Below are 57,671 nucleotides of genomic sequence, written 5' to 3'. Positions count from 1 at the left end.
AGCTCACGACGTGCGGGAGTCCGGGACGGATCTCATGGTCGCAGCCGGGGCAGCGGTAGAGCTTGCCGGGGGCGGCGCCGGAGACCTGGCGGACCTTCCAGTCCCCGTCCGGCGCGCTCTCCAGGCGCTCCGAGCCGCGCAGCGCGTCCTCGGCGGGCCGGAGGGGACGGCCGTCCTTCCCCAGCGAGGGGTCCATGCGGCGCGCACGGCGGGGGCTCATGTCGGCACGAACGTGGGGACGGACCGGATTTCTTCCCTCATCGGGCCCGGAACCCGGCCACTCCGGCCGTGACGAGACGGTCGAGCAGCGGCGCGGGAGCGAGGAACGGCTCGCGGTACTCCTCGTACAGCGCGAGCAGGCCGTCGCGCACCGTGGCGAGCCCCAGCCTGTCGAGGGTCTCGAACGGGCCGGCGGGGTAGCCGCAGCCGAGCCGCATGGCGTCGTCGATGTCGTCCATCGTGGCGTAACCGGAGTCGTACATGCGGACCGCGTCGTTGAGGTAGGGGTAGGTCAGCGCCTCCACCACGAGCCCGGCGCGGTCGGCGCTCGTCACCGGCGTGTGGCCGAGCAGGCGCAGCAGCCCCCGCACCGCCTCGGCCGCCTCAGGCGCGGTGCGCACCCCGCACACCACCTCGGCCAGCCGGTCGCCGACCAGATGGACCCCCACCACACGCTCGGGCCGAGTCAGCCGGCCGGCGAGCGGCGCCACCCGGTCGTGGCCGAGCGCGACGACCACGTCCGACTCCTCCGGCTCGCCGCACCGGAAGCCGATGGCGTCGAGCTTCTCCTGCAGGGCCCCCGCTCGTTCGCCGGTCACGCAGACCGAGGCGACGTTGAGCCGTCCCGGCTTCTCGTCGGAGCGCGGCGAAGGCGGTTCGCCGGTGTAGGTGGCGAACCCGCGGCCGGTCTTGCGGCCGAGCGTCCCGGCGGCGACCAGTTCGCGCAGCAGCGGGGACGGTGCGAACGACGGGTCGCGGGTCTCCTGGAACAGGACCTCGCAGATCTCGTGCGCGGTGTCGAGTCCGATCAGGTCCAGCAGCGCGAACGGCCCCATCGGCAGGCCGGCGCCGACGCGCATCGCGGTGTCGATGTCGTGCTGGGACGCCACCCGGCGTTCCAGCAGCCCCGCCGCGCGGTTGAGGTAGCCGAGCAGCAGCCGGTTGACCACGAACCCCGCGCGGTCCCCCACCACCACCGGGGTCTTGCCGGCCTGTCGCGCGAGGTCCGCGATGTCTTCGGCCACGCCGTCGTCGGTGACCACCGTGCGCACCACCTCGACGAGGCGCATGACCGGCGCGGGGTTGAAGAAGTGCATGCCGACGACGCGGCCGGGACGTGAGGTGGTGGCGGCGAGCGCCGTGACGGCCAGCGAGGAGGTGTTGGTGGCGAGCACGGCCGCCGGCGCGCACACGCGGTCGAGCTCGGCGAACAGCGCGCGCTTGACGTCCATGATCTCCGGGACGGCCTCGACCACCAGGTCGGCGTCCCGCAGCGCGCCGAGCCCGCCGGCGAAGGTGACCCTGCCGAGGATCGTCTCGCGCTCGTCCTCGGTGAGCTTGCCGCGCCGCACGGCTTTGTCGGTGGAGCGGCGCAGGTGGGACCGGCCGCGCTCCAGCGCGTCCTCATCGGCCTCCACGCCGACGACGGCGAGCCCGGCGCGAGCGAACACCTCCGCGATGCCGGCCCCCATCGTGCCGAGCCCGACGACCCCCACCGTACGGAACGCCGTCCCCATATGCCCCACCTCCACTCGCTGACCAGTCTCCCAGAGCACCGGTCCCCCGGACCCGCGGGCCCGTACGTCCGCGGGACGGCCGCGGCGAGCGGTAGGGTTGGCGGCCATGCGACTGGTCATCGCGCGCTGCAGCGTGGACTACGTGGGACGGCTGACGGCGCACCTCCCCATGGCGCCCCGTCTGATCCTCATCAAGGGGGACTCCTCTGTCTCGGTGCACGCCGACGACCGTGCGTACAAGCCGCTCAACTGGATGAGTCCTCCGTGCCGGCTGCGTGAGGAGGAAGGGCTGTGGACGGTCACGCACGAGAAGACCGGCGAGAAGCTCATCCTCACCATCGAGGAGATCACGCACGACTCCTCCCATGAGCTCGGCAAGGATCCCGGCCTGATCAAGGACGGTGTCGAGGCGCACCTGCAGGAGTTGCTGGCCGAGCACATCGAGACGCTGGGTGAGGGCTGGTCGCTGATCCGGCGTGAGTACCCCACGGCGATCGGGCCGGTGGACATCCTGTGCCGCGACCGGCCCGGCGCCACGGTGGCGGTCGAGATCAAGCGGCGCGCGGGCATCGACGCCGTGGAGCAGCTCACGCGCTATCTGGAGCTGCTGAACCGCAACCCTCTGCTGTCCCCGGTCGGCGGCATCCTGGCCGCGCAGACGATCGCGCCGCAGGCCCGCACCCTGGCCGAGGATCGCGGCATCCGTTGCGTGCTGCTCGACTACGACGCGCTGCGCGGCATCGAACGCAAGGACACGCTGTTCTGAACACCCGTCTGGGGCTTTTCCGCACCCTCTGAGCGGTTTCTTCTCCTCCTTCAGGAGGATCTTTCCCGCCACTCCCAACATTTCACGGCGAACCGGCGTCAGAACGAATGGCGTCAAATGCCTTACCGGCGGCATGTCCCGCTGTGGCAGGGCATAGGGAGATATCCATTACCAAGGGGGATTCCAGCGTGTCGTGGAATGGACGCAGGGTGCTCGCGCGTGCCGCCTTAAAGGTGATCGGGGCACTCAACCGGCGGAAGGCGCGCGGGGCCCCGCCGGCCGGCACGGGGCCGGTCCGCATCTTCCTCCTGCACGCGTACGGCATGGGTGGCACGATCCGCACCACGCTGAACCTGGCGGCGCACCTGGCTCGCACGCGGGACGTCGAGATCGTCAGCCTGGTCCGCACGGCCGAGACACCGTTCTTCGACATGCCTCCCGGCGTGCGGGTGACGTTCCTCGACGACCGCACCGTGCGCCACGGGCCGCTCGCGCGGCGCCTCGCCGGGATGCGCAGCCGGCTGGTGCCCGAGCAGGAGAAGGCGTACGGCACGATGAGCCTGCGCACGGACCTGCTGCTGGTGCGCTACCTGCGCTCGGTGCGCGGCGGTGTGCTCATCGGCACCCGGCCCGCGTTCAACCTGCTCATGGCGTTGTTCGCTCCGCCAGGCGTGCTCACCGTCGGCCAGGAGCACACGACCTACGAGGCGCACGCACCCGAGTTGCAGACCGCGATCCGCCGCCGCTACGGCCGGCTCGACGCGCTCACCACGCTCACCGAGGCCGACCTGAAGGCGTACCGCAAGGCGCTGCGGGGCCGGCCGCCGCGCCACCTGCTGCGCCTGCCGAACGCGGTGGCCGAGCTCGCCGGTGACGTCTCCTCGCTCGAGGAGAAGGTGGTCGTCGGCATCGGCCGCTTCGCGCACGCCAAGGGCTTCGACCGGCTCGTGAACGCCTGGAAGACCGTCGCCGCGGCGCATCCCGACTGGGAACTGCACATCCACGGCGGCGGCACCGAGGAGCGCGAACAGCGGCTGCGCGATCGTGTCGAGGCGGCCGGCCTGACCGGCAAGGTCAAGCTCATGGGAAGCGCGCGCGAGACGGGGATCGCGTTGTCCAAGGCCTCGATCCATGCGGTCGCGTCACGGTACGAGGGTTTCGGCATGACGATCCTCGAGGCGATGAGCAAAGGCGTGCCCGTGGTCAGCTTCGACTGCCCGCACGGCCCGCGAGAGATCATCACCGACGGCCACGACGGCCTGCTCGTCCGCTCCACCAAGGCCGCCGCGCTCGGCCGCGCGGTCAACCGCCTCATCGAGGACGAGTCCCTGCGCCGCACCCTCGGCGCCAACGCGCTGACCACCGTGGAGCGGTACCGCATGACGTCGGTCGGCCCGCGCTGGGACGCGCTGCTCGAGGAGATGGCGGCCACGGCCGGTCCCGAGCCTTCGCCATCCACGAGCGCCGGGAACGTCCCGGACTAGACCCGGTCCCCGGCCGCCTCCAGGCGCCGCCGGACCGCCTGGATGTGCGGCGGCTCTGGCATGTTCCGCCATTCCGGCAGCGCGTCGAGGCCCGCGCGGGCCAGGTCGCGCGCATCTCCGTGACCGAGCCTGGCCAGGTACAGGCAGGCGAGCGCCGTCGGCAGGCCCGCCGGAGGCAGCCGGCCGCGGCCGGCGCTCAGCAGTTCCGCCGCGCGGGCCGGATCGGTCTCGACCAGCGAAGTGCCGAGATGCACCTCGCACCGGCCCCGGCCCACCGGCTCGCCGGCCCGGTGGAACATCTCGGCCGCTCTGGTCCAGCCGTCCCTGGCCTCCTTCACCTTGCCGAGGTGCCAGTCCGCGAGGGCCCGCAGTTCCGTGGCGTGCGCTCGGACACCGAGGCCGGCCGCGTCACCGGCGGACGTGACCGCGCCGAGCCGCCGGTACGCGTCCTGCACCAGTCCCGGTTCGGTCTGGCCGCCGCTCAGCCACAGCGCGCCGACGTTGACCGCGGCGAGGGCCTGTCCCTGGGTGTCGCCGGGAGGCAGCGCCTGGCGGTACCGCGCGAGCGTCGCCTCCGTGACGGCCGGGTCGCCTCGGGTGGTGAGCTGGATGGCGGCGCGCGTCAGGATCATCTGCGGGGGTCGCGACTCCTCGCGCACCCGGGCCTGGATGTCCTGGAGGTGCTCGTCCGCCGCCGCGACGGCCCCGAGGGACAGTTCGGCGTCGGCGCGGCGGAGTTCGGCCACGACCAGCATCTCGCCGTGCCCCAGCCTCCTCGCGGCCGCCGCCAGCCGGCCGGCGGCCTCCCGCCGGTCGGCGAGCCGGTGCTCCGCGGTGAACCATGCCTCCAGCGCGTCCCCGATGCGCCAGAGATCGGAGATCGTCCTGACGTCCGGCTTCGGTGCGGCGAGCAGCGCCAGCAGCGCCGTGTCCTCGGCGGCGAACCATCGCCGTGCGTGCTCGTCGTCCGGCAGGCGCCGGCCGTGCCACCCGGCCTCGGCGGCGAGCAGCCCGACCAGGCCGCGGTGCACGGCGGCGAGGTCGTGCGGCTCGGCGACGATCCGCGGGGCCCCGTCCACGGCGCGAACCCGGGACGGCGACGGCAGCCGCTCCACCAGGCCGTTGTCGATGAGGACCTGGACCGCCTCGGCGGCTCCCCTGCCGGACACGCGGGCCACCTTGGCGAGTGTGCCGACCGCGACCTCCTCGACCGGCAGGTGCGCGAGGACCGACAGCAGCCGTGCCGCGTCCGCCGGCAGCCGGCTCAGCACCTTGCGGCGGAAGGTCGTGAGGACGTCCCCCTCGGCGTGCCTGGCGTCGTCCACCAGGTCCTCGACGCGCATGCCGTCGTTCTGGTCGAGCCAGGCGGCCAGCGTGACGACGATGACGGGGTTGCGCAGCAGCGATCGCACGGGGTCGCCGGGTGGCGTGGCGAGCCGGCCGCCGTCGTGCCTCACCTTCGCGCGCAGCAGGGACCAGCCGTCGCCGGGAGACAGCGGCCCGACCATGACCGGCTGTTCGGTGTCCGGTACGCCGGTCAGCGCGCCGGCCACGACGATCCGCACGGTGGGGGCCCGCGGCAGCCATGCGACCTGACCCCAGGTCTCCACGTTGTCCAGCAGCAACGTGAGGCGAGGGGAGGCACGCATCACGTCCCCCACCAGGGCTCTCGCCGCCTCCAGGGTCTCGGCCTCCTCAAGCCGGCGGCCGAGCACGCTCAGGATCCGCCGTGCCACGTTCAGCGCGGGCTCCGGTCTGCCGCGGTCCTGGCCGCGCAGATCGGCGTACCGCTGCCTGGCGGGGTCGTGCTCCAGTTCCCAGGCGGCCGCGGTGGCGACGGTGGACGTGCCGAGCCCCTTCCCGCCGGCGACGAAGGCGATCCCGTGCGTCTGGACCCGGTGGACGACGCGTTCCACCGTCTCGGCGCGGCCGGCCAGGTCCTCGGCCCGCGCGGGGAACGGCAGCGGCGGCAGCTCCGGCGCCGCCTCCGGGCTCCGCCGTCTGCGCAGCAGGTAGATCGCGATGCCTGGCACCGTCACGACCAGGATGATCTGGGCCGGCAGATAGTCCTTGGCGATCGTGGCGACCGCGTCCTGGGCCAGCGCCGTCCACAGCAGCGTCACCAACGGCCCGCCGACCCACAGGATCTCCGCGCGTGACCGGGGCAGCAGCCGCAGGAACCGGGAGGGGACGTAGCGGCGGCGCGGCGGCGTCATCGGTCGACCCCCGTGGTCAGCCCCTCGGCCAGCAGCCGGCCGTTCGCGAGCACCAGCGCGACGGGGACCACGCCGGCGAGGACCGACTCGGCGGCGAGCGGGCCCGCGGACGTGGCGAAGTAGCGTGACTGCTGCCAGACGACCAGAGGCACCTGGTCGGCGGACGGCCAGCTCAGCAGCAGGCTCACCACCAGATCGTTCCAGGTGGAGACGGCGGCCAGCACCGCCACGGTGAGCACCGCGGGAAGGCGTGCCTCCACGACCCGCCGGAAGGCCGATTCACCCTGCGCAAGCGGACGGTCCACCACCGAGCGCGGCACCGACGCGAAGGCCCCGCGCAGCAACAGCACCGCCAGCGGGAGGACGAGCGCCGCGTGGATGAGGCTCAGCGTCACCGGGCCCCCCGCCAGACCGGCGGTGGTCCTCCCGAGCGGGACCGCGATCGCCTGCGGCGGGATCGTCGCGAACACCGCCGCGAACGCGACGAAGGCGCCGGCCGTCCGGCGGCGCATCCCGGCGTGGGTGAGCCCGTACGCCGCGGGGACCGCCGTCAGCACCACCAGGACCGCGACCAGCACGGCGCGCGTGGCGGTCGGCACCATGGCCGCGAGCAAGGACCCGTCGCTCAGTGCCTCCTGGTAGGACTCCAGCCCGTAGTCGCCGTTCAGCAGGCCGGACCGCGCGACGTCCACCGGCGCGTGGAACGACGCGAGGAGCAGCGCGGCGATCGGCGTCAGCCACACCGCGGCCACCAGCCCGGGGAGGACCCACGTCCACCGGCCCGTGGCGCGTGACGGAAGCCGTGCGGCGCCGGAGGGCCCCGACGACGGCAGTTCCTTGCGAAGCCGCCACAGCAGCGTCAGCGCCGCGGCGGCGGGGATCAGGAACAGCAGGACACCGAGCGCCTCGCGTTCCCCTTGGACGAACACGTCGCTCTGCCGCCACCAGAACAGCCCGAGCACGTCGACCTGGTCCTGGAGCGACCCGGGGACGGCCACCAGGACGATCTCGAAGGTCCGGGTGGCCGCCAGCAGGACGATCAGGCCGGCCACCGCCGCCGACGGCAGGAGCGTGGGGATCAGCACCAGCCGCAGCTTCGACCAGGGGCCCGGCGCGAAGATGCGCGCGATGCGTACCAGGTCCTCGCGGACCCGCCGGAGCCCGTCGTGGAAGGCGAGGAACGCCACCCCCGTCCACTGCCAGACGAACGCGGCCCCGAGCAGTACCCAGATCCAGCCGGCGCCGAGGAGGTATCCCTGCGACCCGTCACCGGCCCCGGCGGCCGGCCCCAGCGCGGCTCGCACGACCGCCGCGACGGGGCCGCGCTCGGGACGGTGGTCGAAGATGATCCGGAAGGCGATCCCCGCGGTGAGCGGCGAGATGACGGCGGGGATCACCAGAGCGACGGTCAGCACCCGCCGTGACCTCGCACCCGCGCTCCTGGCGACGTACGCCAGGCCGAGGCCGAGCACACAGGTGACGACCGTGAATCCCACCCAGGCCAGATTGTTGCGCAGCGCCGGCCCGAACTGCGGGTCGAGGACGAGCGCGCGGTAACCGGACGGCGCGCGCAGACTGGCGGCCACCGTCATCACCAGTGACGCGATAATGATCACGGTCACCACGACGAGTGCCGGCAGGACGTATCCCCAGCCGGCCCAACGGCCACGCGACCTCCAGGTCACCGGAGGCCGCGGATCGGTCCGTGGCGTCACCGCGAACATCGGCGGGTCCCCGCTCACCGGCCCACCCCCACGATGGCCGCACGGGCCGTCGCGACCGCGTCCCCGTCGCGGGAGGTCACCCCGGTGACCTCACTGAAGAACCGGGTGAGCACGCGCCACAGACCGCGTCCGTTCCCGCCGGACAGACGTCCGGTGAGCTGGTCGGACAGGTCGAACGCGACCTTGTCCCCGTGGACCTGGCCGACGTAGCGCGTCAGGACGTCCGGGTACCCTTCGGCCAGCGGGTCCGGTGAGATGAATCCGCCTTCGGGGAGCCACGTGCGCCGCACCGCGTCCTGGCCTCGCTCACCGCACAACTCGCGGACGAAGTCCGTTCCCGGCGCGGCCTGCGGGTCGGCGGCGTCACCGGCCACCAAAATGTGCGCTTTACCTGGATCGACCGCCGGAAACCTCGCAAGTCTCGCTATATCCGCACCTTTACCGCAGAACCGGGTGATCACCGGATAAGCAAAATCCCCGGCGGCCACCATTTGCGCGTGACCGTAATAGAAGACATCGAGAATCGACTCGTGGAACGACGTCTGAAGCGCTCTGCGGCCTCCGCCGGGGAAGACGCCGTCGATCTCCCACAGCGCCTTCAGCCTCTCCAGCGCCTCGGTGACCACCGCGACCGTGCGCGTGCCAGGCGGCCCGTCCTGCCGGCCTTTCAGGTAGGCGGTCAGCTCGCCGTACACCTCGGGGTCGACGCCGAGCAGGACGTTCTCGAACCAGTCCGTGAGGACCCAGCCGTCCGCGGCGCCGACGGACAGGACCGGACGTCCGGCGGTCGCGCAGTACCGCCTCCACGCGTCCCACGGCAGCGGCAGGTCCGGCGCCGCCTCCCGGAACGCCGTGCACTCCTGGCGGTACCAGACCAGTGACTTGTGCGCCACCTTGAACCATTCGCCGCGACCGCCGAGGGGGAACCGGGTGCGCCACCCCGCGGGCCCCGGCGGCACCTGCGGCGCGGGGGACGCGCCGATCCCCCCGCCGAGCGCTCCGACCCTCGGCACGACCACGGCGTCGGGCCGCGCGGACGGGGCCACCGGGTTCTTCAGCAGCGCCTCGATGCTGTCCCCCGCGGAGAAGACCACCGCGTCGCCGCCGAGCTCGCGCACCACCTCGCGGAACCTCGCCAGTTCCCAGCCGCTCCACGGCACCGCGACGCTGACCCCGGCCGTGGAGCAGCCGGTCAGGCCGGCCGCGGCCGACAGTCCCAGCAGGACGACGGCCTGCCTGCGGGTGAGCGGGTCAGGCATCGGTCACCGTCCAACGGTGTGGCCACACGGCGGCCTGGGTGGCGTCGTCGGTGACCACCACCACCGGCAGGTCGGGAAACAGATGGGTGACCGTGGCCACCACCTGCCGGCAGGGAACGGCGCCGGCCCGGTCCTCGACCACCAGGACACGGGTGGAGTTGACGCAGGTGGCGCGGGTCAGCGCCACCCCGATCCGCTGGTCGTGGGTCAGGTCGCCCGGCCGCCGGTCGAGATACCCCTGCAGCCCGAACGCCGCGGCCCGGTCCTTCACGGCGTTCATGCTGATCCCGCGTCTCCCGCTGCGGATGTTCTCCACCACGCTGAGATGGGGGAACAACCCGCCGTCCGGGGGGATCAGCGCGATGTCCCACCGCTCGATCAGGGGGACGTCCGTGCCATTGATCTTGATCTTCCCGCCGCTCAGCGGAGCCCGGCCGAGCAGGACCTCCGCGAACCTGTCGGCCTCCGCCGCCGAACGCGCGAGCACCACCGCGACCTTCCCTGAACCGACCTCGAGCACGCCGGGTTCCAGACGGCGGAGCCCTCCATCGCTTTCCCAGCGCACCTGCTCGAGAACGAGGTCCATGGACACTCCGAAAAGCTGGACGTTTCCTGCTCCCCATTTAACGTCCAACCGGCCCGTGTCCGGTGGAAACAAACGTTTTGTACCCGGCCCCGGAATTATTTCGTTCCGTATTCCGGGTTACGGAAACTCCGGCCACGCGTGTCCACCGTTCGGTGGACCCCACGTTCAGTCCCCCGGTGGTGCCGCGACCCCGGGTCCGATCGGGATGCTTGGGTCATGACACAGGCAGCGGTACGGGTGCGTGGTCTCGCCAAACGGTACGGCGAGGTGCGGGCCGTGGACGGGATCGACCTGGACGTCCACGAGGGTGAGGTGTTCGCCGTACTCGGGCCGAACGGCGCGGGGAAGTCGACCACGGTGGAGATCCTGGAGGGGTACCGGTCGCGGGACGGCGGCGAGGTGAGTGTGCTCGGCGTGGACCCGGGGCACGCGACCCGCGCGTGGCGTGACCGCATCGGGATCGTCCTGCAGACGGCGGGGGACACCGCGGAACTGACCGTACGGGAGACCGTGCGGCACTTCGCGGGGTACTACCGGGACCCGAGGGACCCCGACGAGGTGATCGCCAAGGTCGGGCTCGTGGACAAGGCCGGCAGCCGGCTGCGCAAGCTGTCCGGGGGCCAGCGGCGCAGGGTGGACGTGGCGCTCGGGGTGATCGGCCGGCCGGAGCTGCTGTTCCTCGACGAACCCACCACCGGGTTCGACCCCGAGGCGCGGCGGCAGTTCTGGGACCTGATCAGGGACCTGGCCCGTGAGGGCACGACCATCATGCTCACCACCCACTACCTCGACGAGGCCGAGGCGCTCGCCGGCCGGGTCGCGGTGATCAGCGCCGGCCGGATCGTCGCCGAGGGCGACCCCGCGACGCTCGGCGGCCGTGCCGCGGCCGACGCCACCGTGAGCTGGCACGAGAACGGCGAGCGCAGGCGCGTGGCGACCGCCACGCCGACCCGTACCGTCCTCGAGCTGACCCGCCGCTTCGACGGCGAGGTGCCTGAGCTCACCGTCACCCGGCCGACGCTGGAGGACGTCTACCTCGGCCTCATCGCCAGACCGTCCGCGGACCCCGAGAGGACCACCCGATGAGCGACACCGTCGCCACTCCCCCCGCCGCCGCGACGCGCGCGGCCCCGGCCCGCAGGCCGCCGTCCGTGGCCGCCGCCGGATGGGCCAGGGGGCGGGTGGAGACCAAGATGTTCTTCCGCGAGAAGGACGCCGTGGTCTTCACCTTCGCCTTCCCGATCGTCATGCTCGTGATCTTCGGCTCGATCTTCCAAGGACGCCTCGGCGGCGGCGCGGTCACCGTCTCCCAGCTCTACACCGCCGGCCTGATCGGCGCGGGGGTGATGGCCGCCAGCTTCCAGAACCTCGGCATCGGCATCGCCGGCGACCGGGACGACGGCACACTCAAACGGCTCGCGGGGACGCCGCTGCCACGCAGCTCCTACTTCATCGGCAAGATCGTCAGTGTGCTGATCGTGGCGGCGGTGGAGGTCGCGATCCTGCTCGCCATCGGTGTGTTCGCCTACGACCTGACGCTGCCGTCCGACATGGCGAACTGGGTGACGTTCGCCTGGGTGTTCGTGCTCGGCATCACCGGCTGCTCGCTGCTCGGGGTGGCGGTGAGCAGCCTGCCGAGGTCGGCCAAGAGCGCGAGCGCGGTGATCAGCCTGCCGTTCGTGGTGCTGCAGTTCATCTCGGGGGTGTTCATCCCGTTCACGCAGATGCCTGAGTGGCTGACGCGGATCGCGGCGGTCTTTCCGCTGAAGTGGATGTGCCAGGGCTTCCGGTCGGTCTTCCTGGGTGACGCGGGGGCCGCCCTGGAGACGACCGGTTCGTACGAGCTCGACCGGGTGGCCCTGGTGCTGGCAGCGTGGGTGGCCGGAGGTCTGATCCTGTGCCTGACGACGTTTCGCTGGAAGAGCCGCCGCGACGGATGACCGAGACGGCGGACGACTGCGCTCGCCAGGCCGACCGGCGTTCCGCGCCGGCCGACGCCTGGCGGGCCTTCCACGGGTGGAACATCCTGTTCGTCCTCGCGTACGTGGTCACCGGGACGCTGGTGTTCCTCGACGACGGCACGTCCGTCCCCGCGCGGGCCGCGGCGCTCGTGCTGCTCAGCGTGTGCGCGGCCGCGTATGTGGTGTTCGGCAGGCCCGCGCTGGCGCGGGACGAGGGATCGGACCGCGCGCGGCTGCTGTACGTGGTGTTCGTGCTGGTCACCTTCGTCCCCGCGACGATCGTCGTGCCGGCCTCGTCGTTCGCGATGTTCGCGCTCGGCCCGCAGATCTTCATGACGCTGTCCCAGCCATGGGCCATCACCATGGTGCTGTCGATCAACCTGGCACCGGCCGTCCGGTTCGTCCTGGAACCTGGGCTCACGTGGCAGTCGGCCGTCACCGTCGCGGCGACCAGCGCGGTGTCGGTCACGTTCTCCATCGTGTTCGGGCCGTGGATGTCGCGGATCATCAGGCAGAGCGCCGAACGTGCCGTGCTCATCGAGGAGCTGGAGGCCAGCAGAGCGCAGGTCGCGCGGCTCTCGCGGGAACGGGGGGCCATGGCCGAGCGCGAACGGCTCGCCGGGGAGATCCACGACACGCTCGCTCAGGGGTTCACCAGCATCATCATGCTGATCCAGGCCGCCGAGGCGTCGCGTGACCCGTCCCGGCATCTGGCGCTCGCCATGCGGACCGCGCGGGAGAACCTCGCCGAGGCGCGGGGCCTCATCGCGGCGCTCAGCCCGCCGCCGCTCGACGGCTCCACGCTGGAGCAGGCGCTGCGTAGGATCGCCGCGCGGCTGCTCGAGGAGCTGTCGCTGCCGGTGACGTTCGAGGTGGGTGACGGTTCCCGGCCGCTGCCACCGGGCATCGAGGTGGTCCTGGTGCGCGCGGCGCAGGAGGCGCTCGCCAACGTACGGCGGCACGCGGCGGCGTCGTCGGTGCGGGTCCGCCTGGACTACGGCGAGAGCGAGGTGTGTCTCCGCGTGACGGACGACGGCCGCGGCTTCGACCCGGCGGCCACGCCTCCGGGGTTCGGGCTGCGCGCCATGCGGGCACGTGCCGAGGAGGCGGGAGGATCGGTACTGGTGGACGGCGCTCCGGGGAAGGGGACGCGGCTCACCGTGCGCATCCCCTACCCGGAGGCGGCGGCCGTGACCCGTGAGGAGGCACCGTGATCAGTGTGCTGATCGTCGACGACCACCCTGTGGTGCGTGAGGGCCTGCGCGGCATGCTGGAGGCCGACCCCGGCATCTCGGTGGCCGGGGAGGCCGGGTCGGGGGACGAGGCCGTCACGCGGGCCCGCGAGCTCCGGCCCGACGTCGTCCTGATGGACCTGCGGATGCCCGGCGGCGACGGGGTGAGCGCCATCCCCCGCGTGCTGTCGGAGCGGCCGGGGTGCCGGGTGATCGTGCTGACGACGTTCGAGACCGACCAGGACATCGTGCGGGCCGTGGAGGCCGGGGCCGCGGGCTACCTGCTCAAGGACACCTCCCGCGCCGACCTGGTGTCCGCCGTCTTCGCCGCCACGCGTGGCGAGACCGTGCTGTCCCCCTCGGTGGCGACCAAACTGGTGGGCCGCATGCGTGCCCCGGCCGCCGACTCGTTGTCCAGGCGTGAGACCGAGGTGCTCTCCCTGGTGGCCCGGGGGCTCACCAACGCCGACATCGGCCGCGAGCTGTTCATCAGCGAGGCCACCGTGAAGACCCACCTGCTGCGCGTCTTCGGCAAGCTCGGCGTCAGCGACCGCACGGCCGCCGTCACCACGGCGCTGCGGCGTGGCCTGCTGGAGCGAACCTGAGCCCGACTCATAGCTCTGTCTGGTAGAGGACGGCGGGACGGGGTTAGGGTGGCCGCGGACGGCGCCGGACGTCCGGAGAGGAGTTTCCCCATGTCCACGGCCACTGAGGGACGTACGTTCGAGTCGGTGCATCCGGCGACCGGGGTCGTGGTGGGGACGCATCCGATCGACGACGCCGTGAGCGTGGACGCCGCGGTGGAGCGGGGCCGTGGGGCCGCGCTGTGGTGGGGACGGCTGGGGTTCGACGAGCGCCGGCGCCGGTTGCTCGACTACAAGGCGGTGGTGACGCGGAACCTGCGGCGGATCGCCGAGGCGGTGTCGCAGGAGACCGGGAAGCCCGAGGGGGACGCGACGCTGGAGGCGGCGATCGCGATCACGCACATCGACTGGGCCGCGCGCAACGCGCGCAAGGTGCTCGGACCGCGGCGGGTCCCGTCGGGGCTGCTCGGCGTGAACCTCGCCGCCACGCTCGAGTACCTGCCGCTCGGGGTGGTCGGGGTCATCGGGCCGTGGAACTACCCGGTGTTCACGCCGATGGGGTCGATCGTGTACGCGCTCGCGGCGGGGAACGCCGTGGTGTTCAAGCCGAGCGAGCTGACACCGGGGGTCGGGGTGCTGCTGGCGGAGCTGTTCGCCGAGAGTGTGCCCGAGCACCCGGTGTTCCAGGTCGTCACGGGGTTCGGCGAGACAGGCGCGGCGCTGGCGGGCCATCCGGGGGTCGGGAAGGTCGCGTTCACCGGATCGACGGCCACCGCCAAACGGGTCATGGCGGCCTGCGCGGCCAACCTCACGCCGCTGGTCGCCGAGTGCGGCGGCAAGGACGCGCTGATCGTGGACCGGGACGCCGACCTCGCCGCCGCGGCGGACGCCGCGGTGTGGGGAGCCATGTCGAACGCCGGCCAGACCTGCGTCGGGGTGGAGCGCGTCTACGCGGTGGCCCCGGTGTACGACGACTTCATGCGTGAGCTGACCCGCCGGGTGGCGGCCCTGCGCGCCGGCGAGGACTACGGGCCGATCACGATGCCGGAGCAGGCCGACGTCATCAGGCGCCACGTGGACGACGCGCTCGCCAAGGGGGCCACGGCCGTGGTCGGCGGCGCGGACGCCGTGCGGCCGCCGTTCGTGGACCCGGTGGTGCTCACCGATGTGCCGGAGGACGCGAGCGCCGTGCAGGAGGAGACGTTCGGCCCGACCATCACGGTCGCCAAGGTCGCCGACGCCGACGAGGCGGTGCGCCGCGCCAACGCCGTGGCGTACGGTCTCGGCGGCACGGTGTTCTCCGGTAACGTGAGACGGGCCACGGAACTGGCGCGGGCCATGCTCGGCGGCATGACGGCCGTCAATTCGGTCATATCGTTCGTCGGGGTGCCGTCCCTTCCGTTCGGTGGCACTGGAGCGTCCGGGTTCGGCCGCATTCACGGCGCCGACGGGCTGCGTGAGTTCACCCGGCCGAAGGCGATCTCGCGGCAGCGTTTCGCCATACCTGGAATGAATCTCACCTCTTTCACGCGCACCCCCGCAGACCTGGAGCGTCTCGTGAAATTGGTCACCTTTCTCCACGGTCGCCGCAAGAGCTAGTTGTCGCGATACTTCCGTTAAAACGATCTTGCGTCCATAATGATGGGTTCCTATGAGACCAGCATGGACGTGAGGTGTACTGTGGCGACCGGACGCGACTACCGGGGAATGACGGCTGAGCAACGATTAGCCGACCGCAGGCAGCGGTTGATGAACGCGGCATACACGTTGTTCGCCGGTGTCGGATTCACGACGACCACGATCGAGCGATTGTGCGCCTCGGCCCGCATCTCCAACAGGGCCTTCTATGAATGTTTCTCCGGTCGTGAAGATCTCATGCGGGCCGTTTACGAGCGCTGCGTGGACGAGACGATGCTCGCCGTCTCCCGGGCCGTCGGCGACGCGCCGCCGGACCCGGACAGCCGTATCGAAGCGGGCATCCAGGAGTACATAACTTTCGTCACCCGGGACGTACGGCGCGCCAGGATCATGCACCTTGAGGTGCGCCGTGCCGGAGAGATCCTCTCCGTGCACCGGCAACGCGCCGTCGCCGGGTTCACCGACCTCATCGAGGACGCGCTCACGAACCTGCCCGCGAGCCTGCCGAGTCACCGGCATCTGCTGGCGCTCGGCATGGTCGGCGCCATACAGGAATTGCTGATCGAGTGGGTGCTCGCCGAGCGGCAACCTCCGCTGGAGCATCTCGTCGAGACCGCCGTGCACATCTTCCGGCGCTCGTTCGGCTCCTGAAGGCCCGTCGCCGGGCCGTACACCCCCCAAGCCTCCGGCCGCCTCCGGCGCGCCGAGCCGGCCGGCTAGGCCACCGCCGCCTCCGGCATCTCCACCGTGATCACCCGGTGCAGACGAGTGATCGCCAGCACCCGCAGGACACGAGGCGGCACGCCACGCAGCACCAGCCGGCGTTCGGCGCGCAGGGCGCGGCGGTGGGTGCCGACCAGGACGCCGAGACCGGCCGCGTCGATCATCTCCAGGCCGGACAGGTCGAGGACCAGGTCGCCCTCACCGCGGTCCACGGCGTCGTGAAGGCGCGGTCGCAACCCGGCGACCGTGCCTCCGTCCAGGCGGGAGCCGACGTCGACGACCTGCCGTTCCGGAATTGTCCGGCTGCGCATGGAGTCCTCCTCGCGTCGCGCGCGGCCCAGGAGCCGCGCCACTTCTCCTGCCCACCTTCACCCGCTCTATCCCTCCTTTCCTGGTCGGAGCGCTCACCGGACGCATCGAACGGGTCAAGGCCCCGGCCCGTCACGGTCCGGCGCTCGTTACGCTGGCCGCATGACGCGAGCTGACAACGACAACCCGGTCGTGCTTTCCACCATCTACACGAGGACCGGTGACGACGGCGGCACCGCGCTCGGCGACATGAGCCGCACCCGCAAGACCGACACGAGGCTCGCCGCGTACGCCGACGTCGAGGAGGCCAACGCCGCCATCGGCGCGGCGATGGCCCTCGGCGGTCTCGCACCCGAGGTCGTCGAGGTCCTCTCCCTGGTGCAGAACGAGCTGTTCGACCTCGGCGCGGACCTGTGCATGCCGGTGCGCGAGGACCCGCCGTACCCGCCGCTGCGGGTGGAGCAGGAGTACGTCGACCGCCTGGAGCGGCAGTGCGACCGGTTCAACGCCGGCCTGACCCCGCTGCGCAGTTTCATCCTGCCGGGAGGCGCGCCGGGTACCGCGTTGCTGCACGTGGCCCGCACGGTGGTGCGGCGCGCCGAGCGCACCACCTGGGCCGCTCTGGAGGCGCACCAGGACGTGAACCCGCTCACCGCGCGCTATCTCAACCGGCTGAGCGATCTGCTGTTCATCCTGTGCCGGGTGGCGGCGGCGGGCCAGGAGGTGCTCTGGAAGCCCGGTGGCACTCGCTGACGAGGCTGTCCTCATGATCGGCGGGTTCCAGCCGCAGGGACCCGCTCAGGACTGTACGGCGTCGTTCCGGCCACCCGGAGTCGTTCCGGGCCGGCTCACGGGCCGCAGTGGTCGTCCCGGGCCGGTCGCGGCCGTCCGGGTTGGCTCAGGGTCGTGCCGGTGGCACGGTGGTCAGGCGGCGTCCAGATGCGCGCTCGGCGGTGCGGACTCCACCCAGGCCAGGAAACCCGTCAGCGCGTCCTCGCTCATCGCCAGCGACACCCCGCCGCAGTCGACCGTCCAGTACCCCGCGGGGCCTTCCTCACCGGTGAGCGGACGGCGGGTGGAAACAGTGAGGCCGCGCCTCGCGATAGCGTGACGCGGCCTCAGTAGTAGTCCGAAGAAGGGGATCCAGTGGAGCTCCCCCCCGGCGTAGCGGGCTACCCCGCTCCGCCAGGCACGGTTCCCGATGCGGATGCTGCACAGCACCGTGCCCCGGGATCGAGCGAGCAACACGGCCCTCAGGACGAGCAGGACGGCGATCGCCGCAACGCTCACGAGAATGTCCAGCGCCGCCATCGCCGCCCCCACTTCACTCCGGGTGTTTCCGTCAGACCTCTTCCCCGGCCGCGCGGAGCCGGGCCCTCGCCCGCTTCGCCTCGACCTGGGCTTCGGTGTCCTCGCCGTCGGCCTCGACCGAGGCGAGCGCTCGCTGCAGGGCGTCCCTCGCGGCGGCGACGTCGACCTCGCTGCCGAGCTCGGCCGTCTCCGCCAGCACCGACACGTCGTTGTCGGCCACCGAGATGAACCCGCCGTGGACCGCCGCGACGATGTCGCCCGCTTCACCGCGCTTGACGCGCAGCACTCCGCCCTCTACGAGAACGCCGAGAACCGGAGCGTGATTCGGCATAATACCGATCTCTCCGTCCACGGTCTTGGCAATCACCATGTCCGCCTCGCCGGCCCAGATCTCCCGTTCCGGTGAGACGACCCCGATGCGCAGTTTCGCCATCACATACCTCTCTCGGACGCCGGCACGGCAGGGCCGTGCCGGCGTCCCGTCGTCAGCGAGCCAGTTCCTTCGCCTTGGCGATGGCCTGGTCGATGCCGCCGACCATGAAGAACGCCTGCTCGGGCAGGTGGTCGTACTCGCCCTCGCACAGCCCCTTGAAGGAGTGGATGGTCTCGTCCACCGGCACGAACTCACCCGGCTGACCGGTGAACGCCTCGGCGGCGTACATCGGGTGGGAGAGGAAACGCTCGATCCGGCGGGCTCGCTGGACGGTGACCTTGTCCTCTTCCGAGAGCTCGTCGATACCGAGGATCGCGATGATGTCCTGCAGTTCCTTGTACTTCTGCAGGATCCGCTTGGTCTCCTGCGCGACCCGGTAGTGCTCGTCGCCGACGATCTGCGGGTCGAGGATGCGGGAGGTGGAGTCGAGCGGGTCCACCGCGGGGTAGATGCCCTTCTCCGAGATCGGCCGGGACAGAACGGTCTGCGCGTCGAGGTGCGCGAACGCGTTGTGCGGCGCCGGGTCGGTGATGTCGTCCGCGGGGACGTAGATCGCCTGCATCGAGGTGATCGAGTGGCCGCGGGTCGAGGTGATGCGCTCCTGCAGCACACCCATCTCGTCCGCCAGGGTCGGCTGGTACCCCACCGCGGACGGCATGCGGCCGAGCAGCGTGGAGACCTCGGAACCGGCCTGGGTGAACCGGAAGATGTTGTCGATGAACAGCAGCACGTCCTGCTTCTGCACGTCGCGGAAGTACTCCGCCATGGTCAGTGCGGACAGCGCGACCCGCAGACGGGTGCCCGGCGGCTCGTCCATCTGGCCGAACACCAGCGCGGTGTCCTTGAGGACGTCCGCCTCCTCCATCTCCAGCCACAGGTCGTTGCCCTCACGGGTGCGCTCCCCGACGCCGGCGAACACCGACGTACCGGAGAACTTCAGCGCGACCCGGCGGATCATCTCCTGGATGAGGACGGTCTTGCCGACACCCGCGCCGCCGAACAGGCCGATCTTGCCACCCTTGACGTACGGGGTGAGCAGGTCGATGACCTTGATGCCGGTCGGCAGCATCTCGGTGCGCGACTCGAGCTGGTCGAACGCCGGGGACGGCCGGTGGATGCCCCACCGCTCGCTCACCTGGAGCGACGCGGCGTCGGTGTCCAGCGGCTGGCCGAGCGCGTTCCACACGTGGCCCTTGACGACGTCGCCGACGGGTACGGAGATGGGGCCGCCGGTGTCGGCGACCGCCACACCGCGGACCACGCCGTCGGTGGGCTGCATGGAGATGGCGCGCACCAGGTTGTCCCCCAGGTGCTGGGCGACCTCCAGGGTGAGCGTCTTGGTCTCGCCGCCGAGAGTGGTCTCGACGGTCAGAGCGTTGTAGATGTCCGGCATCGCCTCGACGGGGAACTCCACGTCGACGACGGGGCCCGTGACGCGCGCCACGCGACCCACGCCGGTCGCGACGGTCTCAGCTGTCATTGTGGTTTCTCACTCTTTCCCCGCGGCGGCGTCGGCCAGCGCGTTGGCGCCACCGACGATCTCGCTGATTTCCTGGGTGATCTCGGCCTGGCGTGCCTGGTTCATCTGCTGGGTGAACACCCGGATGAGCTCGTTGGCGTTGTCGGTCGCCGACTTCATGGCGCGACGCCGGGACGCGTGCTCCGAGGCGGCCGACTGCAGCAGCGCGTTGTAGATGCGCGACTCGATGTAGCGGGGCAGGAGCTGGTTCAGCACCTCACCCGCGGTCGGCTCGAACTCGTAGTACGGCAGCGGCCCGCCAGGCGGCGCCTCCGTGGTCTCCTCGACCTCCAGCGGCAGGATGCGCTTGACCTGCACCTGCTGCGTGAGCATCGAGCGGAACTCGGTGTACACCACGTGGATCTCGTCGATGCCGTTGTCCTCGGAGAACGACCCGATCAGGGCCTGGCCGATCTCCTTGGCGTTGGCGTACAGCGGGTTGTCGGAGAACCCCGACCACTCGCCGGCCATGTCACGGCCCCGGAACCGATGCCAGGTGATGCCCTTGCGTCCGACGACGTACGGCCGGATCTCGGTGCCGCGCTCACGCAGGTGAGCGGCGAGCGCCTCGGCCTCACGCAGCACGTTGGCGTTGAAACCGCCGGCGAAACCGCGGTCGCTGGTCACGATGAGGACGCCGGCGCTCGCCGGACGGTCCTTGGCGACGGTCAACGGGTGATCGATGTCCGCCGAGTTGCTGAGGACGGCCGACACGGCGCGAGTGATCTCGCGCTCGTACGGCACGGCCGCCTCCATGCGCTGCTGCGCCTTGATGATGCGCGACGACGCGATGAGCTCCTGCGCCCGGGTGATCTTCGCCGTTGACTTGACCCCTCGGATACGCCGCCGCAGCACCCTGAGCTGGGCACCCATGCGTTACTTCTTCTCGCTGGTCGGACGTACGTGCCTGACGACCTTCTCCTGGCCGACCTCGTCGGCCTCCAGCGCGTCGACGGGCTCGTCGTTGACGAGCAGCTCGCCGCTGGAGGTCTGGAAGGTCTGCTTGAAGTCCGTGATCGCCTCCTTGAGCGCGGTCACGGTGTCGTCGTTCATCTCGCGGGTCTCACGGATGGCGTCCAGGATGCCCTTGTTGCGGCCGCTGAGGTGCTCAAGGAACTCGGTCTCGAACCGGCCGATGTCCTCGAGGGGCACGTCGTCCAGTTCACCGCTGGTGCCGGCCCACACCGAGACGACCTCCTTCTCCACGGGGAAGGGGGTGTACTGCGGCTGCTTGAGCAGCTCCACCAGGCGCGCGCCGCGCTCCAGCTGAGCGCGGGAGGCCGCGTCCAGGTCGGAGGCGAAGGCGGCGAACGCCTCCAGGTCGCGGTACTGCGACAGCGACAGACGCAGCGTGCCCGCGACCTTGCGCATGGCCTTCACCTGCGCCGAGCCGCCGACTCGCGACACCGAGATACCGACGTTGATCGCCGGACGGACACCGGCGTTGAACAGGTCGGTCTCCAGGAAGCACTGGCCGTCGGTGATGGAGATGACGTTGGTCGGGATGAACGCCGAGACGTCGTTGCCCTTGGTCTCGATGATCGGCAGGCCGGTCATCGAGCCCGCACCCATGTCGTCCGACAGCTTCGCGCAGCGCTCCAGCAGACGCGAGTGCAAGTAGAACACGTCGCCGGGGAACGCCTCGCGGCCCGGCGGACGGCGCAGCAGCAGCGAGACGGCGCGGTAGGCGTCGGCCTGCTTGGTCAGGTCGTCGAAGACGATCAGGACGTGCTTGCCCTGGTACATCCAGTGCTGGCCGATGGCGGAACCGGTGTACGGAGCGATGTACTTGTAACCGGCGGGGTCGGACGCCGGAGCGGCGACGATGGTCGTGTACTCCATCGCGCCGGCCTCCTCCAGACGGGCCCGGACCTGCGCGATCGTCGAACCCTTCTGGCCGATGGCGACGTAGACGCAGCGCACCTGCTTGGACGGGTCGCCGCTCGCCCAGTTCTCCCGCTGGTTGAGGATCGTGTCGACGGCGATCGCGGTCTTACCGGTGCCGCGGTCGCCGATGATGAGCTGGCGCTGGCCGCGGCCGATCGGCGTCATGGCGTCGATCGCCTTGAGGCCGGTCTGCAACGGCTCCTTCACCGGCTGACGCTGGACGACCGAGGGGGCCTGCACTTCGAGGGGACGGCGCCCCTCGGCCTCGATCGCGCCTTTGCCGTCGATGGGGTTCCCCAGGGGGTCCACCACGCGGCCGAGGAAGGCGTCGCCGACCGGCGCGGACAGGACCTCACCCGTCCGGCGGACCGACTGGCCTTCTTCGATGCCGCTGAAGTCGCCGAGGACGACGACACCGATGTCACGTACGTCGAGGTTCAGCGCCAGACCGCGCGTGCCGTCCTCGAACTCCAGCAGTTCGTTCGCCATCGCCGAGGGAAGGCCGGAGATGTGGGCGATCCCGTCACCGGCGTCGACGACGGTACCGATCTCCTCGCGCGCCGCGCCTTCCGGTTCGTATGCCTGAACGAAGCGCTCAAGGGCTTCCCGGATCTCGTCCGGGCGGATCGTCAGCTCCGCCATCTCTCTTCAGTCTCCCTAATCATCGGCCGCCACGACTCCTAGCCGGCCAATCGGCGGCGGACTTCTTCGATACGTCCTGCGATCGTGGTGTCGATCATCTCGTCTCCCAGCCGGACCGAGAATCCACCGATCACCCGCGGGTCCACCTCGGTGTTCAGGTGGACGTCCCGCCCGTAAGTGGTGCGCAGCCAGTCGGCCAGGCGCCGCTTCTGGGCTTCGGTCAGCGGCACGGCGCTTCGGACGACGGCGACGAGTTGCTGCCGCTGCTCGGCGACGAGCCTGATGTACTCATCGAGGCCCGCTTCCAAACTACGTCCGCGCGAGTACCCAGCGAGCCGGGTCACCATGCCCAGCGTGACCGGGGTGACCTTGCCGCTCAGCAGCTCGGCGAGCAGCCGCGCCTTGCCCTCGGCGGGCACCGCGACGTCGGCGAGCACCATGCGCAGCCGCGGGTTGGCCTCGACGATGCGGCCGAACCTGAACAGCTCGTCCTCGACGTCGTCGAGCATCCCGCGCGACTCGGCGTCGGCCGCCGCGGCGACCACACTGAGCCGTTCCAGCGTGTCGGCGAGGTCCGGCGAGCGGGACCAGCGCTGTGACACGGCGGCCACCACGACCTCAAGCGCGGCGGCTTCGATCTTGCCGCCGAACAGGGAGCGCGTGACCTCGGCCTTCTGCCCGGCGGGCCGCGCCGGGTCCGACAGGTTGCGGCGCAGCGCGTGCTGGCCGTCCAGCAGGACGGCCACCGCGTGCAGGTCCTCGGCCAGCCGGCCGAGTTCGGCCGCCGCCGCCACCGCGTTGAAGCGCTCCTCCACGGCGGCGAACGACGTACGGCTCATGCCTCTCATCAGCGCACCGCCGCCTGGCCCGTGGACTCCAGCTCCTCAAGGAACCGGTCCACGACGCGCGACTGGCGGGCCGGGTCCTCAAGGGACTCACCCACGATGCGCGCGGCCAGCTCGGTCGACAGGCGGCCGAGCTCGGTACGGAGCTGGGTGAACGCCTGCAGACGGTCGGCCTCGATCTGAGCGTGCGCGGCCTCGACCAGGCGGCGGGCCTCGGCCTGGGCCTCTTCCCGCAGCTCGGCCTTGATCTGCGCGGCCTGCTCACGGGCCTCCTCGCGCATGCGCGCGGCCTCGTGCCGGGCCTCGGCCAGCTTGGCGCGGTACTCCTCCAGCGTGGCGCGTGCCTCGGCCTGAGCGTCCTCGGCCTTCTTGATGCCGCCTTCGATGGCCTCGGTCCGCTCCGCGAGGGTCTTCTGGATGCGGGGGACGAGGATTCTGCCGACGACGACCAGCACCAGGAGGAACGCGAAGCTGCCGACGACCAATTCGTAGGTGTGCGGGATGAGGGGATTGTTCTCCTCAGCCGCCAGTACTGCGATTGCCGGCGTCATTGATGTCATGGATGCAGCCTTCCGTCAGAGGATGAGCGCCTCGGTCAGATGGCTTGGAAGATGAACGGCGCGACCAGACCGATCAGGGCGAGCGCCTCGGTGAGGACGAAGCCGAGGAGCATGTTCTGGCGGATCAGGCCGTACGCCTCGGGCTGGCGCGCGATGGCCTGCACACCCTGACCGAAGATGATGCCCACGCCGATGCCGGGGCCGATGGCGGCAAGGCCGTAACCGATGGCGGTGACGTTGCCGGAGACCTCAGCGAGAATGCTCATTGCTGTGATTCCTTTACTTTCGGCCGGTGCCGGTGCACCGGTCTTGGCTGTTCGGGTTCAGGGACTTTCTCAGTGTTCCGGGTGCAGGGACGCGCCGATGTACATGGCCGCCAGCAGCGTGAACAGGAAGGCCTGCAGGTACTGGATGAACATCTCGAAGCCGGTCATCAGCGTCGCCATGATCACACCGAGGATGCCGACCGGCGCGCCGAACGGCGTGAGCGCCTCGAACAGGAACCAGAAGCCGACCGCGCTGAAGAACGCCAGGATCATGTGACCGGCGAACATGTTCGCGAAGAGTCGGACGGCGTGGGTGAACGGCGCGGTCACGAAGTTCTGCAGCAGCTCGATCGGGATGAGCAGCGCGTAGACCGGCTTCGGCAGCCCGGGAGGCACGAGGTTCTTGAAGTAGCCGGTGAAGCCCTGGTGCTTGAAGCCGAGGTACAGCTTGACGATGTAGATGACCAGCGCGAGCACCGCGGGGAACGCGATGTGGGACGCGATCGGGAGCTGGATGCCGGGGAAGACCCCCATGAGGTTCCAGCAGAAGACCAGGAAGAACAGCGGCACGAGCAGCGGCATCCACTTCTCGGCGTCCTTGCCGAGGAACGGCCTCGCGACCTCGTCCCTGACGAACAGGTAGCCGATCTCACCGAGGTTCTGCATGCCGCGCGGCACGAGCTTGGGCTTGGCGAACGCACTCCAGGCCAGCGCGCAGATGAGCAGCGCGCCTACCGAGGCGAACAACACAGGCTTCGTCGCCCACCCCGGGGCGCCTTCCCAGAGCGGGGGGAAATTGAAGATCGAGGGCCCCGGGGCCTCGAACTCGTCGGCGAGGACCGTCAGCGCGCTCACGCGGCGTTCCCTCCAAGGTGGTGGTTCAACAGAAGACTGCGAGAAGTGATCGGGACGCTCAGCGTCCGTACCTCACATAGACCAGGTAGACCGCGAGCACGGCTCCGAAGACGATGCCTATCGGGAAGAACGCCTCCACGCCAAGCCAACGGCCCAGCAACCAGCCGATGCCTCCCCAGGCCAGCATCCCGGCGATCAGATAGCTCGGGATGGACCATGCGGCATTGGCGAAGTCGCGGCCGTCTTCCTCGGGCTTGCGCTGCTCGCTCATCGCGGGCACGACGATAGCAGGCGGGCAAGGGACTAGTCATATCGGGCCCGCCCGGCCCCCGGGAAATCCTACGCCTCATGTCCTGCCGCCCTGACCTGGCACCTCGGAGCCGGGGTCGACGTACAGCATGCGCAGTTTCAGGAAGGCCCTGATCTCGCCGGCGGTCCACGCGATCGTGCACAGCAGGACGCTCCAGCCGAGCGCGCGCGGGGAGAACGCGGTGGCGTCCTTGAAGGAGCCCAGCAGCAGGACCAGGAAGATCACTTTGACGAGGTAGCCGAGCACCGCCGCCACCATCATCATCTGCGGCGACACGCGGCCGGCCCAGGTGACGGCCATCAGACCGAGGGTGAAGAAGACCACGACCAGCGCGACGCCGATCGCCGCGCCGAGCGCGCCGGGCCCTCCCGCGAGGAACGCCGCCGCCACGACCACGACCAGCCCGACCGCGATGGTTGGTATCGCCGCGCCTTTGAGTGCGCGCACGTCGTTAGCCTGCATCGGCGCTCCAGAGAGAACAGGTTGTCAAGCGAGCGTTTGCTTCCTTACGGAGCGACCGTCTCGTCGCCCCTGCTAGTGAAAGATATCACAAGCTCGGGGAGTGGTCCTTTACCAGGGCTTTCGCCGAGGTGACAGAACGACCCACCACCAGGTGAACAGCAGGTCAACGAGTGGTGGCACTCGCCCTCGCGTCCGGAGGCGACCCCTGCGCGGGAAGGCCGCGCACAGCCGTACCCTGCGTGGCGCCTCTCGTCTCCGCGCCGTCTCTCGTCTCGGCACCGGGCCGTTCGGTGTCGCCGGCGTCGCCGGACCCCGGGCCGCCGACCGGCCGCGCGTGCGCGCCACCCCGGCCCGACCGCCACAGCGGCAGGGCCATCATCACGAGCACGATCAGCGCGAGCAGAACGGTGAGCGGGAACAGGATCAGCGGCACGCCGCCGACCGACATGCCGACCACGCTCGCGGCGAACAGGAACGTCCACGCGTACATGATCAGCACGGTGCGGCGGTGCGAGTGGCCGATCTGGAGCAGCCGGTGGTGCAGATGGCCGCGGTCGGGGGCGAACGGCGACAGGCCCTGCGACGTGCGGCGCACCACGGCCATCAGCAGGTCCATCAACGGCAGGACCATCACCGCCACGGGGAGCAGCACCGGCAGCACGACGGGGAAACGGTTGATCTCGGTGATGCCGGAGTAGTCGACCCGTCCGGTCACCGTGACCACCGACGACGCGAGCACCAGGCCGATGAGCATCGCGCCGGTGTCCCCCATGAAGATCTTGGCGGGGTTGAAGTTGTGCGGCAGGAAACCGAGGCACATGCCGATGAGGATCGCCGCGATGATCGCCGGGACGTTCAGGCGGGTCGGCTCGTGGTCGGTGGTGACGAACGAGTTCTGCGACAGCGCGAGCGAATAGACGAACGTCGCCATCGCGGCGATGCACACGATGCCGGCGGCCAGGCCGTCCAGGCCGTCCACGAAGTTGACCGCGTTGATGGCCACCACGACGACGAGGATCGTGATGATCGTGCGCAGCGTGTCGTCGAGGCTGATGGTGCCGCCGTTCGGCTGCGGGATCCACAAGATGGTGAGCTTGAACGCCACCAGCACCCCCGCGGCGGCGATCTGGCCGACGAGCTTCACGAACGCGTCGAGCCCCCACCAGTCGTCGAAGAAGCCGGTGACCACGATGATGCCGCCGGCCAGCGCGAGGGCCAGGGCCGTGTTGCCGTCGCCGATCTCGGTGGCGGCCAGGGTCTCCCCCAGGTGCGGCAGCTTGGTGGCGACGAACAGCCCGGCCAGCATGCCGGCGTACATGGCGAGGCCGCCGAGGCGAGGGGTGCGGACGGTGTGCACGTCCCTCTCGCGGATCTCAGGCGCGGCGCCGATGCGCAGCGCGAAGACCCTCACCAGTGGCACCAGCAGATAGGTGACCGCTGCCGCCACCAGCGCTATGAGGAGGTATTCGCGCACGGACCCAGTTTCCCGTATCGCCCGGTCACATGTGACCGGAAAAGTACATAGAACGACACATTAACCCGGCGGATACGCCGGATGACCAGCGGTCAGCCTCGCGACCCGCTCGGCCACCGACGTTATCGCACCGGGATCGCGCACCGCGCGCGCCACCAACGAAGCGATCTCCTTCATCTCCGGCACACCCATGCCCTGGGTCGTCACGCACGACGTGCCGAGACGCAGGCCCGAGGCCACCCGGGGAGGCTCCGGGTCGTACGGCACGGTGGCGCGGTTGAGCACCATGCCGGCCTGCGCGCACGCCGTCTCCGCGGCCAGCCCGGTCGTCCCGGCGTCCCGCACGTCGACCAGCGCCATGTGGGTGTCGGTGCCGCCGGTCACCGGCCGCAGCCCCTCCTCGGCGAGGGTTCCGGTGAGGACCTTGGCGTTGGCGACCACGTCGGCGGCGTACCCGCGGAACTCCGGACGCAGCGCCTCACCGAACGCCACCGCCTTGGCCGCGATGACGTTCATGAGCGGCCCTCCCTGCACGAACGGGTACACCGCGCGGTCCACCCGTCCCGCGACCTCCGGCGTGCACACGATGGCGCCGCCTCTCGGCCCGCGCAGCGACTTGTGCGTCGTGAAGGTCACCACGTCGGCGTACGGCACAGGCGACGGCACGGCCCCGCCGGCGACCAACCCGATCTCGTGCGCCACGTCGGCCAGCAACCAGGCCCCCACCTCGTCCGCGATCCCCCGGAACACGGCGTAGTCGATCGTCCTCGGATACGACGCGGCCCCGCAGATGATCAGGTCCGGCCGGTGCCGCAGCGCCAGGTCCCGCACCTCGTCGTAGTCGATCGTCTCGGTGTCCCGCCGCACCCCGTACCCCACGACGTCGAACCACCGGCCCGAGAAGTTGCTCCGCGACCCGTGCGTCAGATGCCCCCCGTGGGACAGCTCCATCGCGAGCACCGTGTCCCCCGGCCGCAGCAGCGCCGCGAACGCCGCGAGGTTCGCCACAGCCCCCGAATAGGGCTGCACGTTCACGTGCTCGGCCCCGAACAGCTCCTTGCCCCGCTCCACCGCCAGCCGCTCCACCCGGTCGGCGACCTCGCACCCCGCGTGGAACCGCGCACCCGGATACCCCTCCGCGTACTTGCCACCGATCACCGACCCCAGCGCCGCCAGCACCGCGGGAGAGGCGAAATTCTCACTGGCGATCAGCTGCAACCGCCCCCGCACCCTCCCGAGCTCCTGCCCGAGCGCCTCCGCCACCTCCGGATCCCCCCGCGCCAGCGCCTCGGCGTCCGCCCCGAAGAACACTCCACCCCTGCGACCCACGACCCCCCCTCCCCCGCACGAGAGACACCGCTTCCCACAGTACGCCGGACCCCTTGCGCCTCCCCGTCGGGGCGGCGCGGCAGAAGTCGCCGGACACTCCGGGGAGACCACTCGGCCGATGGCTTCACCGCCGGTCCGGAGAAACCCCTCAGCCCTTCGCCGGACGTGACGGCGCGCTCAGTTGTACGCGTGCGGAGCCGTGGAAGCCGCCGGGATCCACCTCGGGGTGTCGGCGGCCAGGTCGCTGATCGCGGTGAGGACCGACTGGCGGTACATGTCGAGACGGTTCTTCCACTCGGTCATGTCCTGGACGTAACGCTCGGCGACCGGCGCGTCCCAGACGTCGCGGCTGCGGGCCATCTGGTAGGCCCGGTCCAAGGACGCCGTCAGCGTCTCCAGCAGCGGCTGGGCCTGCTGCCACAGGTCCACGAGCTTCTGGTACTCCGGGTTGAACCGCCAGCTCGTGGTCTGACCGTCCGGGCTGAACGGGTCGGAGGCGGACGACGGCGGCATCTCACCAGGCTGCAGCGGCTGAGGCGCCGGCGGGTCGACATTCATCTGCCCCTCCTCACGAACCGTGCGCGTCGCTGTGACGGCCCTGACGCGCCTCGTCCTCACCAGGCGAGAAAACCCCCGACTGCACGTGACCCGAGCCGCGTGCCTCGCTCACAGGGCCAGCCAGACCGTGCACGGCCGAGCCGGACGGCTCATGCTCACCGGTTCGACCGGGATCGGCAGGCAACGCAGCGGACGGCTCCCGCTCACCGGTCCCGTGCGCCGGCTGGCCGGGGTCGGGAGGCAGCGGGGCCGACGGCTCGCGCTGACCGGTCGGCTCACCCGGGGCTCGCTCCCCCACCGGCCCGTCCGGACGGGGATGTCCCGGGTCGGCGCCGTCCGGCGGGACGATCACCGGGGTGTCCAGCGGCGGGATCTCGGCCATGTGCTCCCTCAGCCAGTGCAGGTGCTCGGCACTCGGCGGCTTCATGGTGACCTCGACGACCCGCACACCGTCCACCTCGATCACGCGGGTGCGCTCCTCGGAGGTGTCGATGTCGTGGGGATTGTCCTTCTGCGGGGTGTCCAGCTGATCCCCGCCTCCAGCACCCACCCGCGCGTCGTCACCAGGCGCCGCCGCTCCCCCACCGTCCACCGGCGTCCCCACCAGGCCGTCCGCCTGCGACGGCGTCCCGCCGTACTCACCGGCGGGAGCAGGGGCCGTGCCGTCGCCTTGCGGAACCGCTCCCGCGCCGTCCCCCTGAGACGGCCCGTACCCGGACGCGGAGCCGTCGGCCTGTGGGGTCGTGACGGCGGGCTCGGGGGACCCGGAGGTGGGGTACGGGTAGGAACCGTCCGGCTGGGGGGCGGAGCCCGCGTCGCCTGTCATCGCGTCGACGGCCTGGGGGTACGGGTCGGGTGCGTCGCCGGGGTAGACCGGGAGCTGCGCCTCGGGATACGGGGTGCGGCCGGAGGGGTCGCCGGCCGTGGGGCCGTCCGGCGGCGCGATGGACTCAGGGGACGGTGACGGCTCCGGGGAAGGTGACGGGTCCGGAGCGGGTGACGTCTCCTGCCAGGGGCCGGAGACCGCGTCGCCGCCGGACTTCGGGCCCATCGGCTCGATGTATCCGGGCTTGTCGTCCTTGGAGGTGTGCCGCTCCGCCGGTGCGTCCGGCTTGCCGTCCGGGGACGTGTCGGGCTTCTCCGCCTTCGGACTGTGGTCGGGCTTGTCGGCTTTCGGCGCGTCATTGTCGGCTTTCGGCCGGTCGTGGTCGGCCTTCGGCGCGTCGTTGTCGGCCTTGGGCCGGTCGTGGTCGGCCTTCGGTGGGTCGTTCTTGTCGACCGGGGTGGCCTCGGGCTTGTCGTTGTGGTGGGGCTTGTCGGCGGGAGGTGGCTCCACCTTGTGGGTCTTGTCCGGCTCGCCCTTCGGCCCGTCGTTCTTCTCACCCTTCGGACCGTCGTTCTTCTCAGGCTTGTCGTGCTTCGGCCCGTCGTCCTTCGGCGCGTCGTTCTTCTCGGGCTTTTCGTGCTTGTCAGGCTTGTCGGCCTTGGGAGCGTCCTTGTCCTTTGGAGCGTCCTTGTCGGCCGGTGGGGTGGCTTCGGGGGACTTGTCCTTGGGGCCCGCCTCGGGGGTGGCGTCCTTGTCGGGCTTGTCCTTGGGTTTGGCGCCGTCCTTGCCGGTGGGGAGTTTCATGCCGGTGGGGCCGGTGGAGGGGTTCTTCTGCTTCTCCTGCTTCTCCAGCAGGGTGAGCCTGGCGTTGACGTCGCGGACCAGCGTCTCACCGGCGTCGGCCACCTGGGCCGGACGGTGGGTGACAGGCACGGAGACGCCGGCGGCGCCGGTGAGCTGGGTGATGCGGGACTCGACGTTCCGCATGCGCGTGCCGGCCGCCTTGACCTCGGCCAGCAGCTCGCGGACCAGCTTCGGGTCCATTCCTTCCAGCTTGCCCATCGGCGTCTCCCGTGCTCGTGGTCGCGCTCGTGGTCCGCCTCGACGGACAGGCTCCCGCCTGCCCGCGCCAATGCTCTCTCGCCACGGCCCGGCGCTCAAGAGCACAGCCGCACATCACGGTACTGAGATCACCCGCTCCACGGTGGCCCGATAGCCATAGAGCATGATTCAGCCCGCGGAGCCGGCCTCCGGATCGGTCTTCTTGGCCGGGCTCGCCTGCGGCGCCGGAGCCGGACCGGCAGGAGCGGAACCTTCGGCCGGAGTGACGACGGCCCCTTCCGCCGGCGGAACGACGGGCCGCTCCCCGGAGACGTCCTCGGTCCGCGCCGGAGCGGAACCCGGCTCCTCGACTGGAGCCGTGCCGGTCGCAACCGGCTCAGCCTTGTCCACGACCGGCTCAACCTTGTCCGCGGTCGGCTCAACCTTGTCCGCGGTCGGCTCAACCTTGTCCGCGGTCGGCTCAACCTTGTCCGCGGTCGGCTCAGGCTTGTCCACGACCGGCTCAGCCGCGGCCGGCTCCGGCTCGTCCGTAGAACCCGCCGGCTTGTCCGCCGGAGTCGTCGTGGCGGTCGCCGGCTCGTCGGCCGGGGTCGTCGTGGTGGACGGCTTCGGGGCTGGTCCGCCGTCGGTGGCGACGTAGCCGATGACGTTGCGGAGTTTCTCGACCGGGATGGCACCCTGGCGCAGGACGCGGGGCACGGCCGTGGTGAGGTCCACGATGGTGGACGGGATGTCGTCGGCGCACGGGCCGCCGTCGAGGTAGACCGCCACGTCGTCGCCGAGCTGCTCCTCCGCCTCGGCGGCGGTGGTGGCCGGCGGCGCGCCGGTGCGGTTGGCGCTGCTGACGGCCATCGGGCCGCTTTCCTTGAGCAGTTCGAGCGCCACCGGATGCAGCGGCATGCGGACCGCCACAGTGCCCTTGGTGTCACCGAGATCCCAGCTGAGCGAACGGCCGGCCCGCAGGATCAGCGTCAGCGGCCCCGGCCAGAACGCGTCGATCAGGTCCTGGCCGTAGGGACCGAGCTCCTCGACCAGTGCGTTCGCCGCGCGTACCGAACCGACGAGCACGGGGACGGGGACGTCGCGGCCACGGCCCTTGGTGTCGAGCAGCGCGTTGACGGCGAACGGCGTGAAGGCGTCGGCGCCGATGCCGTACACGGTGTCGGTCGGGATGACGACGAGCTCACCGGCCCGTACGGCCGCCAGCGCGGCGGCGAGGCCCTCGGCCCGCTGCCCGGGGTCGGCACAGTCATAACGTCGTGTCACGAATCGTCATCCTCCCACGTGGCGCGGGCACTTCGCGCCGCGGCCTCACTCCTGGCCGTACCTCGCGGTGACGAACCGGTCCCGTCCGGCCAGATCCTCATGGTCACGGGTGTCCCGCCAGCCCCGGTCCTCGGAGAACACCAGGTAGACCTCCGACCCCTGCTGGTCGGAGTGCTCGACGGCGACCAGGCCGCCGGCGCGCAGCAGCCGGCGCGCGGTGCGCTCGACGGCCCGCACCTCGTCCAGCCCGTCCTGACCCGAGCCGTACAGCGCGCGGGAGGGGTCGTAGTCGCGCACCTCGGGGTCGCGCGGCACCGCGCCAGGTGGGATGTACGGCGGGTTGGAGATCACGAGGTCCACCCGGCCGTTCAGCTCGGGGAGGCAGTCGGCGAGGTCCTCGGGGTGCAGCGACACCCGGCCCTGGCCGTGCTCGACGATGTTGCGCTTGGCCCAGCCGTACGCCACGGGGTCCACCTCGACGGCGTGCACCTGCGCCAGCGCCACCTCCTGCGCGATGGACAGCGCGATGGCCCCTGAGCCGGTGCCGAGGTCCACGACCAGCGGTGACGCGACGTCCATCTCGCGCAGCCGGTCGATGGCCCACCCGGCGACCACCTCGGTCTCCGGACGCGGCACGAACACGCCGGGGCCGACCTCCAGGGACAGATAGCGGAAGTAGGCGCGGCCGGTGATGTGCTGCAGCGGCTCACGTGCCGCACGCCGCGCGACACCCTCCCAGAACAGCGCGTCGAACTCGCCGTCCTTCACGGTGTGGAGCTGGCCGCGCCGCACGCCGTGGACGAACGCGGCGATCTCCTCGGCGTCGGTGCGCGGCGAGGGGACCCCCGCCTCGGCGAGCCGGGCGGTGGCCAGCGCTATCTCGTCCATCAGCAGGCTCATGGCGGTGTGGGTGAACGCTCCGTGTGGGGTGTCGTCATGCGTGCGCGGCGAGCTTCTCCGCCATCTCGGCGTCGGTCAGCGCCTGGATGACGGCGGTCAGCTCGCCGTCGAGCACCTGGTCGAGGTTGTAGGCCTTGAAGCCGACGCGGTGGTCGGAGATGCGGTTCTCCGGGAAGTTGTACGTGCGGACGCGCTCGGAGCGGTCCACCGTGCGCACCTGCGACTTGCGCTCGGCGGACGCGGCGGCGTCGGCCTCCTCCTGCGCGATGGCGAGCAGCCGGGCCCGCAGGATGCGCAGCGCCGACTCCTTGTTCTGGAGCTGGCTCTTCTCGTTCTGGCAGGAGACCACGACGCCGGTCGGCACATGGGTGATCCGCACCGCCGAGTCGGTGGTGTTGACGCTCTGGCCGCCGGGGCCCGAGCTGCGGAACACGTCCACCCGCAGGTCGTTGGGGTCGATCTGGACGTCGACCTCCTCGGCCTCGGGGTACACCAGCACCCCGGCCGCCGAGGTGTGGATGCGGCCCTGCGACTCGGTGACCGGCACCCGCTGCACGCGGTGCACGCCGCCTTCGTACTTCAGGCGGGCCCACACGCCGTCGGCACCCTTGGCCTTCACGGCGACGGTGACGTCCTTGTAGCCGCCGAGGTCGGAGTGCTGCGCGTCGATGATCTCGGTCTTCCAGCCCTCGCGCTCGGCGTAGCGCAGGTACATGCGCAGGAGATCGCCGGCGAACAGGGCCGACTCCTCGCCGCCCTCACCGGCCTTGATCTCCATGATGATGTCTTTGTCGTCGTTGGGGTCGCGCGGGATGAGCAGGTGGCGCAGCCGCTCCTCAAGGGGCCCGATGCGGCCTTCGAGCTCCTCGGCCTCGGCCGCGAAGGCGGCGTCCTCCTCCGACAGCTCCTTGGCGGCCTCAAGGTCGGCGCGTACGCCTTCCAGCTCGCGGTAGGTGGTCACGATCGGGGTGAGCTGCGCGTAGCGCCTGCCGAGCGTGCGCGCGCGGTTCTGGTCGGCGTGCACGGCGGGGTCGGCAAGGCTCCGCTCCAGCTCCGAGTACTCACCGAGCAACTCGTCGAGTTTCACCGCGCTTCCTCTCCCTCACCGCCGGTGCCGAGCCGGGTGTCCACGGCCCCGCGGCGGACACTCGGGGCCGTCACCAAGGCGCCGGCCACGGGACGTTCCCCGGCCGTCACCAAGAACGCCGGCCCGGCGACGTCCCGTGGCGGGACGCGGTCCGGACCGGCGTTCGCGCCGGGCTACTTGCTCGCGGGCTTCTTGCCGAACCGCTTCTCGAAGCGGGCCACCCGGCCACCGGTGTCCAGGATCTTCTGCTTGCCCGTGTAGAACGGGTGGCAGGCGGAGCACACGTCGGCGTGGATGACGCCGTTCTTGGCGGTGCTGCGGGTGGTGAAGCTGTTGCCGCAGCTACAGGTCACCTGAGTGGTGCCGTACTCCGGGTGAATGTCGGACTTCATGTCTTTTCCTCTCTGGTCGCGGCCGCCGGGTCGCCTTCACCGCTTCGCCGTCGTCACCTGACGAGGCCACGGGGCGTGAACCGGAACCGCCGTTGTCCGGCTACCAGTGTGCCAGATCCTGTAACCACCCCGGCCCACCCCGCATTCCCGGCGCTTCCACCAGCCACGCAAGAGCGGGAACCCCACCGTCCCTGAAGGTCGACACGATCCTCTCCGACCGTGAACGACCCGATCACCTCACGACTCCGGCCCCGTTCCCCTTCGACCCGGTCAGGTGTGGCCGAGGTAGGCCAGGACGGCGAGGACGCGGCGGTGGTCGTCGGGAGCGGGGCCGAGGCCGAGTTTGCCGAAGATGCCGGAGATGTGTTTCTCGACGGCGCCTTCTGTGACGCCGAGACGGCCGGCGATGGCGGTGTTGGACCGGCCTTGGGCCATGAAACCGAGGACTTCGCGTTCGCGTGCGGTGAGAGAGTCGACGGCCTGGCCGTGCCGGCGGCGGCTGAGCAGCTGGGTCACCACGTCGGGGTCGAGCACGGTGCCGCCGGCCGCGACACGGCGCACGGCCTCCAGGAACTCGGTGATGTCGGCGACCCGCTCCTTGAGCAGGTAACCCACGGCGGCGGCCCCCCGGCCGATCAGCTCGGTGGCGTAGTGCTCCTCGACGTACTGCGACAGCACCAGCACCGGCAGTCCGGGCCGCAGCGCGCGTGCGGCGAGCGCGGCCCGCAGGCCCTCGTCGGTGTGGCTCGGCGGCATGCGGACGTCGACCACCGCGAGGTCGGGATCGTGCTCACGCACCGCCTCGACCAGCGCCTCACCGTCCCCCACCGCCGCCACGGTGTCGATGCCGCCGTCCGCGAGCAGCCGCACCAGCCCCTCACGCAACAGCACCGAGTCCTCGGCGATCACCACCCGCATGGCGAGACCCCCGACGAGCCGGCCACGGCACCACCTGTGCCGACCGCGGACTCCACCGGCACGACTGCTCCCCTGCGCTTCACCATTCGTACGGTAGCCGGGCCGAGATCACCGTGGGGCCCCCTGGTGGGCTGTGCACGGTGAGGGTGCCGTCGATGGTGGCGGCGCGGTCGGCGAGGCCGGCGAGGCCGCCACCCGGACGGGCCTCGGCGCCTCCCATGCCGTTGTCGTGGACCTCGACGAGGACGTGGTCGCGTTCCTTGGTGACGCGCACGGAGGCCTCGGTGGCGAGGGAGTGCTTGGTCATGTTGGTGAGCGACTCGGCGACCACGAAGTAGGCGATGCTCTCCACGGCCGGCGGCGGACGGTGGTCCATGTCCACCGTCACGTCCACGTGGACCGGCGCGCGGGCCGCGAGCGCGGACAGCGCGGCGTCCAGGCCGCGGTCGGTGAGGATGGCCGGGTAGATGCCGCGTGCGAGGTCGCGCAGCTCGGCGATGGCGGCCTTGGCCCCGGCGTGGGCCGACGCGAGCAGTTCCCTGGCGGTCTGCGGGTCGGACTCCATCTTGGCCTGCGCGCGGCCGAGGTCCATGGCGACGGCGAGCAGCCGCTGCTGCGCTCCGTCGTGCAGGTCGCGCTCGATCCTGCGCCGCTCGGCCTCGGCGGCGTCGACCCCCCGGGCCCGGCTGGCCCGCAGGTGGGTGACCCGCTCCTCGTCACCCGGGCCGAGCAGCGCGACGGCGAGCATGCCGTGCAGCCAGGCCATGCCGCGCACGACGTACAGAGTGCCGGCGGTGATCGCCAGCCCGAGGACCATCCAGGGAATCGACTCGGGGATCGTGTCGACCACCAGGTCGGGGGTGGTCAGCGTCGGGACGCCGAGCACGACGAACACCGGTTGGAGCGTGAAGCCGATCGAGCTCGTCCACAGCACCACCGAGAGGGTGAACTCGACGAACCCGAGCGGGAACAGCAGCAGCAGGTACCCGAAGTCCTTCCACGTCGCGGGATCGGACAGCAGCCACATGAGCCGCCGCGCGAGCCCCGCGTCCGGCCACGGCCGGTAGGGGTCGCGGATCGTGATGCCGAACGCCGGCCGCATGAGCCGCCGCTCCAGCATCGCCCCGCCACGCCAGCACAGGATGGTCAGCAGGAACAGCGGCACCCCGATCCACACGATGAGCAGGCTGAGCGACACCGAGACCGCGACCGCCAGCGCGGTGAACCAGAAGAGCCCCGGCACGATGCTGAACAGCAGATAGACCGCCGCACGCCACGTCAGCGGATCGAGGAACAACCCGATCGGCCCCCGCGGCCCGAGCGGCACCCTGTCCCGCAGGCTCTCCCCGGCTCGCGCCGCCCCCACCGTCATGATCTTCATTCCTCCCGCACCCCGGCCGGCGGACCGCTCACCGGCCCACCCTCAGCGTGCCAACCACCGCCGCCGTACGCCATCCGGCGGGCAACAGCCCTGAGGTAGGGCTGGCACCACCCTGCGCCATGACGCCAGGCATAGACACGCAGGTGACATGAACACGGGTGACCGGAAGGACGGTGAGAGAACACCGGTGGCACCGGCCGCCTGGTGACAGAAGAACCGGTGAAAGGTTCCAGTCGTGAGACACCGAAGGCACGAGTGGCCAGGGACGGGACGGACGGCGGCGCAGCCGGTCACAGAAGTTCCGGTCACGGGACGCCGACGGCCCGCGTGGCCGGGAACGGACGACGGCGCAGCGGTCGGTGACAGAGATTCCGGTCACGGGACGCCGACGGCCCGCGTGGCCGGGGACGAAGGACGGCGCAGCGGTCGGTGACAGAGATTCCGGTCACGGGACGCCGGGACGGCGAACGGACGGGGACGGACGGCGGCGGCGCGGTGGAGCACCGGCCGTCGTCGTCCCCCGTATGTCGATCTCCCCCTGTGACGGGTTCCGTGTGCACCCTTCTCATCCCCGGAGCGGGTGGTCCGGGGCGGGCCGGCCGTGCGAAGGGCCGGGGTCGCCGCCGGGTACGGGACCCGTCGTCGGATCAGTCGCGGTCGGAGCTGACCGTGGTCTTCTGCACCTGGAGCAGGAACTCCGCGTTGGACTGGGTCTCGCGCATCTTCTCGAGCAGCAGCTCAAGAGCCTGCTGCATGTCGAGTGCGTGCAGGACGCGGCGGAGCTTCCACACGATCTGCAGCTCGTCCTTGGACAGCAGGATCTCTTCCTTGCGGGTGCCGGACGCGTCGACGTCCACCGCGGGGAAGATCCGCTTGTCGGCCAGGGAACGGTTGAGCTTCAGCTCGGCGTTGCCGGTGCCCTTGAACTCCTCGAAGATGACCTCGTCCATCTTGGAGCCGGTCTCGACCAGCGCCGTGGCGAGAATCGTCAGCGAGCCGCCGTTCTCGATGTTGCGCGCCGCGCCGAAGAAGCGCTTCGGCGGGTACAGGGCCGTGGAGTCGACACCACCGGACAGGATGCGTCCGGACGCCGGCGCCGCCAGGTTGTACGCGCGGCCGAGGCGGGTGATGGAGTCGAGCAGCACGACCACGTCGTGACCGAGCTCCACGAGCCGCTTGGCGCGCTCGATGGCGAGTTCGGCGACCGTGGTGTGGTCCTCGGCCGGACGGTCGAAGGTCGAGTGGATGACCTCGCCCTTCACCGACCGCTGCATGTCGGTGACCTCTTCGGGCCGCTCGTCCACGAGGACGACCATGAGGTGGCACTCGGGGTTGTTGCGGGTGATCGCGTTGGCGATCGCCTGCAGCACCATCGTCTTGCCGGCCTTCGGCGGCGACACGATGAGACCACGCTGGCCCTTGCCGATGGGTGCGACCAGGTCGATGATCCGCGTCGTGAGGATGTTGGGGTCGGTCTCCAGGCGCAGCCGCTCCTGCGGGTACAGGGGGGTGAGCTTGCTGAAGTCGGGACGGCCGCGCGACTGCTCGGGGTCCATGCCGTTGACGGTGTCGAGCCGCACGAGAGCGTTGAACTTCTCGCGGCGCTCGCCGTCGCGGGGCTGGCGCACGGCGCCGGTGATGACGTCGCCCTTGCGCAGGCCGTTCCTGCGGATCTGGGCCAGCGACACGTACACGTCGTTGGAACCAGGCAGGTAGCCGCTGGTGCGCACGAACGCGTAGTTGTCGAGGATGTCGAGGATGCCGGCGATCGGGATCAGGACGTCGTCGTCGCCGATCACGGGCTCGTTGCTGTCGAAACGGTCACGGCCGCGGCGGTTGCGCTCCCTGAACCTGCCGCGGCGGCCACGGCGGTCGTCGTCACCCTGAGCGTCCGCACCCTGGTCACGGGACCGGTCCCGCGACTGGTCGCGGCCCTGGTCACGGCCCTGCTCACGGCCCTGGTCACGGCTCTGCTCGCGGCGGTCGCCGGCGTCGGCGGCGCGCTGCTCGGGACGGCTGTTGTCGTTGCGGTTGTCAGGACGGTTGTCGCCCCGCTCACGGCGGTCGCGGCCACGGCGCTCGCCGCGCTCGCGGCGGGACTCGCCACGCTCGGGCCTGGTCTCGGCCTGCGCGGCGGAGACGGCCTCGGGAGCCGCGGAGACGACAGGGGCCTGCTCGGCGATCGGCGCCTCGGCGGCCACGGGCCGCTCGTCACGGACCTCCGCGACGGGCTCGGCGGCCACGGCCGGACGGGAACGCTCCCTGCGGGTACGGGTGGGCCGCTCGACCGGCGTCTCAGCGACGGCCGGCGCGGCAGGCGCCTCGGCGGCGGGGGCAGGAGCGGCGGCGCCGTCGGCGCTCACCCCCTGCTTCTCCTGGATCGCCGCGATGAGCTGGCCCTTGCGCATGCGCCCCGTCCCGCTGATGCCGAGGCTCGACGCCAGAGCCTGAAGCTCGGGGAGCACCATGGCGGACAGGCCGGTGCCGGAGCGACGGCGCGGCCGTGCCGCGGCGCGGGTGGGGGTGTCGCCGGCGACCGGCGCTGCGCCGGTGTCGGAGAGGAGTTCGGTGGTGTCGCTCAACTAAAAGGTCCTTCCCAGGGGTCGGGCGCCGGCCGCGATCAGCCAGGCGTCCCGTTGATGCGACCCGGCGGGACAGACCGGGTCGGGCCGCACGAATTTCTTGGGTGTCGGGAAGCCGGTGCGTCGAACCGGCACGTGGCCGTCACCGTCGAGATTCGCGAGCCGTTGGGGGCCCGGGGGTCGCCCCCCGGCTGGTTACCGCCGCCCAGATGTCGATGTCAGTCGAACGCGCATGTCCCCGAGTACGCCGCTTCTCGACGCGCCAACCGGTTGTGGGCCAAGCGGAGGCGAGGAATTCGGGAAGCCCGCTGCGCGGCCCGGGCCTTACGGCACGGGGCGCCACGCGGCGATGTATGGCTGACAAGCACGCACCCGCAACGGGGGCATCTGGTGCGGCTATCAGCCTAACATCACCAGCGCACACTGCTATTCCTTGAAGGTCGAAGATGCATCAGCGTGTCTCGGGAAACTGAACGCGCGCACCGGAACGGTCGACGTTCAATGGCTGGATATGCCAGTCACTACCCACATCTGACGCGATCGAATCAAGCGAATCACGTGCTTCCGCTGTCGTGAACGCGAGGACGGTCGGTCCCGCACCCGACACGACGGCGGGCACCCCCGCTTCCCGCAACCGTCCCACCAGCTCCGCGGTCCGCGGCATGGCGGGTGCGCGATAAGCCTGGTGCAGGCGGTCTTCGGTGGCGGTGAGGAGCACCCTGCTCTCCGGCCGCTGTGTGAGCGCTGCGATGAGCAGGGCGGCGCGTCCGGCGTTGGCCGCCGCATCGGCGTGCGGCACTTCCTTCGGCAGAAGCCCGCGCGCCTCCTCTGTGGACAGCCGGGTTCTCGGCACGAACACCAGCGGGTGAACGCTTTCGTGCGGGCTCAGGACCAGCTTACCCGGCAATCCGGACAAGTCAGTCCACGCGATAGTAAGCCCCCCAAACAGACACGGCGCGACGTTGTCCGGATGACCTTCGATCTCGGTGGCCAGCGCGTACACGTCGTCATCGGACAGCCCGGGAGCCGCCAGTGCGCGGGCCGCGAGCAGCCCCGCGCAGATCGCCGCGGACGAAGAGCCGAGGCCACGCGCGTGCGGGACACGGTTGCGGCAGCGCAGCCGCACCCCCTTGGGCTGCGGCACCCCGGCCCGGTCGAACGCGGCCCGCATCACGCGGACGATGAGATGGCCCTCGCCGGTGTCGAGCTCCCCGGCCCCCTCACCTTCGATCTCCACCTCGACGGCGTCGCCGAGCGCGGCCTCCACCTCGTCGTACAGACCGAGCGCGAGGCCGAGGGAATCGAACCCCGGGCCGAGGTTCGCGCTGGTCGCGGGCACACGGACGACGACGGACGGGCTTGTTGCCATGCGTTTCCCTCCGCGGAGAAGATGCCGTTCGGCGTCAGGCCAGTTCGAGCGCGCTCGCCGCGGCGAAGGCGTCCACCGGGATGGTCAGCGGCGTCGGAGCGCCGGAGATCGCCCAGTCGGGGTCCTTCAGGCCGTTCCCCGTCACCGTGCACACCACGCGCTGACCGGGACGCAGCATGCCGCGCTCCTGCGCCTGGAGCAGCCCCGCGACGCTCGCCGCGGACGCCAGCTCGACGAACACGCCTTCTTCCTGCGCGAGCAGCTTGTACGCCGCGGCGATCTGCCGGTCGGTGACCGCCTGGATGTCGCCACCTGACTCGTCGCGCGCGGCCTCGGCGAGCTTCCACGAGGCGGGGTTGCCGATGCGGATCGCGGTGGCGATCGTGTGGGGATGGGTCACCGGCGCGCCGCCGACGATCGGCGCGGCGCCGCTGGCCTGGAAGCCGAGCATGCGCGGCGCGCGGGTCGCGCGGCCGTCCGCGGCGTACTCCTTGTAACCCATCCAGTAGGCCGTGATGTTGCCGGCGTTGCCGACCGGTATGCAGTGGATGTCCGGCGCGTCGCCGAGCGCGTCGACGACCTCGAACGCGGCGGTCTTCTGACCCTGCAGGCGGTGCGGGTTGACCGAGTTGACCAGCGCGATCGGGTAGTTCTCCGCGAGCTTGCGCGTCATGTCGAGACAGTCGTCGAACGAGCCGTCGACCTGGATCAGCTTGGCGCCGTGCACGAGCGCCTGCGCCAGCTTGCCCATCGCGATCTTGCCGCGCGGCACGAGGACGGCGCAGGTCAGGCCGGCCCGCACGGCGTACGCCGCGGCGGAGGCGCTGGTGTTGCCGGTGGAGGCGCAGATGACGGCCTTGGCGCCTTCCTCCAGGGCCTTGCTGATGGCCACCGTCATGCCGCGGTCCTTGAAGCTGCCGGTGGGGTTGAGCCCTTCGACCTTCAGGTGGACGTCGCAGCCGGTGAGCGCGGACACGCGCCGGGCCGGGAGCAGCGGCGTGCCACCCTCCAGCAGCGTGACCACCGGCGTCGTCGTGGTGACGGGAAGCCGGTCACGGTACTCCTCGATCAGGCCACGCCACGCCGTCAACATCGCCGCTCCTCCTGCCCCGGCCCTGCTCGCACGGACGGGGATCGTCATGGTTCCGCACGTCACGGCGGCCACGGCGCCGCACAGGGAACCGTCTTCTTCGTGCCGTTCGGATGAGGACGAAAAAGCGCCGTGAAGGCGGCGGCCCTGTGGACGTTCGCGGACACCGCGTATGACAGCGGTATCAGGACACCGAGTCTACGGTGACGCAACGGCGTGGCGCGCGTTCTGTCCACAGGGTGAAATCACATTTGCCCGGCGATCTCGCCGGACCCGGGGCAGCTGTTCCGGCCGCCGGCACGGACCGCTCTCATGAACCTCCCAGGCTGTGCGGCTAGAGTCGTTTCCTCGCTCCGGGAACGGGGAATGCGGATCTCCCGGATTTTTAATCGACCGGCGGGGAAAGGAACCGCCGCGTGGTGCCGAAGGAGACGAGGATCTTCCACCCATGGCAGACACCAACGGGGTCGCGGGCCGGCCGAGGATCCGCCACAACGACTACTCCCCGCTGACCCCGCCGCCGCTCGGCGCCTGGACGCCGTCGCTGACCGTCAGCGTCGTCGTCCCCGCGCACGGCCACCAGGACCGGCTCGACCTCACCCTCGCGTCGCTGGCCGCGCAGACGTACCCGGCGGAGCTCATGGAGGTCGTCGTCGTGGACGACGGCAGCGCGCCGCCGCTGCGCCTCCCCGGGATCCGGCCGCCGGGGACCCGGCTGGTCGCCGCGCCTGCCGGCGGCTGGGGGGCCTCGCACGCGCTGAACACCGGCGTGGCGGCCGCGTCCGGTGACGTCGTGCAGCGGCTGGACGGCGACATGGTGATCTGCCGTGAGCACATCGAGGCCCTGATGCGGTGGCACCACCTCACCGACCAGGTGGTCACCATCGGCGGGAAGGTCTTCGCCGAGGAGCCGCCGCTCACCCCCGGCCAGGTGCACGCGGCCGTCGCCGCCGGGGACCTCGGCTCGCTCTTCGACATGGAACGTGCCGTGCCGAGTTCCACCGAGGCGACGATACGGCGGCTGGACGGGCTGCGGGCCAGCAAGAACCCGTACCACGTGTGCACCGGGCCCACCGTGTCGTTCCGCCGTGCGCTGTTCCACCGTGTCGGCGGTTTCGACCCCGAGGTGCGGCGGGGCCAGGACACCGAGTTCGCGTACCGCCTCGCCATGAGCGGCGCCGTCTTCGTCCCCGACCCCGAGGCGCGCGCCGTGCACCTCGGCCTGCCGGCTCAGCGCGTCGACGGCGACACGATCGTGCGCGTCGTCACCCCCTACCTGGCCCATCGTGTCCCCCTGCGCCGCGACCTGCGCAAGGAGCCCGGCCGCCGCTGGCTCGTGCCGTACGTCGAGGTCGTCCTCGACGCGACCCACGCCACCGAACCCCAGGTCCGCCAGGCCGTCACCGCCGCGCTCACCGGCACCCTCCCCGACGTGCGCGTCACCCTCGTGGCCCCCTGGCCGGGAGACTCCCGCCACCCCGTGCTCGGCGACCCGTCCCTGGAACTGCGCCTCATCCAGGAACACTTCCGCCACGACCCGTCGGTCCACCTCACCACGGCCCCCACCTCAGACCCGGCCCCCGTCCCCTACCGCTACACCGGCCCCGTGGACATCCCCCTGGCCAGGACCACCCTCCAGTCCATGATCAAGGTCGTCACCGAGACCCGAGCCGGCCTCCTGACCACCACCCACCCCGACGGCAGAACCTCCCGCCTCGAACGCACCGACGCCGTGAACCGCGCCAGAGCCCTCACCTCCGGCTCCCTGGACGAGACCATCGAGGAAACCCACGGCACCACCCACCACGCCGCCACCACCTTCTGGCCCCCCAAGAAACAACCCCAGCCGTCCACACCCCCCCAGCAGCACACCCCACCCCCCTCGTCCACCCCCAAGCCCCGCCGCTTCCGCCTCCCCCTCCGAGGCCGCTGACCACCCCCACCCGACTGCGGCACCACCCCCTCCCGCACCACCCCGTGCGCTTTTCGGCGCCGGCGCGGCCGGACGCGGTACGGCGAATCCGGCGCCACCGTACGGCGGCCGACCGGCCGCTACGGCAGCGGTTGCGCGTCCCCGGGACGGCGGGGAAGGCGTACGGAGATGCGCTTGATGACGGTACGGATGCGGCTGGACTTCAAGGCGCCGATCTCGCGGCGCAACGTGCCGACCTCGCGACGAAGGTCGACAGCCGACTTGCGCCACCTGGCCGACTCGTCCCGCCACTTGGCGATCTGGCCGCGTAGCCGCTCGGTCTCCTTGGTCAGCCTGGCGATCTCGGCCTCGGCCTCGAGACGCGACCGATAAGCCGCACGGCGACCCTTGATCGGCGCGGCGGACCCGGCCGGCACGAACCCCCAGGTCTCCCCGTCCATCCACAAACTCCCGAAGACGTCGTCCACGACATCGTCAAGATCACCGGACGTGATGATCGACGCTCGCGAGAAGGCGGCACACCGCTCCAGACGCGCCGTGACCAGCCCCTCAGGTGACTCGGCCAGCAGCACACTCACCAGCCCGTGACCGTCGTCCACAGCGAGATCGAGCAGCCGCGCCAGGGTGTCCTCCCCCGGCACCCACCCCGCCGGCAGGCACAACCGGAACGGCGCACCCCGCGACGCCGCCGACTCGACCAGCCGAACCCGTCCCTCATACGCGTAGTGCCCCCGCACGAGCACCAGATCGAGCGCCGGATCCTTCAACGGCGCACGCCGCTCAGCGGCGAGCCCCTCCCACGGTCCCACGACCAGCACCGACACATCAGGCACCGTCCCCGCGAGCACCGCGTCCACCGTGGCCCGCGTGTCCTCGTACCCGGCGGCCTCGACCACCACCTCCAGGTACGGCACCTTCCACTGCCGCGCCGGATGCCCCCGCAACCACCGGTACGCCGGCACCCGGTCGGCGACCGTCGCGTGACTCACCCGGTCGATCGGCTTCTTGTCCCGCATCCGCATGGAAGGACCGAGGTGATATCCGCGCGCCAGCGGCTCAGGCACGAACACCGCGCCGGCCTGCCCCAGCCGGTACCCCATCTCGGTGTCCTGCCCCAGCACGAGGTCCACGTCCATGGGCCCGGCCCGGTCGAGCAGCACCCGCCCCACCGACGTGGCCCCACCCACGTGCAGGCTGAAAGCCCTCCCGGCCGCCTCGGTGAGCCCGTTGGTGCGGTTCACCAGCTCGACCAGCCACTCATGCGGCTCGGCGGGCTCGAACAGCTCCGCGAGGTCCCCGGCCGACGCCACCACCTCAGGGGACGGAAACGCGGCGGTGGTGAACCGCAGATAGCCGGTCACCACCAGGTACGGCGCGGTGTGGTGCCACCGCATGTGCGCCTCGACCTCATGCCGATCGGGGATCACGTCGGCGTCCAGCCAGTGCACGACGTCCCCCGTGGACGCCGCGAGCCCCGCGTTGCGCGCGTCGGCCCGTCCCGGTGTGGCGCAGGTTATCAGCCGCGTCCCGGCAGGCCGGATCTCCGGCAGGCGCAGCGCCGGATCGCTGCCGTTGTCCACCACGACGACCTCGGTCAGCTCCGCCGGGTACGTCTGCGCGGCGAGCCCCGCGAGCACCAGATCGAGCGCCTCCTGGCCGTTGTAGGCGGGGATGACCACGCTGACCCGCGACGTGGGGGTGAAGCCGCCGAGCGCCGGCGGGTCGAGCACGGTGTAGTCGTTGCCACGGACCCGCGGCACGGCGGCGGCGTCACGTGCGGTCGAGCCGGAAGGCGCCACGGCACCGGAATCGCCGGACGAGCCGGCGAGAACGCGAGAGGTCATGAGGCTTCCAGGATCCGGCTCGGACGGAAGCCGCGCCACTGGTTGGTCGCGACCCGCAGGAAGTGCGCGAGGGGAAGGCGCCACGTGTGGTCCTCGGCGAGTGAGCGGCGCAGCACGTACCCGAGGCCCTGCGAACGGTAGATCCGCGCGCCGGCGGCGTGCGCGTTCTTGAGGAACGTGGAGTCCACCCCTCGGACGACCCCCTCGAACCCCCCGACGTCCTGGTACCGCTCGCGGGACACGAAGATCGTCCCCCCGGCCACGTGGTCGGAGAACACCTCGCTGGTGTAGTCGGTCCGCCGCACCGTCAGGTCCAGCGGCTCCAGGTAGAAGAACTCTGCCGCCGTCCCCACGATGTCGGCCCCGGAGTACTCGCGCGCCAGCGCCATGTCGGCGATGTGCTCGGGCGAGTACCAGTCGTCGTCGTCCCACTTGGCCAGATCGTCCCCAGAGGCGCGCGCGGTGACGTCCCGCAGCACTTCCCCGAACGGCGTCGCGGCGTCCGCCTCGACGACGGTCAGCGGCCGCGGGAAGCCCGCAAGCGCCGCTCGCACCTCAGGATGCGAGGCCGTCACCCCGTGCAGCCCCAGCAGCAGCTCGACGTCCACGTGCCGCTGCCGCGCGATCTGCTCCAGCGCGCCGGCCAGCAGATAGGACCGCTTGCTGCACATCACCACGCTCACCGAGCGCGCGACCGGCCGACGCGACGCGTGCCGCCGCAGCCGCACGCTGTGCTCCTCGCGCCGCAGATCACGCACCGACCGCACCGAGGGGTCCGCAAGGGAGGGACCCCACGACGTCAGCAGACCCGAGAGCTCGGCGTCCGCTTCCTTCACCCACGCCGGCACCTCGTCCGCGTACAGCGGCACCCCCGCCGCGGCGAGCCGGAGCATTGTGTCGAGCACGGTGTCGAGCACCGCGTGCCGGTCGGCGGGCCACCGCACCCGCAGACCTTCGTACGGCCGGAGCCGCACCACGTCCGCCGAGGTGAGCGGCGGTTCGACGACCTCACCGGCCACCACGGGCCGGCCGCCGTCGAAGGCGAGATCGGCCGGTGCCGCCGCCGGCGTCCGTACATAGCCGAGCGGTGCGGGGTCACCCTCTGCCAACGTCCAACCCTCCCGGAACCAGGGTCATGCCGGGACAGACCGTACACGTCCCGTACAGATCAGGGGGTCTCATCCCCTTCCACCCGCATGACGCTCGGCACGCCGCGCACGATGTCGAGCTCGCGCAGACCTTCGATGGTCGCCGTCAGCGCGGCGTCGGTGGCCCGGTGGGTGACGAGGACGAGCTGCGCGTCCTGGCCCCGGCCCTCCTGGCGCACGGTCTGGATGGAGACGTCCTGCTTGGCGAACATGTCGGCCACGCGGGCCAGCACACCGGGTTTGTCGTCCACGTCGAGGGAGACGTGGCAGCGGGTGACGGTCTCCCCCATGGGGTGGACCGGCAGGTCGGCGTACGTGGACTCCTGGGGGCCGTGCGTGCCGGCGATGCGGTTGCGCGCCACGGCGACGAGGTCGCCGAGGACGGCGGACGCCGTCGGCGCGCCGCCGGCCCCCTTGCCGTAGAACATGAGCTGGCCGCCGGACTCGGCCTCGACGAACACCGCGTTGTACGCCTCCCGCACCCCGGCCAGCGGGTGGCTGCGCGGGATCATCGCGGGGTGCACCCGCACGCCGACCGAGCGGCCGTCGTCCGAACGCGCGCAGATCGCCAGCAGCTTGATGACGTACCCCATGGCCTTGGCACTGGCGACGTCGGTGGCGGTGATCTCGGTGATGCCTTCGCGGTGCACATCGGCGGCGGTCACACGGCTGTGGAACGCCAGCCCGGCGAGGATCGCGGCCTTGGCGGCGGCGTCGAAGCCCTCGACGTCGGCCGTGGGGTCGGCCTCGGCGTACCCGAGGGCCTGGGCCTCCTCGAGCGCGTCGGTGAACGACGCGCCGGTGGAGTCCATCTTGTCGAGGATGTAGTTGGTGGTGCCGTTGACGATGCCGAGCACGCGGTGCACGCGGTCACCCGCCAGCGACTCGCGCAGCGGACGCAGCAGCGGGATGGCCCCCGCCACACTGGCCTCGTAGTACAGGTCGGTGCCGTGCCGCTTGGCCGCGCCGTGCACGGTGGCGCCGTCCTCGGCGAGCAGGGCCTTGTTGGCGGTGACCACCGACTTGCCGCCGCCGAGCGCCGACAGGATCAGGCCGCGCGCGGGCTCGATGCCGCCGATCACCTCGATCACGATGTCGACGTCGTCCCTGGTCACCAGGCCTTCGGCGTCGGTGGTGAGCAGCGCGGGGTCCACGTCGCCGTCGCGTTTGCGCGCGAGGCGCCGCACCGCCACCCCGGCGAGCTCCAGCGGCGCGCCGATGCGTGCGGCGAGGTCGTCGGCCTGCTCGTGCATCAGGCGCACGACCTGCGAGCCGACGACGCCGCAGCCGAGGAGCGCGACCCTCAGCGGCGCGTCGGGGTCACGGGTCTTCTCGTGCCGGCCGCGGCCGGTCGCGGGGGAGGTCTCGGCGGGTTTCACACTTGTCCCCTCAGCAGATCGTCCTCGGTCTCCCTGTGCATGATCACACGCGCCTTGCCGTCCCGGACCGCGACGACCGCCGGCTTCGGCAGGTAGTTGTAGTTGTGCGCCAGCGACCGGCAGTACGCGCCGGTGGCAGGGACGGCGAGCAGGTCACCCGGCGCGAGGTCGGCCGGCAGCCACACGTCGCGGACCACGATGTCACCGCTCTCGCAGTGCTTGCCGACGACCCGCGACAAGGCCGGTGGCGCGTCGCTGACCCGCGAGGCGAGCACGCAGGTGTAGTCGGCGCCGTACAGCGCGGTGCGCAGGTTGTCGCTCATGCCGCCGTCCACGCTGACGTACGAGCGGATGCCCTCGACGTCCTTGACCGTGCCGACCTCGTACACCGTGACGCCGCCGGGCCCTGAGATGGCGCGGCCCGGCTCCACGGTGAGACGAGGGACCGGCAGGCCCGCGTCGGTGCAGATGCGCGCCACGATCTGGCGCAGGGAGTCGGCGACGACCTTGATGTCCGGCGCGTCGTCACCCTCGACGTACGCGATGCCGTACCCGCCGCCGAGGTCGAGCTCCGGCAGCACGACGCCGTGCTCGTCCTTGATCTGGGTGAGCAGGACGGCGAGCCGGCGGGCCGCGACCTCGAAGCCGGCCGTGTCGAAGATCTGGGACCCGATGTGGGAGTGCAGGCCGACCAGTTCGAGCTGCGGCAGGGCCAGCACCCGGCGCACCGCCTCGGCCGCGGCGCCGCTGTTCAGCGACAGGCCGAACTTCTGGTCGTCGTGCGCGGTGGCGATGAACTCGTGGGTGTGGGCCTCGACGCCGGTGGTGATGCGCAGCTGCACCTTGGCCCGCACATCGAGCCGCTCGGCGATGTACCCGACCCTGGCGATCTCGTCGAACGAGTCCACCACGATGCGGCCGACCCCCGCACGCAGCGCGCGCTCAAGCTCGGCGTACGACTTGTTGTTGCCGTGCAGCGCGATGCGCTCGGCCGGGAACCCGACGCTCAGCGCGACGGCCAGCTCGCCGCCGCTGCACACGTCCAGTCCGAGCCCTTCCTGGTCGACCCAGCGGGCCACCTCTTTGCACAGGAAGGCCTTGCCGGCGTAGTAGACGTCGTCATCGGGGAACGCCGACCGGTAGTCACGGCACCGGGACCGGAAATCGTCCTCGTCCAGGACGTACAACGGCGTCCCGTACTCCCGCGCCAGATCCCTGACGTCCACCCCCGCGACCGTGACGGCCCCGTCCACCCGTGCGGACGTTCGCGGCCAAATAGCGGGAATGAGCACATTGAGATCGCTGGGAGCCTGAGGCGGCCTGTCTTCCGGCAGCACCTCGGCATGCCGGTCCCCGGCAGGATGGGCGAATCGACTCACCCGAACGAGGCTATCCGACCCCCTGATCCCCCCGCGCCCGATGACCACCCTGCGAGACGCCACCCCGGAAGATCTTCACGCCACGGATGACAGCGGCGTCCTCTTTGCCAATGAATGACCGTTTCATATCCTCTCCGGGGGCGTCACCCCCAATGCGGCCATACCTTCCCCCAGCACCCGCCGCACCGCCCGGGCCATCCCCACCCGCGCCACATGGACGACGGACGCCGCCTCGTCCCCCCGCGGCAGCGCGGAGGCACGCTCGAACGCGTCGTGGTAGGCCCCCGCCAGCCGCTCCAGGTACGCCGCCCCCACCTCACCCTTCTCCCGCCGGCTGAACACCTCCCCCAGCACGCGCAGGACCCGCCGGTCCGCCGCACCGTCCAGCGCATGGCCGGGGAACCCCTCCCCCACCCCGGTCCCGGCCCGCTCCACCCCGAGATCGCGGGCCCACCGCCCCACCGCTCCGGCCCGCACGTACGCGTACCGCACCACGAACCCGGGGTTGTCCCAGGTACGCGGATGGTCGGCCCACTCCGGGCCGCGCACGCCGCCCCCGAGGTCTCCCGGCGCGCACAGGACCTCCCGCACCAGATCCCCCGGCACCGCGACCTCGATCACCAGGAGCCCGTTCGCCCGCACCTCGGCCCCCGCGACCCCCTCCACCCGCGCGGCGTCCTCCGCCGAGCCCCGGCCCCCGGGCACCATGAACGCCGCCCTGCGCTCCCATGCCCCCAACGGCACCGGAACAGCCCCGAGCAATGCCGACAGGTCCCCCACAAGCACCCACGAAGCGTAGCCGGGTCCCGCGGATGATCGCCTCGGTCAGGGCCGGGTCAGCGCCATGGCGATGATCCGCGGAGCCACCATGGCCGCGCCCGAGGGGCTGAAGTGCACCTCGTCCTCACGAATCCGCTCGCCCCCGACCCGGTTCGGGCACGGCGGGCCGGCCGGGCAGACCTCGTGTCCCAGATCCATGATCGTGACATCCCCCAGGTGTCTTCCCGCCCATGTCGTGTACAAGCGGCGCAGGTGTTCCGTCGTCACGAACGGGCGGTCGCATCCCACAGGATCGAGGTTGAACTCCCCGCCGCAGGTGGAGTCGGCGGATCCTGTGGGGCTCCATGCCGGGAGCAGAAGCACAACGTGCGCGCCTCCGCGCACCAGGCGTCCGAGAGCGGCGTCCCAGTCCGAGAACCTCTGTTCTCGCCAGGCGGCGGAACCAGCACGAAGCGTACGGTCGCCCACGCGTACGTCGGTGCGGTCACGGACGCTGTGCCAGAGGATCACCCGAGGGTGGTAGCCGCTGACGAGTTCGTCCTGCAGTCGTGGGGTGCGTTCGGCGCAGACGGCCGCGCTGGAGAAGGGGTGGCCGGTCTCGTCGAGCAAAAGGGACGCTCCTATGCCGCAGCCCGGCCGAGCCGCGGAGACCAGGGTGTGACCGTGCTTCACGGACTCCTTCGCGAGGGCCTCCTGGAGACTCGCCGCGATCGAGTCACCCACCAGGCCGATGACCGGCAGCCGAGGATCCGCCCCGCGGGGCACGATGAGCCCTTCGCTCTGCTTGACGTAGCCGGGCTCGGGCTCGGCGTTCACCGTTGTGGCGAAGGCGGTCACGCAAAGGACCAGGACCGTCGCCCCCGCCAGGGTGAATGTCCGCCTGGCATCGAGCCGGTGACCCCTGACGACTCCACTCCTGATCGGCTTCTCGATGAGGTGGTAGGAGGCGATGCTCACCCCGAGCGCGATCGTGATTCGCGTGACAAGCAGCAGGGGGCCGGTCAGGCGTGTGCTCTCCGGCGTCAGAACGACGATCACCGGCCAGTGCCAGAGATACAGGCCGTAGGAGATCTCGCCGACAGCGACCGGCGCACGGCGGGACAGGAGCCATGCGGTGACTCCGGAGCCCGGACTGATCGTCAGGCCCGCCACCAGCGCGGCGGACGCCGCGCAGACCGCGACGGACCCCCCGTGGTAGTAGAAGGCCCCCCGGTCGTCGATCAGGAAGAAGCACGCGACCAGGGCCGCGGCACCCGCGAGCGCCATCGGTCGCGCGAACGCCGTATGCCGGCCGCCGGACGGTCGCAGGAGCAGCGCCACACCGGCACCGGTGAGCAGTTCATGAAGCCGGGTGAAGGTGCTGTAGTACGCGCGGGACGGGTCGGCCTCGTCGAAGAGCACGGCGAGGGACACCACCGACCCGATGAAGACGGCGCACGACGAGACGAGAACCAGCGCCTCGCCCCGCGCGGGGAATCGCCGGATCGCCAGGAACACCGCCATCACCATGATCGGGAAGACCAGGTAGAACTGTTCCTCGATGGCCAGCGACCACAGGTGCCGCAACGGAGAGGGGGCCTGGAACTCGCTGAAGTAGGACCGTCCCTCGATCACGAACTGCCAGTTCGTCACATAGAGGAGAGACGAGATCAAGTCGCGGCGCAAGGGCAGCTGCTGCTCGGCGGGCCGGGTGGCGGCGTACACGGAGACCACGGCGAGCAGTGTCAGCACCGCCGGCAGGAGCCGCCGGGCACGCCTTGACCAGAACCCCGTCAGGCTGATCCGGCCGGTGGCGTCCAGCTCTCTCAGCAGGAGCCGGGTGATGAGGAAGCCGGAAAGGACGAAGAAGACGTCGACCCCGAGAAAGCCGCCGGGTAGCCATGGCGCGCCGAGGTGGTAGACGAGCACCGCCGTGACGGCGAGCGCGCGCACCCCCTCAAGTGGCGCGATCCGCTCCGGCACAGCGGTGGTCGTGTCCCCCGGCACCCGCTGCTCCCTCCCTTCTCGGTGACGGGAAGATCGGCCGGCCCTCCCGCTCTCAGTCGGCGTGCGGACGCCAGCGCATGGCCGTACGGGAGGCGCTCAGGCCGCCGAGAAGCCCGGTGATCGCCGCGAAGGCGGCCGCGCTCACCGCCACGGCGAACAGGATGCCCCAGGAGAACGAGCCGCTCCGGGTCAGCGAGATGAAGAACTGTCCCTGCCAGAGGGCCACCAGCGTGCCCGCCGCCGCGACCAGCGCCAGCGGCAGCGACAGGTTCCACACGCCGAGCAGGACGAACACGCCACGACGGTCGGTCTGCACGGCCAGCGGCGCGAGGCCGGCACCGAAGATCAGGAACTCGGCCGCGGAGCTGATCATGACGGCCAGCAGCAGGACGGCGAGGCCCGCCGTGGCGAACAGGACCGTCCAGTTCCCGTAGCGGGCGGTGGTCTGCGCGCCGACCAGCCAGATCTGGCCGAGACGTTCCACCGAAGGGCGGTCCAGCGCCGCGTAGGCGGCCCTCTTCACCTGGCCCTGTCCCAGGGACGGGGCCCCGGCGAGCACCACCAGTCGCTGCGGCCGATCGCCAGGGGCGGCCACAGGAGCGGCGCGCACCTCCAGTGGACGGTCGTTGCCCGTCCAGCGGTTCAGTTCGTCCAGGCGAGCGTCACCCGTCGGGAAGGACAGAGGCGTGGAGGAGGCGGAGCAGGTGAGTTTCAGCTCACGGAGCACCGGACACGGCGCGCGGAGCACCTGCGGGCGCATCTCCGGCGGGAGTTCCTCGGTCCCGGGGCCGGACGAGGGCGACGCGTCCAGGGCCAGCACCTGGTACCCCGCGGGCAGCGCGCCGGTGAACGAACGCACCCGCCTGTCGGTGAGCGAGGGCGACCCCACGATCAGCACGCTGTCACCGACCCGCTCCTCGGCCGCCTGGGCCTCCATCCCCATCGAGCCCAGCCAGCTCGTCCATACCTGGACCTGCGTGATGAGCCCCATGCCTATGACGACGGCGACCGACAGCCTGACGATCACTCCGGGGCGGGCGGTGATCCAGCGGCCGGCCACGAGCGCGGCGGCCCACCCCCGCGCACGGCCGAGCCGGGCGAGCCGCGAGCCGAACAGGCGGATGAGGACGGCCACCACGGAGGGCACCGTGGCCCAGAGCAGCAACGAACCGGCCATGTAGAGGAAGAACCGGGTGAGGCCGGCCCAGTACGGGCTCGCCGCGACCAGGGCCAGCCCTCCGCCGCACACGGCGAGCCGCCAGCGGGGGATGGGGCGGGCGAACACGGTGGGACGGGTCGCCCTGCCGCTCCGGTCGACCCGGTGCAGCAGCAGGACGGCCCCCAGCACCAGGCCGAAGCACGCCACGGCCGCCGGGGCCACCGCCCAAGCCATCGACCGCATGTCCTCGGCCCCGAGGAGGTACCCGGTGATCGGGAGCCTGGTGTCGCCGATCATCACGACCGCGAACGCCAGTGCTCCCGCGGCCGTTCCGAGGGCGACGGGCAGCGCCGCCTCGCCCACGGTGAACAACGCCCGATGCCCCCAACCGGCGCCCAGCGCGGTCAGCAGCGCGTTGCGCCGGTCGCGGCCGGTCGAACCGGACCGGGCGGCGACCACGACGAGCGCGGCAGAGGGACCTCCGAGGACGACGAGCAGCACGGTGAGGAACTGGGCCAGGGGCGCCACGTCGAGGACCTCGCCGAGCGTCCCGGGGGTCTCGGTGCCGAAACCGGTGATCTTCACCCAGCGGCGCGTGTCCCACGGGTCGACGCGAGCCGGTCGGGCGTAGGCGAATCGCTCGTCGGCCGAGCCCAGCCCTTCGGGGGCGATGAGGCCCGCGTACCGCCCGTACCGCTCCTTTATCTGCTCCCCGGAGCCGAGCCTGAGCAACTCGGGGGACAAGAAGAACTCTCCGGGTTCCGGCCAGCGCGGGAGACCGGGCGGCGGTGGGGCGGACTCTTCCAGGGGTTCGACGAACTGCACCTCGTGCGGGAGGTTCCCGACGTTGTCGCCCTGTGTCAGCACCATGGCGACCGCTCCGGGTCCCTCGGTGAGACGAGGGTTGCGATGCGCGTTCCGGCCGTCGCGGCCGGCATAGACGCCGACCATGGCCAACGCCGCCATCACGGTCACGGTGACCATGCTCCCCGCGAGCAGCAACGCGAAGAAGCGCAACCGGTTGCCCGGGGCGCGCCGGCCCGCGGCCCGGCCCATGCGGAGGAGCTGCCGCGACAGCCGCCTCCCCTGGTGGCGGCGGCCTGGATGCACGTCTGTGCCGGGGGTCATGCGTGCGCCTCGGCGAGTTGTCCCATGTCGAGCCGCATGAGCCGGTCGGCCCGGTCGGCGACCGCGGGATCGTGGGTCACGACCACGAGCGCGCAGCCGCGCCGGGCCGGCAAGGAGAACAGCAGGTCGGCCACCGACTCGCGGGAGGTGCGGTCGAGCGATCCCGTCGGCTCGTCGGCCAGCAGCACCGCCGGCTCGGTGATCAACGCCCGCGCCACGGCGGTCCGCTGGCGTTCCCCGCCGGACAGAAGACCGGTCGAGGTGCCCTCCAAGGGGACGCCGAGCTCGCCGAGGAGGTCCTCGGCGGCGGCGAACGCGCGCCTGTGATCGCGCCCGGCGAGCATGGCGGCCAACGCCACGTTCTCGACGGGTGACAGCTCGGGGAGAAGCTCACCGAACTGGAACACCACGCCGAGATGGGTCCGGCGATGAGCCGCGAGTGCCCGCCCGCGCATGCGCGTGATGTCCTGCCCCGCGACCCGGATCGCCCCCTCGTCCGGCTTGACGAGACCGAGGACGCTCATCAGCAACGTGGTCTTGCCGCTTCCGCTCGGCCCTGTGACGGCGACCGAATTCCCCGGCTCCACGGTGAGGTCTATTCCGTCCAGAACGAGGCGTCCGCCCGCCGAGTGCCTTAATCCCTCGATCCGCAGGGCCGCGCGGTCCTCCGTGATCACAGCTTGCGTCCTCCATGCTCGTCATAGGAAATACGGTCTCCCCTTACCATGCCCCCGGCCGGCCGAAATTCGAGCTCACACGGCCGGCCGGAGTATGGTGTTCGTAAACCTACGACACGAATGCCGGTCTATTCGCGAATCGGGGAGACCTAGTTGTAGACCCAGCCGCTGAGCTCGTCCGGGCCGGTCCGCGTCACGCCGACACGGTGCCGGTTGATGTACGAGCCCGCGCCGGTCGTGACCACGGTTCCCGTGCCTCCCGTGTTGTTGACGTTCAGCTGACTGGAGCTGCCGGTGCGGAAGTAGTTTCCGTAAACGTCGTTGGCGCCGTTCTCGTTCCTGACGCTGAGCTTCGTCTCACTGCTGACGGTCCAGCCGGTGACTTTGCCACTGATGCTCGCCGTCGCCGCGAAGGCCCCGGTCACGGGGACCAGCGCGCTCGCCGCCAGCAGGCCGCCCAGGATTACAGCGATGGGGCGTGGGTTCATCGGGGATATCTCCTTTATCCGTGCATGGGCCGGAGAATTCTGTGGAAACTCCGGCGGGCCATGTCTGATAGGAGAGATCCTGACGTAGTCGTGTATGGATATCGCATGCTCAACGCATATCGAAAACCTCGGCCGATATCGTTCACCCGCGGCCTCCTTCAGGTGCGAAACGTCACGGTCCTGCGATTCGCGCTTCTTGCTGGGGTGTCACGCGGTGAACCGCTCCGCCGGGAAGTGGCCGAACCGGCGGACGGCCTCGTCGTCCCTCCGCAGGACCGCGGTGTGCAACTGGCGCAGGGCGGAGGAGACGTCAAGCCCGAGTTCGTCGCTCAACGTCCTCGTGGCCTGGTCCCAGGCACGGATCGCCCCCGCCACGTCGCCGCCGAGGTAGGACGCGCGGATCAGGTGCGCCCACGCCGCCTCCCTGAAAGGGGCGACCGCGAGGATCTCGCGGATGTCCGGGATCAGATCGGTCGTGCGGCCCATGGTGAGGCGTGCGCCTACGAGCCGTTCGCGGACGGTGATCCACAACTCGTCGAAGGTGTGGAAACGAGCCTTCAGATGAAGGGACGCGGTGCATCCCTGACCGATCGGGCCCTGCCACAGCGAGAGCGCACGCTCAAGGGTGGACTCTCCGGCGCGGAGTGAGCCGGAGCGCATTTCGGCCAGGCCCAGAGCGGCAAGCCGCCTGAAGGAGGCCGTGTCGACCTCATGGGTTTCGGCCAGCAACCGGTAACCACCACCTCCTCCGCGCAGTGTCGTCAGTCGCTCGCGTAAACCCACGAGACCCAGCTGGGTGCGTAATCGTGCTATGTACAGGCGAAGATTCGTCCGCGCCGACTCCGGAGGGTCGTCCCAAAGAGACGTCAGAAGATTGTCACCGGCGACCGAGCGCCCCTCCTCCAGCAGAAGGGCCGCGAGCACTCCCCGGACCGGTGCCGACTCGATCGTGATCGAGACGCCCTCGACTTCGACCTGGACGTGTCCCGACAAACGAAAAATCATTGATGGCCTTTTCTCTGCAGCCGGTCACCACCGTTCACATGGTGTACGCGTACGGATATCAGGCAGGCCGCCCAGCAGGCAGCCCGGATCGGAGCACATAGGGCCCTCGCCATCAACTCGGGTTTGTTGATGAGATTGACTCGACTATATGGAGGGCCACGACGCGCCGTCAACAACATAATAGACGGCCCGGCGAGCACGTGCCATTATTGAGCAAATTCGCCGATGATGCCCGCGGATTATCAATTCCTGGAACTTCTCGCGATCGAAATTCCTCATGCCACACAATCGACGCGAACAAATATGTCCGGCGCGCTGGACACGCACATCGCCGGCCGACCGGAGGCGACTGACGCCCGCCGCCGACGTGCCCTGGTGGCGGGCCGTGCAGGCCCCCACCAGTGATCGTCTCTAGCGGTTCAGGAGCTTGGCCTCGACGGCCGGGTCCAGGCCGACGGTGGGGCGGTCGGGACGTCGGGGGGCCTGACCGCCGATGGACTTCAGCCAGGTCCAGGTGTCCTCGATGGTCTCGGTCACCGGACGGCAGCGAAGGCCGGAGGCGAGGACCTTGGAGACGTCGGACCGGTGGAGGGAGTCGTGGTCCTCGCCCGGGGGGACCCAGATGGGGAGGTCGGTCCAGGGCTGGACGCCTGCGGCGAGGATGGGCTCGGGGGGAGTCCAGCGGAGTTCGGCGTCGGAGCCGGTGACGCGGACGCACTCCTGGAGGATCTGAGCCATGGTGGCGTGCTCGGGAGGACTGACCATGTCGTAGGGGCCGCCGAGGCCGCGTTCGGCGGCGTCGAGGCTCCACTCGGCGAGGTCGCGCGCGTCGATGAACTGGATGCCGAGGTTCTCCGGGCCCGGAGCGAGGACGGGGCCGCCTTTGGCGATGCGGGTGAGCCACCAGGGGAGCCGGCCGATGTTCTCGTACGGCCCGAGGATCAGACCCGCACGGACGAACACCGCGCGGTCCCCGAAGACCTCCTCCGCGGCCAGCTCGCCACCACGCTTGGCGCGCGCGTAATCCTCGTACTCCTCATCGTCGGACGACGCCTCCACCACCGGCGCGTCCTCGTTGGCTCCTCGCGGCGTCGGCCAGGCGTACGCCGACCGGCTCGACACGTACACGTACGAGGACGCTCGTCCCTCAAGGGCCCGCGCCGAGTCCCGCACCGCCGACGGAGCCCAGGACCACGTGTCCACCACGAAGTCCCACTCACCTC

Annotated in this window: 51 protein-coding genes and 2 pseudogenes (2 of these 53 running past the window's edge); 10 read left to right on the top strand and 43 right to left on the bottom strand. The window is 71.0% G+C overall.

Features of this window, described 5'->3' with window-relative positions; all coding sequences use genetic code 11:
- Positions 1–220: the 5' portion of an ATP/GTP-binding protein gene (locus tag BJ992_RS08540; protein ID WP_184979373.1), read on the bottom strand. The gene continues 98 nt to the left of window position 1, outside the view; only the first 220 of its 318 coding nucleotides appear in the window; it begins with the start codon at positions 218–220; its stop codon lies beyond the left edge, outside the window.
- 37 nt (positions 221–257) lie between these two features.
- Entirely contained in the window at positions 258–1,736 is a 1,479-nt protein-coding gene (locus BJ992_RS08535) for a 3-hydroxyacyl-CoA dehydrogenase family protein (protein ID WP_184979372.1), read from the bottom strand.
- Positions 1,737–1,842: 106 nt separating this feature from the next.
- On the opposite strand from BJ992_RS08535, the gene nucS reads away from it, so the two are divergent.
- Both nucS and BJ992_RS32705 read left to right on the top strand, forming a co-directional pair.
- Positions 1,843–2,502 (top strand): endonuclease NucS, encoded by a 660-nt coding sequence (gene nucS / locus BJ992_RS08530; protein WP_184979371.1) that lies wholly within the window; start codon positions 1,843–1,845, stop codon positions 2,500–2,502.
- Positions 2,503–2,735: 233 nt separating this feature from the next.
- Positions 2,736–3,986 carry a glycosyltransferase family 4 protein gene (locus BJ992_RS32705; protein ID WP_343072559.1) on the top strand — a complete coding sequence of 417 codons (1,251 nt, stop codon included), beginning with the start codon at positions 2,736–2,738 and terminating at the stop codon, positions 3,984–3,986.
- Here the strand turns inward: BJ992_RS32705 and BJ992_RS08520 are convergent.
- Genes BJ992_RS08520 through BJ992_RS08505 form a run of 4 tightly spaced genes read right to left on the bottom strand, consistent with a single transcriptional unit; the run spans position 3,983 to position 9,771 of the window.
- Positions 3,983–6,202, bottom strand: coding sequence for a hypothetical protein (locus tag BJ992_RS08520; RefSeq protein WP_184979369.1), 2,220 nt, complete (start codon positions 6,200–6,202; stop codon positions 3,983–3,985). The genes BJ992_RS32705 and BJ992_RS08520 overlap by 4 nt on opposite strands.
- The gene (locus BJ992_RS08515; protein WP_184979368.1) at positions 6,199–7,944 is read right to left on the bottom strand and encodes an ABC transporter permease subunit; all 1,746 of its coding nucleotides are present in this window, start codon (positions 7,942–7,944) and stop codon (positions 6,199–6,201) included. The genes BJ992_RS08520 and BJ992_RS08515 overlap by 4 nt, the downstream gene beginning before the upstream one ends.
- Positions 7,941–9,185, bottom strand: coding sequence for a hypothetical protein (locus tag BJ992_RS08510; RefSeq protein ID WP_184979367.1), 1,245 nt, complete (start codon positions 9,183–9,185; stop codon positions 7,941–7,943). Before BJ992_RS08510 ends, BJ992_RS08515 begins: the two co-directional genes overlap by 4 nt.
- Positions 9,178–9,771, bottom strand: coding sequence for a P-loop NTPase family protein (locus BJ992_RS08505; protein ID WP_184979366.1), 594 nt, complete (start codon positions 9,769–9,771; stop codon positions 9,178–9,180). Before BJ992_RS08505 ends, BJ992_RS08510 begins: the two co-directional genes overlap by 8 nt.
- A gap of 216 nt (positions 9,772–9,987) precedes the next feature.
- Here BJ992_RS08505 and BJ992_RS08500 point away from each other — a divergent pair, with 216 nt between their 5' ends.
- The 6 genes from BJ992_RS08500 to BJ992_RS08475 all read left to right on the top strand — a co-directional run bounded on the left by BJ992_RS08500 (position 9,988) and on the right by BJ992_RS08475 (position 15,837).
- Positions 9,988–10,857, top strand: coding sequence for an ABC transporter ATP-binding protein (locus BJ992_RS08500; RefSeq protein WP_184979365.1), 870 nt, complete (start codon positions 9,988–9,990; stop codon positions 10,855–10,857).
- Positions 10,854–11,711, top strand: coding sequence for an ABC transporter permease (locus BJ992_RS08495; protein ID WP_184979364.1), 858 nt, complete (start codon positions 10,854–10,856; stop codon positions 11,709–11,711). Before BJ992_RS08500 ends, BJ992_RS08495 begins: the two co-directional genes overlap by 4 nt.
- A complete protein-coding gene (locus BJ992_RS08490; RefSeq protein ID WP_221474730.1) occupies positions 11,708–12,946 on the top strand; it encodes a sensor histidine kinase in 1,239 nt (412 codons plus the stop codon). Before BJ992_RS08495 ends, BJ992_RS08490 begins: the two co-directional genes overlap by 4 nt.
- Positions 12,943–13,569, top strand: a complete 627-nt coding sequence (locus tag BJ992_RS08485) for a response regulator (RefSeq protein WP_184979362.1) — start codon at positions 12,943–12,945, stop codon at positions 13,567–13,569. The genes BJ992_RS08490 and BJ992_RS08485 overlap by 4 nt, the downstream gene beginning before the upstream one ends.
- A gap of 90 nt (positions 13,570–13,659) precedes the next feature.
- Positions 13,660–15,147: an aldehyde dehydrogenase family protein gene (locus BJ992_RS08480; RefSeq protein ID WP_184979361.1), complete on the top strand. Its 1,488-nt coding sequence runs from the start codon at positions 13,660–13,662 to the stop codon at positions 15,145–15,147.
- A 150-nt stretch (positions 15,148–15,297) separates the two neighbouring features.
- Entirely contained in the window at positions 15,298–15,837 is a 540-nt protein-coding gene (locus BJ992_RS08475) for a TetR/AcrR family transcriptional regulator (protein ID WP_246496561.1), read from the top strand.
- Positions 15,838–15,902: 65 nt separating this feature from the next.
- Here BJ992_RS08475 and BJ992_RS08470 read toward each other — a convergent pair whose 3' ends face one another.
- Positions 15,903–16,220: an STAS domain-containing protein gene (locus BJ992_RS08470; RefSeq protein ID WP_184979360.1), complete on the bottom strand. Its 318-nt coding sequence runs from the start codon at positions 16,218–16,220 to the stop codon at positions 15,903–15,905.
- Positions 16,221–16,380: 160 nt separating this feature from the next.
- On the opposite strand from BJ992_RS08470, the gene BJ992_RS08465 reads away from it, so the two are divergent.
- The gene (locus tag BJ992_RS08465) at positions 16,381–16,971 is read left to right on the top strand and encodes a cob(I)yrinic acid a,c-diamide adenosyltransferase (RefSeq protein WP_184979359.1); all 591 of its coding nucleotides are present in this window, start codon (positions 16,381–16,383) and stop codon (positions 16,969–16,971) included.
- A 171-nt stretch (positions 16,972–17,142) separates the two neighbouring features.
- Here BJ992_RS08465 and BJ992_RS08460 read toward each other — a convergent pair whose 3' ends face one another.
- The 24 genes and pseudogenes from BJ992_RS08460 to thrC all read right to left on the bottom strand — a co-directional run bounded on the left by BJ992_RS08460 (position 17,143) and on the right by thrC (position 41,545).
- Positions 17,143–17,508, bottom strand: coding sequence for a DUF2550 family protein (locus BJ992_RS08460; RefSeq protein ID WP_343072558.1), 366 nt, complete (start codon positions 17,506–17,508; stop codon positions 17,143–17,145).
- Positions 17,509–17,560: 52 nt separating this feature from the next.
- Complete coding sequence (locus BJ992_RS08455) at positions 17,561–17,962, bottom strand: F0F1 ATP synthase subunit epsilon (protein WP_184979357.1); 402 nt, start codon at positions 17,960–17,962, stop codon at positions 17,561–17,563.
- 52 nt (positions 17,963–18,014) lie between these two features.
- On the bottom strand, positions 18,015–19,442 hold the full coding sequence (gene atpD, locus BJ992_RS08450) for a F0F1 ATP synthase subunit beta (RefSeq protein ID WP_184979356.1): 1,428 nt from the start codon (positions 19,440–19,442) through the stop codon (positions 18,015–18,017).
- A 9-nt stretch (positions 19,443–19,451) separates the two neighbouring features.
- Positions 19,452–20,354, bottom strand: a complete 903-nt coding sequence (locus BJ992_RS08445) for a F0F1 ATP synthase subunit gamma (RefSeq protein WP_184979355.1) — start codon at positions 20,352–20,354, stop codon at positions 19,452–19,454.
- 3 nt (positions 20,355–20,357) lie between these two features.
- Entirely contained in the window at positions 20,358–22,010 is a 1,653-nt protein-coding gene (gene atpA / locus BJ992_RS08440) for a F0F1 ATP synthase subunit alpha (RefSeq protein WP_184979354.1), read from the bottom strand.
- Between the two features lie 38 nt (positions 22,011–22,048).
- Positions 22,049–22,858: a F0F1 ATP synthase subunit delta gene (locus tag BJ992_RS08435; RefSeq protein WP_184979353.1), complete on the bottom strand. Its 810-nt coding sequence runs from the start codon at positions 22,856–22,858 to the stop codon at positions 22,049–22,051.
- Entirely contained in the window at positions 22,858–23,394 is a 537-nt protein-coding gene (locus BJ992_RS08430) for a F0F1 ATP synthase subunit B (RefSeq protein ID WP_343072969.1), read from the bottom strand. Before BJ992_RS08430 ends, BJ992_RS08435 begins: the two co-directional genes overlap by 1 nt.
- Before the next feature lie 56 nt (positions 23,395–23,450).
- Entirely contained in the window at positions 23,451–23,681 is a 231-nt protein-coding gene (gene atpE / locus BJ992_RS08425; protein WP_184979351.1) for an ATP synthase F0 subunit C, read from the bottom strand.
- Between the two features lie 69 nt (positions 23,682–23,750).
- Positions 23,751–24,536, bottom strand: a complete 786-nt coding sequence (atpB, locus tag BJ992_RS08420) for a F0F1 ATP synthase subunit A (protein WP_184979350.1) — start codon at positions 24,534–24,536, stop codon at positions 23,751–23,753.
- A gap of 58 nt (positions 24,537–24,594) precedes the next feature.
- Positions 24,595–24,807, bottom strand: a complete 213-nt coding sequence (locus BJ992_RS08415; protein WP_184979349.1) for an AtpZ/AtpI family protein — start codon at positions 24,805–24,807, stop codon at positions 24,595–24,597.
- Positions 24,808–24,882: 75 nt separating this feature from the next.
- Positions 24,883–25,308 (bottom strand): Cg1360 family ATP-synthase-associated protein, encoded by a 426-nt coding sequence (locus BJ992_RS08410; RefSeq protein ID WP_184979348.1) that lies wholly within the window; start codon positions 25,306–25,308, stop codon positions 24,883–24,885.
- Positions 25,309–25,471: 163 nt separating this feature from the next.
- Positions 25,472–26,782: an MraY family glycosyltransferase gene (locus tag BJ992_RS08405; protein WP_184979347.1), complete on the bottom strand. Its 1,311-nt coding sequence runs from the start codon at positions 26,780–26,782 to the stop codon at positions 25,472–25,474.
- A gap of 60 nt (positions 26,783–26,842) precedes the next feature.
- Complete coding sequence (locus BJ992_RS08400; RefSeq protein ID WP_184979346.1) at positions 26,843–28,111, bottom strand: serine hydroxymethyltransferase; 1,269 nt, start codon at positions 28,109–28,111, stop codon at positions 26,843–26,845.
- 177 nt (positions 28,112–28,288) lie between these two features.
- The gene (locus BJ992_RS08395; RefSeq protein ID WP_184979345.1) at positions 28,289–28,669 is read right to left on the bottom strand and encodes a hypothetical protein; all 381 of its coding nucleotides are present in this window, start codon (positions 28,667–28,669) and stop codon (positions 28,289–28,291) included.
- A gap of 10 nt (positions 28,670–28,679) precedes the next feature.
- The gene (locus tag BJ992_RS08390) at positions 28,680–30,557 is read right to left on the bottom strand and encodes a hypothetical protein (protein WP_184979344.1); all 1,878 of its coding nucleotides are present in this window, start codon (positions 30,555–30,557) and stop codon (positions 28,680–28,682) included.
- Positions 30,558–31,127: 570 nt separating this feature from the next.
- A pseudogene (locus tag BJ992_RS08385) lies at positions 31,128–31,823 on the bottom strand (L-threonylcarbamoyladenylate synthase); the annotation flags it as partial.
- A 45-nt stretch (positions 31,824–31,868) separates the two neighbouring features.
- On the bottom strand, positions 31,869–32,723 hold the full coding sequence (gene prmC, locus BJ992_RS08380; protein WP_184979343.1) for a peptide chain release factor N(5)-glutamine methyltransferase: 855 nt from the start codon (positions 32,721–32,723) through the stop codon (positions 31,869–31,871).
- 34 nt (positions 32,724–32,757) lie between these two features.
- Positions 32,758–33,810, bottom strand: coding sequence for a peptide chain release factor 1 (prfA, locus tag BJ992_RS08375; protein ID WP_184979342.1), 1,053 nt, complete (start codon positions 33,808–33,810; stop codon positions 32,758–32,760).
- 173 nt (positions 33,811–33,983) lie between these two features.
- The gene (rpmE, locus tag BJ992_RS08370) at positions 33,984–34,202 is read right to left on the bottom strand and encodes a 50S ribosomal protein L31 (protein WP_184979341.1); all 219 of its coding nucleotides are present in this window, start codon (positions 34,200–34,202) and stop codon (positions 33,984–33,986) included.
- Positions 34,203–34,472: 270 nt separating this feature from the next.
- Positions 34,473–35,120: a response regulator transcription factor gene (locus BJ992_RS08365; RefSeq protein ID WP_184979340.1), complete on the bottom strand. Its 648-nt coding sequence runs from the start codon at positions 35,118–35,120 to the stop codon at positions 34,473–34,475.
- Positions 35,121–35,199: 79 nt separating this feature from the next.
- On the bottom strand, positions 35,200–36,492 hold the full coding sequence (locus BJ992_RS08360) for a sensor histidine kinase (protein ID WP_184979339.1): 1,293 nt from the start codon (positions 36,490–36,492) through the stop codon (positions 35,200–35,202).
- Positions 36,493–37,148: 656 nt separating this feature from the next.
- On the bottom strand, positions 37,149–39,083 hold the full coding sequence (gene rho / locus BJ992_RS08355) for a transcription termination factor Rho (RefSeq protein WP_184979338.1): 1,935 nt from the start codon (positions 39,081–39,083) through the stop codon (positions 37,149–37,151).
- 451 nt (positions 39,084–39,534) lie between these two features.
- On the bottom strand, positions 39,535–40,452 hold the full coding sequence (gene thrB, locus BJ992_RS08350; RefSeq protein ID WP_184979337.1) for a homoserine kinase: 918 nt from the start codon (positions 40,450–40,452) through the stop codon (positions 39,535–39,537).
- Positions 40,453–40,486: 34 nt separating this feature from the next.
- Positions 40,487–41,545 (bottom strand): threonine synthase, encoded by a 1,059-nt coding sequence (thrC, locus tag BJ992_RS08345; protein ID WP_184979336.1) that lies wholly within the window; start codon positions 41,543–41,545, stop codon positions 40,487–40,489.
- A gap of 445 nt (positions 41,546–41,990) precedes the next feature.
- Between thrC and BJ992_RS08340 the strand changes: the two genes are divergently transcribed.
- Positions 41,991–43,475, top strand: coding sequence for a glycosyltransferase (locus tag BJ992_RS08340; protein WP_184979335.1), 1,485 nt, complete (start codon positions 41,991–41,993; stop codon positions 43,473–43,475).
- Positions 43,476–43,594: 119 nt separating this feature from the next.
- Here the strand turns inward: BJ992_RS08340 and BJ992_RS08335 are convergent, their stop codons facing one another.
- The 12 genes and pseudogenes from BJ992_RS08335 to BJ992_RS08285 form a co-directional block, all read right to left on the bottom strand.
- Positions 43,595–45,319, bottom strand: a complete 1,725-nt coding sequence (locus BJ992_RS08335; RefSeq protein WP_184979334.1) for a glycosyltransferase — start codon at positions 45,317–45,319, stop codon at positions 43,595–43,597.
- A complete protein-coding gene (locus BJ992_RS08330; RefSeq protein WP_184979333.1) occupies positions 45,316–46,428 on the bottom strand; it encodes a family 2 glycosyl transferase in 1,113 nt (370 codons plus the stop codon). Before BJ992_RS08330 ends, BJ992_RS08335 begins: the two co-directional genes overlap by 4 nt.
- Before the next feature lie 59 nt (positions 46,429–46,487).
- Positions 46,488–47,774: a homoserine dehydrogenase gene (locus tag BJ992_RS08325; RefSeq protein ID WP_184987753.1), complete on the bottom strand. Its 1,287-nt coding sequence runs from the start codon at positions 47,772–47,774 to the stop codon at positions 46,488–46,490.
- A 68-nt stretch (positions 47,775–47,842) separates the two neighbouring features.
- On the bottom strand, positions 47,843–49,225 hold the full coding sequence (gene lysA / locus BJ992_RS08320) for a diaminopimelate decarboxylase (RefSeq protein ID WP_184979332.1): 1,383 nt from the start codon (positions 49,223–49,225) through the stop codon (positions 47,843–47,845).
- Between the two features lie 123 nt (positions 49,226–49,348).
- On the bottom strand, positions 49,349–50,011 hold the full coding sequence (locus tag BJ992_RS08315) for a DALR anticodon-binding domain-containing protein (protein ID WP_343072557.1): 663 nt from the start codon (positions 50,009–50,011) through the stop codon (positions 49,349–49,351).
- Between the two features lie 39 nt (positions 50,012–50,050).
- Positions 50,051–51,991: an acyltransferase family protein gene (locus BJ992_RS34195; RefSeq protein WP_184979331.1), complete on the bottom strand. Its 1,941-nt coding sequence runs from the start codon at positions 51,989–51,991 to the stop codon at positions 50,051–50,053.
- 52 nt (positions 51,992–52,043) lie between these two features.
- Positions 52,044–54,278 (bottom strand): permease, encoded by a 2,235-nt coding sequence (locus BJ992_RS08305; RefSeq protein WP_184979330.1) that lies wholly within the window; start codon positions 54,276–54,278, stop codon positions 52,044–52,046.
- Entirely contained in the window at positions 54,275–54,955 is a 681-nt protein-coding gene (locus BJ992_RS08300) for an ABC transporter ATP-binding protein (protein WP_343072556.1), read from the bottom strand. Before BJ992_RS08300 ends, BJ992_RS08305 begins: the two co-directional genes overlap by 4 nt.
- A 149-nt stretch (positions 54,956–55,104) precedes the next feature.
- Entirely contained in the window at positions 55,105–55,443 is a 339-nt protein-coding gene (locus BJ992_RS08295; RefSeq protein ID WP_184979329.1) for a hypothetical protein, read from the bottom strand.
- A gap of 207 nt (positions 55,444–55,650) precedes the next feature.
- Positions 55,651–56,172, bottom strand: a complete 522-nt coding sequence (locus tag BJ992_RS08290) for an AfsR/SARP family transcriptional regulator (RefSeq protein WP_246496559.1) — start codon at positions 56,170–56,172, stop codon at positions 55,651–55,653.
- A 24-nt stretch (positions 56,173–56,196) separates the two neighbouring features.
- Positions 56,197–56,448 (bottom strand): annotated as a pseudogene (locus BJ992_RS34520) (AfsR/SARP family transcriptional regulator); the annotation flags it as partial.
- A 411-nt stretch (positions 56,449–56,859) separates the two neighbouring features.
- Positions 56,860–57,671 carry the 3' portion of an NAD-dependent epimerase/dehydratase family protein gene (locus tag BJ992_RS08285; RefSeq protein ID WP_184979327.1) on the bottom strand. It continues 175 nt past the right edge of the window, so 812 of the gene's 987 nt are visible here — the last part of the coding sequence; its start codon lies beyond the right edge, outside the window — the gene reads right to left on this strand; it ends in the stop codon at positions 56,860–56,862.

The sequence above is a fragment of the Sphaerisporangium rubeum genome (assembly GCF_014207705.1).
Lineage (GTDB): Bacteria > Actinomycetota > Actinomycetes > Streptosporangiales > Streptosporangiaceae > Sphaerisporangium > Sphaerisporangium rubeum.
Note: the sequence above shows the minus strand (reverse complement) of the source record. Positions and strands in the feature narration are given on the sequence as shown.

Coding starts and splice junctions, on each gene's coding strand:
- BJ992_RS08535 (WP_184979372.1), bottom strand. CDS start 1,736: ATGGGGACGGCGTTCCGTACGGTGGGGGTCGTCGGGCTCGGCACGATG.
- nucS (WP_184979371.1), top strand. CDS start 1,843: ATGCGACTGGTCATCGCGCGCTGCAGCGTGGACTACGTGGGACGGCTG.
- BJ992_RS08520 (WP_184979369.1), bottom strand. CDS start 6,202: ATGACGCCGCCGCGCCGCCGCTACGTCCCCTCCCGGTTCCTGCGGCTG.
- BJ992_RS08510 (WP_184979367.1), bottom strand. CDS start 9,185: ATGCCTGACCCGCTCACCCGCAGGCAGGCCGTCGTCCTGCTGGGACTG.
- BJ992_RS08505 (WP_184979366.1), bottom strand. CDS start 9,771: ATGGACCTCGTTCTCGAGCAGGTGCGCTGGGAAAGCGATGGAGGGCTC.
- BJ992_RS08500 (WP_184979365.1), top strand. CDS start 9,988: ATGACACAGGCAGCGGTACGGGTGCGTGGTCTCGCCAAACGGTACGGC.
- BJ992_RS08495 (WP_184979364.1), top strand. CDS start 10,854: ATGAGCGACACCGTCGCCACTCCCCCCGCCGCCGCGACGCGCGCGGCC.
- BJ992_RS08490 (WP_221474730.1), top strand. CDS start 11,708: ATGACCGAGACGGCGGACGACTGCGCTCGCCAGGCCGACCGGCGTTCC.
- BJ992_RS08480 (WP_184979361.1), top strand. CDS start 13,660: ATGTCCACGGCCACTGAGGGACGTACGTTCGAGTCGGTGCATCCGGCG.
- BJ992_RS08475 (WP_246496561.1), top strand. CDS start 15,298: ATGAACGCGGCATACACGTTGTTCGCCGGTGTCGGATTCACGACGACC.
- BJ992_RS08470 (WP_184979360.1), bottom strand. CDS start 16,220: ATGCGCAGCCGGACAATTCCGGAACGGCAGGTCGTCGACGTCGGCTCC.
- BJ992_RS08465 (WP_184979359.1), top strand. CDS start 16,381: ATGACGCGAGCTGACAACGACAACCCGGTCGTGCTTTCCACCATCTAC.
- BJ992_RS08455 (WP_184979357.1), bottom strand. CDS start 17,962: ATGGCGAAACTGCGCATCGGGGTCGTCTCACCGGAACGGGAGATCTGG.
- atpD (WP_184979356.1), bottom strand. CDS start 19,442: ATGACAGCTGAGACCGTCGCGACCGGCGTGGGTCGCGTGGCGCGCGTC.
- BJ992_RS08445 (WP_184979355.1), bottom strand. CDS start 20,354: ATGGGTGCCCAGCTCAGGGTGCTGCGGCGGCGTATCCGAGGGGTCAAG.
- atpA (WP_184979354.1), bottom strand. CDS start 22,010: ATGGCGGAGCTGACGATCCGCCCGGACGAGATCCGGGAAGCCCTTGAG.
- BJ992_RS08435 (WP_184979353.1), bottom strand. CDS start 22,858: ATGAGAGGCATGAGCCGTACGTCGTTCGCCGCCGTGGAGGAGCGCTTC.
- atpE (WP_184979351.1), bottom strand. CDS start 23,681: ATGAGCATTCTCGCTGAGGTCTCCGGCAACGTCACCGCCATCGGTTAC.
- BJ992_RS08415 (WP_184979349.1), bottom strand. CDS start 24,807: ATGAGCGAGCAGCGCAAGCCCGAGGAAGACGGCCGCGACTTCGCCAAT.
- BJ992_RS08410 (WP_184979348.1), bottom strand. CDS start 25,308: ATGCAGGCTAACGACGTGCGCGCACTCAAAGGCGCGGCGATACCAACC.
- BJ992_RS08395 (WP_184979345.1), bottom strand. CDS start 28,669: ATGAATGTCGACCCGCCGGCGCCTCAGCCGCTGCAGCCTGGTGAGATG.
- BJ992_RS08390 (WP_184979344.1), bottom strand. CDS start 30,557: ATGGGCAAGCTGGAAGGAATGGACCCGAAGCTGGTCCGCGAGCTGCTG.
- prmC (WP_184979343.1), bottom strand. CDS start 32,723: ATGAGCCTGCTGATGGACGAGATAGCGCTGGCCACCGCCCGGCTCGCC.
- rpmE (WP_184979341.1), bottom strand. CDS start 34,202: ATGAAGTCCGACATTCACCCGGAGTACGGCACCACTCAGGTGACCTGT.
- BJ992_RS08365 (WP_184979340.1), bottom strand. CDS start 35,120: ATGCGGGTGGTGATCGCCGAGGACTCGGTGCTGTTGCGTGAGGGGCTG.
- BJ992_RS08360 (WP_184979339.1), bottom strand. CDS start 36,492: ATGACGGTGGGGGCGGCGCGAGCCGGGGAGAGCCTGCGGGACAGGGTG.
- thrB (WP_184979337.1), bottom strand. CDS start 40,452: ATGGCAACAAGCCCGTCCGTCGTCGTCCGTGTGCCCGCGACCAGCGCG.
- thrC (WP_184979336.1), bottom strand. CDS start 41,545: ATGTTGACGGCGTGGCGTGGCCTGATCGAGGAGTACCGTGACCGGCTT.
- BJ992_RS08340 (WP_184979335.1), top strand. CDS start 41,991: ATGGCAGACACCAACGGGGTCGCGGGCCGGCCGAGGATCCGCCACAAC.
- BJ992_RS08335 (WP_184979334.1), bottom strand. CDS start 45,319: ATGACCTCTCGCGTTCTCGCCGGCTCGTCCGGCGATTCCGGTGCCGTG.
- BJ992_RS08305 (WP_184979330.1), bottom strand. CDS start 54,278: ATGACCCCCGGCACAGACGTGCATCCAGGCCGCCGCCACCAGGGGAGG.
- BJ992_RS08295 (WP_184979329.1), bottom strand. CDS start 55,443: ATGAACCCACGCCCCATCGCTGTAATCCTGGGCGGCCTGCTGGCGGCG.